54 protein-coding genes and 1 pseudogene (2 of these 55 only partly in view) are annotated in these 57,142 nt (G+C 63.0%); 14 read left to right on the plus strand and 41 right to left on the minus strand.

The window, feature by feature from the left end; translation table 11 throughout:
- The 13 genes from era to AB1555_05675 all read right to left on the minus strand — a co-directional run.
- Positions 1–717, minus strand: partial view of a GTPase Era gene (gene era, locus AB1555_05615; protein MEW6246174.1) — the 5' portion only. It extends 168 nt beyond the left edge of the window; only the first 717 of its 885 coding nucleotides appear in the window; it begins with the start codon at positions 715–717; its stop codon lies beyond the left edge, outside the window.
- A gap of 65 nt (positions 718–782) precedes the next feature.
- On the minus strand, positions 783–1,127 hold the full coding sequence (locus AB1555_05620; GenBank protein MEW6246175.1) for a septum formation initiator family protein: 345 nt from the start codon (positions 1,125–1,127) through the stop codon (positions 783–785).
- A 16-nt stretch (positions 1,128–1,143) separates the two neighbouring features.
- Positions 1,144–2,430: a phosphopyruvate hydratase gene (gene eno / locus AB1555_05625; protein MEW6246176.1), complete on the minus strand. Its 1,287-nt coding sequence runs from the start codon at positions 2,428–2,430 to the stop codon at positions 1,144–1,146.
- Between the two features lie 123 nt (positions 2,431–2,553).
- On the minus strand, positions 2,554–2,802 hold the full coding sequence (locus AB1555_05630; protein ID MEW6246177.1) for a hypothetical protein: 249 nt from the start codon (positions 2,800–2,802) through the stop codon (positions 2,554–2,556).
- Positions 2,803–3,057: 255 nt separating this feature from the next.
- Positions 3,058–4,488 carry an Asp-tRNA(Asn)/Glu-tRNA(Gln) amidotransferase subunit GatB gene (gatB, locus tag AB1555_05635; protein ID MEW6246178.1) on the minus strand — a complete coding sequence of 477 codons (1,431 nt, stop codon included), beginning with the start codon at positions 4,486–4,488 and terminating at the stop codon, positions 3,058–3,060.
- 2 nt (positions 4,489–4,490) lie between these two features.
- Positions 4,491–4,811 carry a YtxH domain-containing protein gene (locus AB1555_05640; GenBank protein MEW6246179.1) on the minus strand — a complete coding sequence of 107 codons (321 nt, stop codon included), beginning with the start codon at positions 4,809–4,811 and terminating at the stop codon, positions 4,491–4,493.
- The gene (locus AB1555_05645) at positions 4,801–5,214 is read right to left on the minus strand and encodes a DUF948 domain-containing protein (protein MEW6246180.1); all 414 of its coding nucleotides are present in this window, start codon (positions 5,212–5,214) and stop codon (positions 4,801–4,803) included. Before AB1555_05645 ends, AB1555_05640 begins: the two co-directional genes overlap by 11 nt.
- Before the next feature lie 126 nt (positions 5,215–5,340).
- Positions 5,341–6,807, minus strand: a complete 1,467-nt coding sequence (gene gatA / locus AB1555_05650; GenBank protein MEW6246181.1) for an Asp-tRNA(Asn)/Glu-tRNA(Gln) amidotransferase subunit GatA — start codon at positions 6,805–6,807, stop codon at positions 5,341–5,343.
- Between the two features lie 38 nt (positions 6,808–6,845).
- The gene (gene panD / locus AB1555_05655) at positions 6,846–7,199 is read right to left on the minus strand and encodes an aspartate 1-decarboxylase (protein MEW6246182.1); all 354 of its coding nucleotides are present in this window, start codon (positions 7,197–7,199) and stop codon (positions 6,846–6,848) included.
- A gap of 79 nt (positions 7,200–7,278) precedes the next feature.
- Positions 7,279–7,572, minus strand: a complete 294-nt coding sequence (gatC, locus tag AB1555_05660) for an Asp-tRNA(Asn)/Glu-tRNA(Gln) amidotransferase subunit GatC (protein MEW6246183.1) — start codon at positions 7,570–7,572, stop codon at positions 7,279–7,281.
- A 95-nt stretch (positions 7,573–7,667) separates the two neighbouring features.
- Positions 7,668–9,497, minus strand: a complete 1,830-nt coding sequence (gene glmS / locus AB1555_05665) for a glutamine--fructose-6-phosphate transaminase (isomerizing) (protein MEW6246184.1) — start codon at positions 9,495–9,497, stop codon at positions 7,668–7,670.
- Between the two features lie 3 nt (positions 9,498–9,500).
- The gene (glmU, locus tag AB1555_05670; GenBank protein ID MEW6246185.1) at positions 9,501–11,054 is read right to left on the minus strand and encodes a bifunctional UDP-N-acetylglucosamine diphosphorylase/glucosamine-1-phosphate N-acetyltransferase GlmU; all 1,554 of its coding nucleotides are present in this window, start codon (positions 11,052–11,054) and stop codon (positions 9,501–9,503) included.
- An 89-nt stretch (positions 11,055–11,143) separates the two neighbouring features.
- Complete coding sequence (locus AB1555_05675) at positions 11,144–11,821, minus strand: DUF502 domain-containing protein (protein ID MEW6246186.1); 678 nt, start codon at positions 11,819–11,821, stop codon at positions 11,144–11,146.
- An 86-nt stretch (positions 11,822–11,907) separates the two neighbouring features.
- On the opposite strand from AB1555_05675, the gene tmk reads away from it, so the two are divergent.
- From tmk to AB1555_05705, 6 genes are all read left to right on the plus strand, one after another.
- On the plus strand, positions 11,908–12,627 hold the full coding sequence (gene tmk, locus AB1555_05680) for a dTMP kinase (protein MEW6246187.1): 720 nt from the start codon (positions 11,908–11,910) through the stop codon (positions 12,625–12,627).
- A gap of 3 nt (positions 12,628–12,630) precedes the next feature.
- The gene (gene holB, locus AB1555_05685; protein MEW6246188.1) at positions 12,631–13,692 is read left to right on the plus strand and encodes a DNA polymerase III subunit delta'; all 1,062 of its coding nucleotides are present in this window, start codon (positions 12,631–12,633) and stop codon (positions 13,690–13,692) included.
- 87 nt (positions 13,693–13,779) lie between these two features.
- Positions 13,780–15,780, plus strand: coding sequence for a methionine--tRNA ligase (gene metG, locus AB1555_05690; protein MEW6246189.1), 2,001 nt, complete (start codon positions 13,780–13,782; stop codon positions 15,778–15,780).
- 10 nt (positions 15,781–15,790) lie between these two features.
- Entirely contained in the window at positions 15,791–16,636 is an 846-nt protein-coding gene (locus AB1555_05695; GenBank protein MEW6246190.1) for a hypothetical protein, read from the plus strand.
- Between the two features lie 95 nt (positions 16,637–16,731).
- Positions 16,732–18,540: an ATP-dependent zinc metalloprotease FtsH gene (ftsH, locus tag AB1555_05700; protein MEW6246191.1), complete on the plus strand. Its 1,809-nt coding sequence runs from the start codon at positions 16,732–16,734 to the stop codon at positions 18,538–18,540.
- 483 nt (positions 18,541–19,023) lie between these two features.
- Positions 19,024–19,791, plus strand: coding sequence for a methyltransferase domain-containing protein (locus tag AB1555_05705; protein MEW6246192.1), 768 nt, complete (start codon positions 19,024–19,026; stop codon positions 19,789–19,791).
- Positions 19,792–19,798: 7 nt separating this feature from the next.
- Here the strand turns inward: AB1555_05705 and AB1555_05710 are convergent, their stop codons facing one another.
- From AB1555_05710 to AB1555_05730, 5 genes are all read right to left on the minus strand, one after another.
- On the minus strand, positions 19,799–22,918 hold the full coding sequence (locus tag AB1555_05710) for an efflux RND transporter permease subunit (protein ID MEW6246193.1): 3,120 nt from the start codon (positions 22,916–22,918) through the stop codon (positions 19,799–19,801).
- Positions 22,919–23,000: 82 nt separating this feature from the next.
- Complete coding sequence (locus AB1555_05715; GenBank protein ID MEW6246194.1) at positions 23,001–24,095, minus strand: efflux RND transporter periplasmic adaptor subunit; 1,095 nt, start codon at positions 24,093–24,095, stop codon at positions 23,001–23,003.
- Positions 24,096–24,262: 167 nt separating this feature from the next.
- A complete protein-coding gene (locus tag AB1555_05720; GenBank protein MEW6246195.1) occupies positions 24,263–25,522 on the minus strand; it encodes a PepSY-associated TM helix domain-containing protein in 1,260 nt (419 codons plus the stop codon).
- Between the two features lie 85 nt (positions 25,523–25,607).
- Positions 25,608–25,796, minus strand: coding sequence for a hypothetical protein (locus AB1555_05725; protein ID MEW6246196.1), 189 nt, complete (start codon positions 25,794–25,796; stop codon positions 25,608–25,610).
- 32 nt (positions 25,797–25,828) lie between these two features.
- Positions 25,829–25,963 carry a hypothetical protein gene (locus tag AB1555_05730; protein MEW6246197.1) on the minus strand — a complete coding sequence of 45 codons (135 nt, stop codon included), beginning with the start codon at positions 25,961–25,963 and terminating at the stop codon, positions 25,829–25,831.
- A 469-nt stretch (positions 25,964–26,432) separates the two neighbouring features.
- On the opposite strand from AB1555_05730, the gene AB1555_05735 reads away from it, so the two are divergent.
- The 3 genes and pseudogenes from AB1555_05735 to AB1555_05745 all read left to right on the plus strand — a co-directional run bounded on the left by AB1555_05735 (position 26,433) and on the right by AB1555_05745 (position 27,768).
- The gene (locus tag AB1555_05735) at positions 26,433–27,065 is read left to right on the plus strand and encodes a DUF4136 domain-containing protein (GenBank protein MEW6246198.1); all 633 of its coding nucleotides are present in this window, start codon (positions 26,433–26,435) and stop codon (positions 27,063–27,065) included.
- Between the two features lie 260 nt (positions 27,066–27,325).
- Positions 27,326–27,583, plus strand: coding sequence for a ribbon-helix-helix protein, CopG family (locus tag AB1555_05740; GenBank protein ID MEW6246199.1), 258 nt, complete (start codon positions 27,326–27,328; stop codon positions 27,581–27,583).
- Positions 27,481–27,768, plus strand: a pseudogene (locus AB1555_05745) (PIN domain-containing protein). The gene AB1555_05740 and the pseudogene AB1555_05745 overlap by 103 nt, the downstream one beginning before the upstream one ends.
- A gap of 10 nt (positions 27,769–27,778) precedes the next feature.
- On the opposite strand, the gene AB1555_05750 reads toward AB1555_05745, so the two are convergent.
- Positions 27,779–28,177, minus strand: a complete 399-nt coding sequence (locus AB1555_05750) for an RNA polymerase sigma factor (GenBank protein MEW6246200.1) — start codon at positions 28,175–28,177, stop codon at positions 27,779–27,781.
- 3 nt (positions 28,178–28,180) lie between these two features.
- Between AB1555_05750 and AB1555_05755 the strand changes: the two genes are divergently transcribed.
- Positions 28,181–28,312: a hypothetical protein gene (locus AB1555_05755; GenBank protein MEW6246201.1), complete on the plus strand. Its 132-nt coding sequence runs from the start codon at positions 28,181–28,183 to the stop codon at positions 28,310–28,312.
- 26 nt (positions 28,313–28,338) lie between these two features.
- Here AB1555_05755 and AB1555_05760 read toward each other — a convergent pair whose 3' ends face one another.
- From AB1555_05760 to proC, 10 genes are all read right to left on the minus strand, one after another.
- On the minus strand, positions 28,339–30,840 hold the full coding sequence (locus AB1555_05760) for a TonB-dependent siderophore receptor (protein ID MEW6246202.1): 2,502 nt from the start codon (positions 30,838–30,840) through the stop codon (positions 28,339–28,341).
- A gap of 64 nt (positions 30,841–30,904) precedes the next feature.
- Complete coding sequence (locus AB1555_05765) at positions 30,905–31,948, minus strand: FecR family protein (protein MEW6246203.1); 1,044 nt, start codon at positions 31,946–31,948, stop codon at positions 30,905–30,907.
- Positions 31,949–32,009: 61 nt separating this feature from the next.
- Complete coding sequence (locus AB1555_05770; protein ID MEW6246204.1) at positions 32,010–32,552, minus strand: RNA polymerase sigma factor; 543 nt, start codon at positions 32,550–32,552, stop codon at positions 32,010–32,012.
- Positions 32,553–32,675: 123 nt separating this feature from the next.
- Positions 32,676–33,428, minus strand: a complete 753-nt coding sequence (locus AB1555_05775) for a zinc transporter ZupT (GenBank protein ID MEW6246205.1) — start codon at positions 33,426–33,428, stop codon at positions 32,676–32,678.
- Between the two features lie 198 nt (positions 33,429–33,626).
- The gene (locus AB1555_05780; GenBank protein MEW6246206.1) at positions 33,627–36,191 is read right to left on the minus strand and encodes a TonB-dependent receptor; all 2,565 of its coding nucleotides are present in this window, start codon (positions 36,189–36,191) and stop codon (positions 33,627–33,629) included.
- Positions 36,192–36,313: 122 nt separating this feature from the next.
- Positions 36,314–37,318 (minus strand): FecR family protein, encoded by a 1,005-nt coding sequence (locus AB1555_05785; GenBank protein ID MEW6246207.1) that lies wholly within the window; start codon positions 37,316–37,318, stop codon positions 36,314–36,316.
- Positions 37,319–37,448: 130 nt separating this feature from the next.
- Positions 37,449–37,964 (minus strand): sigma-70 family RNA polymerase sigma factor, encoded by a 516-nt coding sequence (locus AB1555_05790; protein ID MEW6246208.1) that lies wholly within the window; start codon positions 37,962–37,964, stop codon positions 37,449–37,451.
- Positions 37,965–37,974: 10 nt separating this feature from the next.
- Entirely contained in the window at positions 37,975–38,955 is a 981-nt protein-coding gene (locus AB1555_05795) for a TonB family protein (protein MEW6246209.1), read from the minus strand.
- Between the two features lie 281 nt (positions 38,956–39,236).
- Complete coding sequence (locus AB1555_05800) at positions 39,237–39,428, minus strand: hypothetical protein (protein ID MEW6246210.1); 192 nt, start codon at positions 39,426–39,428, stop codon at positions 39,237–39,239.
- A gap of 86 nt (positions 39,429–39,514) precedes the next feature.
- Positions 39,515–40,342 carry a pyrroline-5-carboxylate reductase gene (gene proC / locus AB1555_05805; GenBank protein MEW6246211.1) on the minus strand — a complete coding sequence of 276 codons (828 nt, stop codon included), beginning with the start codon at positions 40,340–40,342 and terminating at the stop codon, positions 39,515–39,517.
- A gap of 136 nt (positions 40,343–40,478) precedes the next feature.
- On the opposite strand from proC, the gene AB1555_05810 reads away from it, so the two are divergent.
- The gene (locus AB1555_05810) at positions 40,479–41,558 is read left to right on the plus strand and encodes a HEAT repeat domain-containing protein (protein ID MEW6246212.1); all 1,080 of its coding nucleotides are present in this window, start codon (positions 40,479–40,481) and stop codon (positions 41,556–41,558) included.
- A 71-nt stretch (positions 41,559–41,629) separates the two neighbouring features.
- Positions 41,630–42,115 (plus strand): hypothetical protein, encoded by a 486-nt coding sequence (locus tag AB1555_05815; GenBank protein ID MEW6246213.1) that lies wholly within the window; start codon positions 41,630–41,632, stop codon positions 42,113–42,115.
- Between the two features lie 331 nt (positions 42,116–42,446).
- Here the strand turns inward: AB1555_05815 and AB1555_05820 are convergent, their stop codons facing one another.
- The 6 genes from AB1555_05820 to AB1555_05845 are packed head-to-tail and all read right to left on the minus strand — an operon-like array spanning position 42,447 to position 47,138.
- Positions 42,447–42,890 carry a type II toxin-antitoxin system VapC family toxin gene (locus AB1555_05820; GenBank protein ID MEW6246214.1) on the minus strand — a complete coding sequence of 148 codons (444 nt, stop codon included), beginning with the start codon at positions 42,888–42,890 and terminating at the stop codon, positions 42,447–42,449.
- Positions 42,891–42,893: 3 nt separating this feature from the next.
- Complete coding sequence (locus tag AB1555_05825; GenBank protein ID MEW6246215.1) at positions 42,894–43,175, minus strand: hypothetical protein; 282 nt, start codon at positions 43,173–43,175, stop codon at positions 42,894–42,896.
- A gap of 17 nt (positions 43,176–43,192) precedes the next feature.
- Positions 43,193–44,332, minus strand: a complete 1,140-nt coding sequence (locus AB1555_05830; GenBank protein ID MEW6246216.1) for an LPP20 family lipoprotein — start codon at positions 44,330–44,332, stop codon at positions 43,193–43,195.
- A 44-nt stretch (positions 44,333–44,376) separates the two neighbouring features.
- Positions 44,377–45,867, minus strand: coding sequence for a hypothetical protein (locus AB1555_05835; protein ID MEW6246217.1), 1,491 nt, complete (start codon positions 45,865–45,867; stop codon positions 44,377–44,379).
- Positions 45,868–45,882: 15 nt separating this feature from the next.
- Positions 45,883–46,512 carry a penicillin-binding protein activator LpoB gene (locus AB1555_05840; GenBank protein MEW6246218.1) on the minus strand — a complete coding sequence of 210 codons (630 nt, stop codon included), beginning with the start codon at positions 46,510–46,512 and terminating at the stop codon, positions 45,883–45,885.
- Between the two features lie 59 nt (positions 46,513–46,571).
- Entirely contained in the window at positions 46,572–47,138 is a 567-nt protein-coding gene (locus AB1555_05845; GenBank protein ID MEW6246219.1) for an LPP20 family lipoprotein, read from the minus strand.
- A gap of 296 nt (positions 47,139–47,434) precedes the next feature.
- On the opposite strand from AB1555_05845, the gene AB1555_05850 reads away from it, so the two are divergent.
- Positions 47,435–47,605 (plus strand): hypothetical protein, encoded by a 171-nt coding sequence (locus AB1555_05850; protein MEW6246220.1) that lies wholly within the window; start codon positions 47,435–47,437, stop codon positions 47,603–47,605.
- Between the two features lie 50 nt (positions 47,606–47,655).
- Here AB1555_05850 and AB1555_05855 read toward each other — a convergent pair whose 3' ends face one another.
- Positions 47,656–49,044 (minus strand): caspase family protein, encoded by a 1,389-nt coding sequence (locus tag AB1555_05855; protein MEW6246221.1) that lies wholly within the window; start codon positions 49,042–49,044, stop codon positions 47,656–47,658.
- Between the two features lie 225 nt (positions 49,045–49,269).
- On the opposite strand from AB1555_05855, the gene acs reads away from it, so the two are divergent.
- Positions 49,270–51,159: an acetate--CoA ligase gene (gene acs / locus AB1555_05860; protein MEW6246222.1), complete on the plus strand. Its 1,890-nt coding sequence runs from the start codon at positions 49,270–49,272 to the stop codon at positions 51,157–51,159.
- Positions 51,160–51,240: 81 nt separating this feature from the next.
- Here the strand turns inward: acs and AB1555_05865 are convergent, their stop codons facing one another.
- From AB1555_05865 to ppdK, 5 genes are all read right to left on the minus strand, one after another.
- The gene (locus AB1555_05865) at positions 51,241–51,897 is read right to left on the minus strand and encodes a riboflavin synthase (GenBank protein ID MEW6246223.1); all 657 of its coding nucleotides are present in this window, start codon (positions 51,895–51,897) and stop codon (positions 51,241–51,243) included.
- A 537-nt stretch (positions 51,898–52,434) separates the two neighbouring features.
- A complete protein-coding gene (locus AB1555_05870; GenBank protein MEW6246224.1) occupies positions 52,435–53,601 on the minus strand; it encodes an MFS transporter in 1,167 nt (388 codons plus the stop codon).
- Positions 53,602–53,758: 157 nt separating this feature from the next.
- On the minus strand, positions 53,759–55,018 hold the full coding sequence (locus AB1555_05875) for a prolyl oligopeptidase family serine peptidase (protein MEW6246225.1): 1,260 nt from the start codon (positions 55,016–55,018) through the stop codon (positions 53,759–53,761).
- 54 nt (positions 55,019–55,072) lie between these two features.
- A complete protein-coding gene (gene ribD / locus AB1555_05880; GenBank protein ID MEW6246226.1) occupies positions 55,073–56,197 on the minus strand; it encodes a bifunctional diaminohydroxyphosphoribosylaminopyrimidine deaminase/5-amino-6-(5-phosphoribosylamino)uracil reductase RibD in 1,125 nt (374 codons plus the stop codon).
- On the minus strand, positions 56,194–57,142 hold the end of the coding sequence (gene ppdK / locus AB1555_05885; protein ID MEW6246227.1) for a pyruvate, phosphate dikinase. It continues 1,847 nt past the right edge of the window; only the last 949 of its 2,796 coding nucleotides appear in the window; its start codon lies off the right edge, out of view; it ends in the stop codon at positions 56,194–56,196. The genes ribD and ppdK overlap by 4 nt, the downstream gene beginning before the upstream one ends.

Raw genomic sequence — 57,142 nt, forward strand, 5'->3', positions numbered from 1 at the left:
CTGCGATTCTTTCTCGACCAGGATCGACGCCGCGATGCGGGCCAGTTTGCCTTCCTCCGTGAAGCGGTCGATCTCGACGGCGACGGCATGCGGAACTTCCTGATATGTCTCTTGGAGAATCTTCTCGCGGATGAGTTCGGCCGCCAGCGTCCGCATCGGCTGATCCGTGAGCATGTCCGCTCCGTACGCAGGTTCGCCCTCCGGAAGCAGCTTCACGGTCAAGTCGAGCAAGCGGTCGATGTTGTCGCCGGTCACGGCCGACACCGGCACCACTTCGGTCCACTCCAGCAGCGGGCTATAGGTCTCGATCAAGGGCAGCAGCCGGGTTTTGTTCACCAAGTCGATTTTGTTGATCACCAGAAAGACCGGCCGCGCCTGTTTGCCGAGCGCTTCCCGCACCCGGTCGATGGCGAAACGGTCGCCCGGGCCGGGCGGCGACGTCGCTTCGACCATGACATACAGCAGATCGCCCTCCTCCAGAGTCTCCAGGGCCGTCCGTACCATCCGCCGGTTGAGCACATGTTGGGGCTTGTGCAGGCCCGGTGTGTCCCAAAAGGCGATCTCCGCGCCGGGCACGTGCGCGACGCCCAAGATCCGCGTTCTGGTGGTCTGCGGCTTGTCCGACACGATCGCGATCTTCTCGTTGAGCAGTCGGTTGAGCAGCGTCGATTTTCCGACGTTCGACCGCCCGATGATGGAGACTGTTCCGGATTTCATAAGTGTCAGCGAATAACCGGCAGCGAGGGGCGATAAGCCGAAGAGTCCGAGCTATGCGCTATTCGCTATTTACTACCAACCTGAGGCTCGTCAGCCAGTTGATAGACCGTCTCGCCCTTCCGCACGAATCCCAGTTGCTCTCTCGCCAATTCTTCGATCCTGGCCGGATCGTGCTGCGCGCGCTCGATCTCCAGTCGCAGTACGGCATTGCCCTGCTGCAGAGCCTGGATGTCCCGCTCCAATTGCCGGGCGTGCTGCCACATCGTCCAGTATTGGGTCAGCCCCATGTCGCCGAACAGGAGCGAACCGGTCAGCCCGAGCCCGAACATCAAACCCAGGAATTTCATGATCCCGGCCACGCGCCGCTGACGGGTCAACGCATTCGGCCCTCGGTTCGGCTTGATCAACATGGGTTCCCGCGAACGCTCACGGGTGCACCGCGACCGCCGCCCGGCCGCGATACGCCGCCGTCGTTCCCAGCTCCTCTTCGATGCGCAGCAGTTGGTTGTACTTGGCCACCCGGTCGGTCCTGGACAGGGAGCCGGTCTTGATCAAGCCGGTGTTCATGGCGACGGCCACATCGGCGATTGTCGTGTCTTCGGTCTCCCCGGACCGGTGGGATACGACCGCCGTATAGCCGGACCGCTTCGCCAGTTCGATCGCCTCCAGGGTCTCCGTCAAGGTGCCGATTTGATTCAGCTTGATCAGAATCGAATTGCCGATCCCTTCCCGGATGCCCTTGGAAAAGATGTCCACGTTGGTGACAAAGATGTCGTCGCCGACCAACTGGACCCGTCTGCCCAATTGCTCGGTCAACATCCGCCATCCTTTCCAATCCAGTTCGCTCAGGCCATCCTCTATGGACAGGATGGGGTAGTTGTCCACCAGCCGGGCGTAATAGCGGATCATGTCCTCGGCTGAGCGGTCCGGGTGCTTTTCCGCTTCCAGCCGATAGCGGCCTTTCTCATAAAACTCGCTGGCGGCGGCGTCAAGGGCCAACGCGATGTCCCGTCCCGGCCGGTAGCCGGCTTCTTCGATGGCCTGGACGATCAGGCTCAGCGCCTCCTCGTTGGATTCCAGGTCTGGCGCGAACCCCCCTTCGTCCCCGACCGCGGTGTTGAGGCCGCGCTTCTTCAGGAGTGCTTTCAGCGTGTGGAAGACCTCGGTCGCCATGCGGAGCGCCTCGCTGAACCGCGCCGCGCCGACCGGCATGATCATGAATTCCTGGAGATCGAGGCGGTTGTCCGCGTGGGCCCCGCCGTTGATGATGTTCATCATCGGGACCGGCAGCACCCGCGCGTTGGCTCCGCCGAGATACCGATAAAGAGGCTGCCCGGTTTCGTTGGCGGCCGCCTTGGCGACGGCTAACGAGACGCCGAGAATCGCATTGGCCCCCAGGCGCGCTTTGTTCTTGGTCCCGTCCAGCGCCGCCAGCGCGCGATCGATGGCGGCCTGGTCGAAGGCGTCCCGGCCCAGAAGTTCCGGCGCGATGGCCTTGTGGATATTCGCCACGGCCTTGGAGACGCCCTTGCCCATCCAGCGCTTCTTGTCGCCGTCCCGCAGCTCGATCGCTTCCTTTTCCCCGGTCGACGCTCCGGACGGCACCGCCGCCCGCCCCTGCGCGCCGCTCTCCAGGGTCACATCGACTTCAACGGTGGGATTGCCCCGAGAATCCAAAATCTGCCGCGCCCTAATCTCTCGAATCGCGCTCATGCTCGACTCCGATATCAAAAAGCTCTCAGGGATCAGCTTTCAGCTACGAGATAAGCCAGCGATCGATAGGGACTCGATCCGTCTCAACGACTGCATAGGCTAAGGAAGACTCTGCTCCCCCCTTCAGTCATCTTCCTTCAGGTCGAACTCCGCATCGATTAGCTTGTTCAGTTCTTTTGTATGGACGTGCAAATGCAAGATGGCGGCGCTCAACTCAGCGAGAATGTCGCCGCGCCCGATCTTTCCGTTCCGCATTCCACGGAGTCTTTGGAGAAGAGCGAGGGTGCGTTGGCACTCTTCTCCAAGCTCATCCAAGAGCGTGTCCAACAATTCTCTTTTTTTCTTTGCTTTCACCGGGACCAGGATCTTCAACGTTTGGCCCTCCCCAACCGCTTCTCCGCCCTTTTGATCCCTATGCGGAAAGCTTCAATCTCTACCTCCCAGTGCCTGATACGCTCTTCGTTGGATTCGGACTTGCGAGTTCTTTCCGAATTTTCTGTTCATGTTCGCGAATACCCTTCATGTAACTTGAAATCTTCTTTCGATACTCTCCTTTACCCAACAGGACGATCCCTTTCCCTATCTCCTCTACAAATGAGCGCGGCTGTTCGTCGACAGGACCCGCCCTCATCCCGCCAGCTTCTTCTTCAGCAACTCGTTCACTTTGCCCGGATTCGCCTTCCCTCCCGACGCCTTCATGACCTGGCCGACGAAGAAGCCCAGGATCTGTTCCTTTCCGCTCCGATATTGGGCCACCTGCGCCGGATTCTTCTCGATGATCTCGTCGATCATCGCACGCAGCGATCCTTCGTCGGAGACCTGGGTCAGGCCTTTCTCCTTGACGATCTGCTCGGGCTCTTTCCCGCTCGCATAGAGTTCCGGGAAAATGTCCCGCGCGACTTTCAGGCTGATGGTGCCGTCGTCCACCAGTTTCAAAAGGCTCACCAGGCGCTCCGGGCCGACCGGCGACGCGGTCACGTCGGTCCCGGCGTTATTCAGCTCCCGCAGCAGTTCGCCCATCACCCAGTTGCTGACGGTTTTCGGCCGGTCATAGAGTCTGACGCAGGCTTCAAAATAATCGGCCAAGGCTTTGGATGCCGTCAGCACCCCGGCGTCGTATTCCGGCAATCCGTAGTCGGTGACGAAACGTTTCATCCTGGCGGCCGGCAACTCCGGGATCGTCTTGCGCAGGTCTTCGATCCACTCCGGCTCGATCTTCAACGGCACCAGGTCGGGATCCGGGAAATAGCGGTAGTCGTGCGCCTCTTCTTTGCTGCGCATGATCGCCGTCTCGCCCCGCTCGATGTCCCAGAGCCGCGTCTCCTGCCGAACCGTTCCTCCTTCGCTCAAGACCTTGGTCTGGCGCCTGATCTCGTAGTCGATGGCATCTTTGACGAACTTAAAGGAATTGATGTTCTTCAGTTCGACTTTGGTCCCGAGCGCCTTCTGGCCGAGCGGCCGGAGCGAGAGGTTCGGTTCGCACCGCAGACTCCCCTCCTCCATGTTGCCGTCACAGACCTCCAGATACATCAGGATGTCGCGGAGCGTCTTGAGATAGGCCACCACCTCGTCGGCCGAGCGCATGTCCGGTTCGCTCACGATTTCCAGAAGCGGCGTGCCGGCGCGATTGAAATCCACCCGGCTCCCGTTTGTTCCGGCGTCGTGGAGGCTCTTGCCGGCGTCTTCTTCCAAATGGGCGCGACGGAGGCGAATGCGTTTCTTGGCGCCGTCGACCGTGATCTCAACCCAGCCGTTCTCGCAGATGGGCGCTTCGTACTGTGAAATCTGATAGCCCTTGGGCAGATCGGGATAAAAGTAGTTCTTCCGCGCAAAGCGGTTGTCGGACCGGATCGTGCAATTCAGCGCCAACCCCGTGCGGATCGCCATCTCGACTGCGTTCCGGTTGATGACCGGCAGGGTCCCGGGCATGCCGAGACACACCGGACAGGTTTGCGTGTTTGCGGCGAGTCCGAACGCGGTCCCGCAGGCGCAGAACATCTTCGACCGAGTCCGCAGTTGGGCGTGGACTTCCACGCCGATGACCACTTCGTAGACCACGCTCAACTCTGCCTCTCGCCGGAGAGGCGGTTGCGCTCGCGTTTCATCGCTTCCCGTCCGGCTTCGAACGCTTCCTTGAGAACCGATTTCTTGGTCTCGACGAAGTCGCGCCCTTTCTCCACCGCTTCCTCGAACGTCTCACCGGCTTTCTCGGCCAGCTCACGCAGGGTTTCCTCCGTCCGCTTCGCATAGCCCCGCAGTTGCTCGCGCGATTCACGACCGGAGTGCGGCGCCAAGAGCAACGCCGCCACCGCGCCCAACGCTGCGCCGCTGAGAAAGGCCAATAACACAGCCGCCGGTGACACACCCCGATCATCCGCCATTGGTCGTCCCTCCTTCTCCGTGGTTCCCGTGAAGCCGCTGCTTCACGACAGTCGTCGCCGCCTTCAATCCCGCCACCATGCTGGCAAGGTTGACGAGCAACGACCCGCTCGATCCCTTGACGATATGATGCACCTGCTGCACCGATTCGCCGATGTCCCCGACCGCGTGCAACAGCACGGCGGCGCGCTCGACACCGCCGCGCGTCTGCTCAGCCAGCTCGTTGAGATTCTGGCTCATGGCGCGGAGCTCGGCGATCAGCGAGGGCAACTCGCTGTTCATGCGGGCCAACAATTGCTGCGATTCGGCGACCGTTTTGCGGAGCTCGATGAGCATCGGCACCAGATAGCCCACCAGCACCGCAAACGCGATCGCCACCACGACAGCCGCGATCTCGACGATCATCTTATCCCCCTTGGAATGGACGCGACTACGTGATCGAGTGATTGGTGATTGGTAGAAGCCTCAGTTCGGATGAGACCGCGACTTCTTCGGGCAATCACCAATTACCAGTTACTCAATCACTCGGCTTCATCGAATACTTGGCCGCTTCGCCCGCCAATTCGTGACCTGTTCATAGGCATGGGCCGCCCGGATGACCATTTCTTCCTCGAACGGCCGCCCGATGATCTGCAAGCCGATCGGCAGCCCGGCCTTGCTGAATCCGCACGGCAGCGCAATGGCCGGTACGCCGGCCAAATTGACGGAAATCGTGTAGATGTCCGAGAGATACATCTGCAGCGGATCGTCGATTTTTTCGCCGAGCTTGAACGCCGGCGTCGGCGTGACCGGCGTGACGATGAGGTCCGCTTCTTTGAACGCCGCGTCGAAATCCCGGCGGATGAGCGTCCGCACGGCCTGCGCTTTGCCGTAATAGGCGTCATAGTACCCCGCGCTCAGGGCATAGGTGCCGAGCATGATCCGCCGCTTCACCTCCGGTCCGAAGCCTTCCTGCCTCGTCTTCATGTACAGTTCGAGCAGGTCCTTTGTCTGTTTGGACCGCAGGCCGTATTTCACGCCGTCGTAACGCGCGAGGTTGGAGCCGGCCTCCGCCGTCGCGATCACGTAGTAGGTCGCAATCGCGGCGTCCGTCGTCGGCAGCTGGATCTCCTTAATCTCGCCGCCCAGCGTCTTCAATTCGCCGATCGCGTCCTTCACCGCCCGGTCCACTTCCGGATCGAGTCCCTCCGCAAAATATTCGACCGGCACGCCGATGCGGACCTTCCGCAGATCCCTCCGTTTTAGGACTTTGAGATAATCCGGCACCGGCACGGCGGCGGACGTCGAGTCGCGCGGATCATGGCCGGCGATGATCCCGAGGAGCATCGCGGCGTCGGCGACACATTTGGTGATCGGGCCGATCTGGTCGAGCGACGAGGCGAACGCCACCAGTCCGTATCGGGACACCCGGCCGTAGGTCGGCTTCAACCCGACGACGCCGCAAAAGGCGGCGGGTTGTCGAATCGATCCCCCGGTGTCGGACCCCAAGGCGGCCGCGCATTCGTCCGCCGCCACCGCGGCCGCCGAGCCGCCGCTGGACCCGCCGGGGACATATTGAAGGTTCCAGGGATTGCGGCTCGGCCCGAACGCCGAGTTCTCGGTCGAGGAGCCCATCGCGAACTCATCGAGGTTGGTCTTTCCGAGCAGGAGATACCCCTGTTCCCGAAGCTTGGCGATTACGGTCGCGTCGTACGGCGGCACGAAGTTGCCCAGGATGCGGGACGCGCAGGTGGTCAACACGCCTTCCGTGCAGATGTTGTCCTTGATCGCCAGCGGCATGCCCATGAGCGGCAGCGTGCGCCTCCACCCTTTGAGTTTCTCGTCCAAGGCTTCGGCCTGGGCCATGGCCGCGTCCTTGGTCTGCGTGATGTAGGCCTTGACCTTCGGTTCGACCTGATTGATGCGCAGGGAATAAGCGCGCGCGATCTCGCGCGCGGTCACTTCTCCGGCGGTAAACTTCCGCTGCAGGTCCTGGAGCGTCAGCTTATGAAGGGACATGCTCGATCCGTGATGCGTAATCCGTGAGCCGTGATGCGTCACTTGCTGACGATGCGATTCTTCTCGTCCACCTTAATGATCTTCGGGGCGTGGCGTTTGATTTCCTCCTCGGCATAGTACTCGTAACAAAAAATGATGATCTGGTCGCCGACGGCCCCTTTGCGGGCCGTCGGGCCGTTCAGCACGATCTCGCCGCTGCCGCGCCTGCCGGCCATGGCGTAGGTCATGAACCGTTCGCCGTTGTTCAAGTTGGAGATCACGACCGCTTCGTAAGGCAGGATGCCGGCGGCATCCAGGAGATCTTCGTCCACCGTCAGGCTGCCTTCGTACTCGAGACAGGCGTCGGTGACGGTCGCGCGATGAATTTTGGCCCGCAACATTTGCCTGAACATGGTGACACCCTCGTTAATCGTTATACGTTAAACGGTATTGTGGCGGAAACCGCTTCTTCTCACGTTTAACGATGAACGTTTAACGATCCTCCAGTATTTTCGGGACTCGAAAGTAGCCTTCCTCGCGATCCGGCGCGTTGGCGAGCGCCCGGTCCACAGGAAGCGAAGGCCGAACCACGTCTTCGCGGAAGACATTGACCTCCCCCAAGACCGTCGCGGTCGGCTCGACTCCTTCCGTGTCGTAGGTGTTGAGCTTCTCCATGTACGTGAGAATAGTGCTGAGTTGCCGGCCGAAGGCGTCCTTCTCCGCCTCCGTCAGTTCCAACCGCGCGAGCTTCGCGACTTTTTCCACTTCGGCTTTTGAGATCTGCATCAGAAATCCAGCAGTGATTGAGTGATTGATGATCAAGTGGTGAGAGGCGAACTTGTGAAATCACCAGGGACGAAATTGCCCAATCACTCTATCCTTTATTCCACCGTCACGCTCTTCGCCAGATTCCTCGGCTGATCCACGTCGGTTCCCCTCAGCACGGCGATGTGGTACGCCAGTAACTGAAGCGGGACCGTGAACAGAATCGGCGACAGCAGCGGATGCACGTCCGGGATGGTGAACACCGCGTCGGCGGTCTTGCCGAGCTCCCGCTCCCCCTCCGCCACGAACGCGATCACCGGGGCGTGGCGCGCCTTGACTTCCATCAGATTGCTCACGGTCTTTTCATACAGTCGATCGCGCGGCGCCAGCACCACCACCGGCATGTCCTTGTCGATCAACGCGATGGGCCCGTGTTTCATCTCGCCGGCCGCGTATCCCTCCGCATGAATGTACGAGATTTCTTTCAACTTCAGGGCGCCCTCGAGGGCGATCGGATAGTTGATGCCGCGTCCGAGGTACAAAAAGTTCCGCTTCGTGTGGTAGCGCTTGGCGATCGCCACGAGTTCGGCTTCGCGGCCGAGCAGCTGTTTGACCAGCGCAGGCAGGGTCACCAAGCGGTCGAGCCACGCCTTGCCGTCGGCGGCCGAGAGCGCTCCCCGGACGCGTCCCAGGTGCAGCGCGAGCAGATACAGCGCCGTCAGTTGCGCCGTGAAGGCCTTGGTCGAGGCCACGCCGATCTCCGGGCCGCAGTGCGTATAGAGCACGCCGTCCGATTCCCGAGCCAGCGTGCTGCCGACCACGTTGACGATCGACACCACCCGCGCGCCTTTTCCCTTCGCCTCGCGCGCGGCGGCTAGCGTGTCGGCCGTCTCGCCAGATTGCGAAATCGTGATGAATAAATCGTCCTTGTGAACCAGGGGATCGCGATAGCGGAACTCCGAGCCGATGTCCACCTGAACCGGTGTTCGGACCATTTCCTCAAACAGATACTTGCCGACCAGGCCGGCGTGCCAGGACGTGCCGCAGGCGACGATCCAGATTTGTCCCACCGCGGCGAACTGTTCCGGCGTGAGCCCGATGTCCGGCAGGTCCGCCTCGCCGGTTTCACGGGAATAGCGGCCGCGCATGGTGTCCAGAATCGTCTGCGGCTGCTCGTGTATTTCTTTGAGCATGAAGTGCGGATAGCCGCTCTTCTCAGCGGCCGAGGCGTCCCAGGTGACGCGCGTGGTCGCCCGAGCGACCGGGCTGCCTTCGATGTCCGTGATCCGGACGTCTTTCGCGGTCACCACCGCCACATCGCCTTCCTCCAAATAGGTCACGTCGCGGGTGTGCGAGAGCATAGCCATCACGTCGGATGCGACGAACGTCGCCTCGGCGGTCCGGCCGACGACCAAGGGGCACCCGGAGCGGGCCGCCACGAGCGTGTCCGGTTCGCGCTCGGAAATGACCGCGAGGGCATAGCTCCCGCGGATCTGCTTGGTCGCGGTCCGCACGGCGTCCGCCAGGCTTTTGCCCTGCTTGATCTCCTTGCCGATGAGATGCGCCACGACTTCCGTATCCGTCTCCGACTCGAATCTGTAGCCGTCCTTCAGCAGTTGTTGTTTCAGCGGGAGGTAGTTCTCGATGATGCCGTTGTGCACCAACACGCAACCGTCGGACCGGTGCGGGTGCGCGTTCTGCTCGGACGGCTTGCCGTGCGTCGCCCATCGCGTGTGGCCGATGCCGACGGTCCCGCTCACGCTCCGCTCCTGAAGCGACTTCTGCAAATTGGCCAGTTTGCCCACGCTGCGCCGGACTTCGATCTTCCCGTTCCGCAGGACCGCGATGCCGGCCGAGTCATACCCGCGATACTCCAGCCGTTGCAATCCGCTCAGGAGAACGGGCACGGCGTCCTGATTCCCGACGTAGCCCACGATGCCGCACATCGTTTACCGACTCCCCCGTTTCTTTTTGGCAGCTTTCCTGGTTCGAGGTTCGAGGTTCGAGGTTCGAGGTTTCTTCGTTGCGTTTCCTGCTCCAACGTCGAACGTCGAACGTCGAACGTCCTGACCTCCGCCGCCTGCGAGCAGCGCCCGGCGGCGGGCGGCCCAGCCCTCCCGGTTGACCTGCGGCACCCGCGCGATGGCCAGCGCATCGGCCGGCACGTCCTGCGTGACGGTCGTGCCGGCCGCGACGACCGCCCCGCGGCCGACCGTCACCGGCGCGATCAGTTGGGTGTCGCTGCCCACGAACACGTCGTCTTCGATCACCGTCCGGTATTTGCGGACGCCGTCGTAGTTGCAGGTGATCGTGCCGGCGCCGATGTTCACGCCTTTGCCGACGAACGTGTCACCGAGATAGCTGAGGTGATTGGCTTTGGAGCCCTCGCCGAGGTCGGTGTTCTTCATCTCGACGAAGTTGCCGACTTTGGCCTTCCGGCGAACCACCGTGCCGGGCCGCAGGTGTACGAAGGGCCCCAGCGTCGTGTCGTCCTCCAACCGGGCCTCGCGGAAGACGCAGTGCTCCAGGATTTCGACGCGATTGCCGAGCACGCAGTCCGTCAGGCGGACGTTCGAGCGAATCACGCAGCCTTCGCCGATCACCGTCGAGCCTTCGAGCGCGACGTTGGGATAGAGCACCGTGTCGGGCCCGATGACGGCGCCGGCATCGATCCACGCCGTCGCCGGATCGCGCATCGTCACGCCCGCGTCCAGCCATCGCTCGCGGATCCGCTCGCGCATCGCCCGTTCCGCCCGCGCCAGTTGCCCGCGCGTGTTGACGCCGAGGCCCTCGTCCGGGTCGGACAGCGTGACGGTCGACACGCGCAGTCCCCTCTCCACCGCGAGGGGCACGATGTCGGTCAGATAATATTCCCGCTGCGCGTTGTGCGGCTGCAACTTGTCCAGCGCCTCGAACAAAAAGCCGCCGTCCACCACATAGGTCCCAACGTTGACTTCGCGTAATCGCTTCTCCTCCGGGGAAGCGTCGCGGTCCTCGACGATTTTCAGCACGCGGCAATCCAACAGGCCCGGACGGTTGTCTCCGACCGGATTGCTGCGCGCGATCCGCCCGTAGCCGGTCGCGTCGTCGAGCACGGCGGTCAGGATCGTCACCGTCGCTGTGTCGGTTTCGTGCACGCGCAACAGTTCGCGGACCGTCGCTTCCGTCAGCAGCGGCGTGTCGCCGTTCAAAATCAGGAACGTGGACGGGCGTTCGCGTTGGGAAGCCGGGAAGACCGGCTTGGCCTGCAACACGGCGTGGCCGGTCCCCAATTGATCCGGCTGTTCGACAATTGCGGTCCGGGACGCGCGCCGATCGCCAGTCGGGCGGCTCTCGATCAGTGCGCGGACCTGTCCGGCCTGATGGCCGACGACGACGGCGACCCCGGCGCCGGCCAGCCGTTCGGCCAGTTCCACGACGTAGAGAATCATCGGCCGGCCGGCCACGGGGTGGAGCACCTTGGCCAGCTTGGATCTCATCCGCTTCCCGACCCCGGCCGCCATGACGATGGCGCCGAGACCGGAGACCGGCGCCCCCGCCGCCGGGCCTGCGGCGCCCGGAAACGAGAAAGCCCGATGGACAGGCCGTTCGATCATGCGATGGGCACCCCCGCTTCCGGCTGTTTGACCTTGGACCACTTGGAATCGGCGCCGAGCGTGGCGCTCATGGAAGGAGTGGGAGAGTAGAGTCCGCCGGAGACGATCAGTTTCATCGCCTCTTCCACGCTGATCTCGACCGGGATCACTTCCCGCTCCGGCACGAGCAAAAAATATCCGGATGTCGGATTAGGCGAGGTCGGCACATACACGTGCACCAGCGGATCGGAGGAAATGTCCTGCACTTCGCCCTTGGTGACGCCCGTGACGAAGGCGAAGCAGTAGTGTCCGTTTTTCGGAAATTGGATCAGCACGACGCGGTTGTATTCGCCCCGCTCCGTAAACGACAGAATGTCCATCATGGACTTCAACGTCGAGTAGATGCCCCGGACGACCGGGACGCGGTTCAGCAAGTCCTCCCAGAGCGCGACGATCTGGCGTCCGATGAAGTTGGCGGCGAAGAGTCCGGTGGCGAAGATGAGCAGGACGAGGGTGGCGATGCCGAGTCCCGGCACATAGTACCCGGGGGTGACGATCCGGGCGAGCATGTCGCCCAGGATCCCGTCCACGGTCACGAACAACGTTTTCAGAATGAGGATCGTGCCCCAGATCGGAGTGATGACCAACAGGCCAGTGAGAAAGTAGCGTTTCAGGGCGGCTCTGACCGTGATCACCGGGGCTCCTCGTGGTCGTTCATCATACAAACTTTGGAGAGGCCGTCGCAAGCCTTTTATTGCTATTTTCAAGCACTTGGAATAGGATGCCGACCTATTTCCGGATGCGCCGAGACGGGGAGCAGGTGAGCCTGACACGGAAGGGGCCGCGAGGAGTTCTGATCACGGTGGAAGGGGTCGAGGGCAGTGGGAAGACGACCCAGGTTCAGCGGCTGGCGCGGCTGCTCCGCGCAGAAGGCTATCGCGTGCTGGAGACCCGGGAGCCCGGTGGGACTCCCCTCGCCGAATCCATTCGGCGGACGCTCTTGCAGTCGACCGACGAACGAATGGATCCCCGCTGCGAAGCGTTGCTGATTCTGGCCGCTCGCAGCCAACATGTCGCCCGGGTGATCAAACCCGCGTTGGATGAGGGGGCCATTGTCCTGTGCGATCGGTTCGTCGATTCCACGCTGGCGTATCAGGGATACGGCCGGGGGCTCGATGTCGGATTGTTGCGCCGATTGAACCGGTTCGCCACCGGCGGGCTGGAACCGGATCTGAGCCTGCTCTTCGATCTGCCCATCACGACGGGATTGGCCAGACGCCGACACAACAACCTGGAGCAGAACCGGCTGGACCGCGAATCCCGACGATTCCACACCGCCGTGCGGCGAGGATTTCTCGAACTGGCGGCCCGCGAGCCGCGCCGGATCGCCGTGTTCGACGGAACGAAGTCGGCCGAGACTCTTGCGGATGAAGTTGCGTCGATCGTGCGGCGGTTCCTGCGTAGAGGCGGTCGCGCAATCGGAAAGCCGGCCGATTCCTGAGCCATGCCCTTCCACGACATCATCGGCCACGAGCAACCCAAGGCGCTCCTGAAGGCCGCCGTTCGGCACGACCGAATCGCCCATGCCTATCTGTTCTATGGCGAACGCGGAATCGGCAAGCGTTTGACGGCCCTGCGGTTTGCGCAGGCGCTCAACTGCGACACGGCCGCGGGACCGGACGACCCGGACGCCTGCGGACACTGCCGTTCCTGCCGACAGATCGAAGCCGGCACCCATCCGGACTTCACCCTGATCGAACCGGATCCGGAACCGGCGACGCCGCAGATCAAAATCGAACAGATTCGCGAGATCGAATCGCAGATTGTGTACCGGCCGTTGATCGGCCGGTGGAAGGTGTGCCTGATCGATCAAGCGGACCGTCTCACCATCGGCGCGGCCAACGCGCTGCTGAAGACGTTGGAAGAGCCGCCTCCTCACTGCCTCTTTCTGCTGGTCACGAGCCGGCCCTCGGCGTTGCCGGCCACGATCCGTTCCCGCTGCCAGGCGCTGCGGTTTGCGACCCCGGTCCGCGCCCAGGTGGAAACGGCATTGATCGAGAAGCACGGCCTGTCTCAGGAGGAGGCGCGCTTCCTGGCGGTCTTGAGCGAAGGACGCCTCGGCGAGGCGCTGAAGATGGATCCCAACGACATCAAGACCGCGCGGCGGGAGTTGCTGCCTCTGACGGATCCGGCATCGCTGCAATCCGTCACCGCCCTGTTGACGGCGGCTGAAGCGCTGGCCAAAACCGATCGGGCGCAGGAGGCGCTCGCTTGGCTGACGCGATGGTTCAGGGACCTGTTGCTGGTGCGGGTCGGCGCGGATCCGGACGCGCTGCTCAATCTGGACTGTCTGCCGGCTCTGCAGTCGACGGCCGGCAAGGTGGATGCGGCTGTGCTGCTCGATCTGCTCGGCGACCTCGAAACCCTGGAGCAGCAGGCGACGCGGAATTTGAATGTGCAACTGGCGTTGGAGTGCATCCTCCTCCGCCTGCGGGACGCGATGGGAACCGGAGTGGGCTCGGGGCGTGAGGCGCGAGGCTGGAGTGAAGGCAATTATGAATTCTGAATTATGAATTCTGAAATTACATTCTGAAGGTTGGTCGAATCCGCCGTCGCTGGAATTCCAGGACCCGGCCCTGTTATCTTTGACCGAATGGCCAAGTCGTTTTACATCACCACTCCGATCTATTACGTCAACGACGTCCCGCACATTGGGCATGCCTACACGACCATTGCGGCCGACGTGCTGGCGCGCCATTACAGCCAGCAGGATGCCGACGTGTTCTTTCTGACCGGCGTCGACGAGCACGGACAGAAGGTCCAGCAGGCGGCGGCCAAGGCCGGTATCGACCCGCAACAGTATTGCGACGGCATGGCGCCGCGGTTCCGCGAACTTTGGAAGCGGCTCAATATTTCGAACGACGCCTTCATCCGAACCACAGACTTAAAGCATAAAGAAATCGTTCAACGCTATCTTCAGGTCCTTTTCGACAAGGGGTTGATTTACAAATCGGACTACACGGGCTGGTACTGTACGTTCGACGAACGGTTCTGGACCGAGAAAGACGTCGTGGACGGGCTTTGTCCGGACTGCAAACGCCCGGTCGAACGGCTGAGCGAGAGCAATTATTTCTTTCGGATGAGCCGGTATCAGCAGCCGCTCATCGAGTACTTGAAGGCTCACCCGAGCCTATCCCAAGCCCACGCCACGTTCATCCGCCCTCCGGCGCGGTTCAACGAAGTGCTCGGATTTCTGGAATCGCAGCCCCTGGCAGACCTGTCGATCTCCCGCCCCAAATCTCGTCTGTCCTGGGGAATCGAGCTGCCGTTCGACCGGAACTATGTGACCTATGTTTGGTTCGACGCGCTGGTGAATTATCTGTCGGCGCTCGAATACTTGGCTCCGTCCGGATCTTTTGAGAGGTTCTGGCCCGCCTCGATCCATCTCGTCGGCAAAGACATCCTCACGACGCATGCCGTGTATTGGTCCACCATATTGATGGCGTTGGAGTTGCCGTTGCCGCAGACGATCTTCGCCCACGGCTGGTGGACGGTGAACGGTGAAAAAATGTCCAAGAGCCGCGGGAACGTGGTGGACCCCAACGCCGTGGTGGATGAATTCGGCGTCGATGCGTTCCGCTACTTTTTAATGCGCGAGGTGCCGTTCGGTCAGGACGGGGACTTCTCCCGCGAGGCGTTGATCGGCCGGATCAACAGCGAGCTGGCCGACGGCCTCGGCAATCTGATGAGCCGCACGCTCACGATGATCGACCGGTTTGCTCAAGGCAAGATTCCACCGAGCCACCCGCCTCACGATGAACTGGATGGTCGGTTGGAACGGGCCATCGGTGAACTGACCGGGTCGGCGATGGTCTCCATCAAGGACCTGCGGTTCAACCGCGCGCTCGAATCCATGTGGGAGCTGATCCAGCGGTGCGACCAGTACATCGACAAGACCGCGCCCTGGACGTTGGCCAAGCGTCCGGAAGACCGGGATCGGCTCCATGGAGTCTTGTACCGAGTGGTGAAGGCATTGGAGCGGCTCATCCCCTTGCTCTACCCGTTCATGCCGCAGACTGCCGAGAACATGGCCGCTCAGCTCGGCCTGCATCCGCAGATGCGGGGACGGAAGCTGATGGTGCGAGAACTGGTTCCGGGGGTTGAAATCGCCAAGGGTAAGCCGTTATTTCCCAAGATCGACCTCGCCCGCATGCAAGGAGCATCGACGGTGACACACCGGCAGCCGTCCACCGCCGAATCGGCCGCCCGATCGATACAATCCGCGTCGCCGACGCCATCCGCTTCCGGCCCGCCGTCCGGCTCGACCCCGGCCCAGATTACGATCGAGGAGTTTCAGCGCATCCAGCTCAAGACGGCCAAGGTGCTGAGCGCGGAGCGCGTGCCACGCTCGGAGAAACTGATCAAGCTCCAAGTCGATCTCGGCGGCGAGCGGCGTCAAATCGTCGCCGGGATCGGGAAGAAATACGAGCCGGAGGCGCTGGTGGGCCGCTGCATCGTGATCGTCGCCAACCTTAAACCGGCCAAGCTCATGGGCGTCGAATCCCAGGGCATGGTGCTGGCGGCGGGAGATACGGAGGTCTGCGGGTTGGTGACCGTGCTCGAAGAGGTGGACCCGGGGACGAAAGTGAAGTGAGGCCACGGACATGGTTCGCGCGGTCGGCCGATCGTTCATTGTCGGAATGCTGACGATCGCGACCCTCGCGGCGGCGGAAGAGCAACCGCCGGTCGAGGAAGTGCTGAACGGTCCCGTTCCGACCACGGTGCTGGTGCGGGTCGTCGCGCACGGCTCCCTCGTCTTGGGGCGCGAGGTGGGCGGCGCGCGCGTCACCATCACGGACGTCGCGACGGGCCGGATTCTCGTGACCGGCGTGCAACAGGGCGAAGCCGGCGATCAGAATCAGATCATGCGGACGCCGCGCCTCATGGAAGAGCCTCGGTACAGTTCCCGGCCGTCGGCCTCCTTCAGCGCGACCCTCGACCTGGACCGGCCGACCCTGGTGGAAATTTCGGCGGAGGGGCCGCTCGCCTACCCGGCCGCCGCCCAGCGCGCCAGCAAGACCGTCCTCCTGATTCCCGGGCACGATCTCACCAACGACGGGATCGTGCTGCATCTCTACGGGTACATCGTGCAGATCGAATCGCCGACTCCCGGCGAGCCGCTGATCGCCAAGGAAGACGTGACGTTGCGGGCGTCGATCCGCACCCTGTCGGGAGCGCCGGTGCGCCCGCACGGCGACTGGGATTCGCGCAAGATGCATATTTACGGCGAGGTCTTGATCGGCGACCGGGTCGTCGAACGGCTCCAACTGTTCCACGTCGGCCTCAAGAGCAGTTTCGAGGCGCCGTTTTTCGTGCCACTTCCGACAGACGCGCCGGACGGCATCACGCTCCGCGTCATCGCGGCCGACCCTTCGTCCGGCAACTTCGGCATGGGGCAGGCCAAGTACCCGGTGCTGTCGGAACGGCTCAGACCGAACGTCAAGAAGTGATTGAGTGACTGGTGATTGAGTGATTGGGGACCGAGAACCCTGATGAACAATCACTCAATTACCGAATCACTGAATCACTCGGCCGCGAGGCTACGATGGATCCCAAACAAAAACAATTCTCTATCTGGTATCTCATTATCGCGCTCTGGGCGTTGATGTTGTTCCAATTTTTCGTCACGCCCTTCTTCAATCCCGCCGAAATCCCCTATAGCGAGTTCAAAGCCGCGGTCGCCGACGGGAAGGTCGCCGAAGTCGCCGTGTCGTCGAGCATGATCCACGGCCGGATGAAGGACGGCAAGCTCTTCGACACGGTGCGGGTCGAGGATCCCGATCTCATCAGGGATCTGCAGCAGCACGGAGTCAAGTTCACCGGCGTCATCGAAAGCACCTTCTGGCGGGATCTGCTGTCCTGGGTCGTGCCGATCGCGCTGTTTTTCGGGGTGTGGTGGTTCATTTTCCGCCGCATGAGCCAGAGCCAGGGGTTCATGACGGTCGGCCGCAGCAAGGCCAAGATCTATATGGAGAAGGACGTCAAGGTGTCCTTCTCCGATGTGGCCGGGGTGGACGAAGCCAAGCAGGAACTGCAGGAGGTCATCGAGTTCCTCAAGACGCCGGAGAAATTCCGCCGGCTGGGCGGCAAGATTCCGAAGGGTATTCTGCTCGTCGGCCCGCCCGGGACCGGCAAAACGCTGTTGGCCAAAGCCGTCGCGGGCGAAGCGGGCGTGCCGTTCTTCTCCATCAGCGGTTCGGAATTCGTCGAGATGTTCGTCGGCGTGGGCGCCGCGCGCGTCCGCGATCTGTTCGAGCAGGCCAAGCAGAAAGCGCCCTGCATCATCTTCATCGACGAGCTGGATGCGCTGGGCAAGGCCCGCGGCATCGGGCCGATGGCGCACGAGGAGCGGGAACAGACGCTCAACCAGCTTCTGGTCGAGATGGACGGATTCGATCCGCGGGTGGGCGTGATTCTCATGGCGGCGACCAACCGGCCGGAAATCCTCGATCCCGCCCTGCTGCGCGCCGGCCGGTTCGATCGGCAGGTCTTGGTCGACCGTCCGGACAAAGCCGGGCGGCTGGCCATTCTGAAGGTGCATGCGCGGAACATTCCCCTGGCGAACGAGGCCGATCTGGAGGTGATCGCGGCCATGACGGCCGGCTTTGTGGGAGCCGACCTGGCGAACATCCTCAATGAAGCGGCCTTGCTCGCCGTCCGGCGCGGGAAGGACACGGTCAGTCTTTCGGAACTCCAGGAGGCGGTGGAGCGCGTGATCGCCGGGTTGGAGAAGAAGAACCGCGTCCTGAACCGCATGGAGAAAGAGCGCGTTGCGCACCACGAGGTCGGCCATGCGCTCGTCGCCCTGTCCATCCCCGGCGCCGACGCCGTGCAGAAGATTTCGATCATTCCGCGCGGCATCGCCGCACTGGGGTATACCCTGCAACTGCCGACCGAGGACCGCTTCCTGATGACCAAGACCGAACTCAAGAACAAGATCGCGGTGTTGTTGGGCGGCCGCGCCGCCGAGGAACTCGTCTATCACGAGGTTTCGACCGGCGCGCAGGACGACCTGCTCAAAGCGACCGACATCGCCAAAAGCATGGTCAAGGCCTACGGCATGAGCGAGAAGCTGGGGCAGGTGAGCTTCGAGCGGGATCGGCAGCCTCTGTTCCTTCAGACGGGGCAGGCCTCCGCGCCCGGCGATTACAGCGAGGAAACGGCCCGCGAAATCGACTGCGAGATCCGCCAGATCATCGACGAACAGTATGAACGAGCCCGCGCGATTCTGAAAAGCAAGGAAGACGTGCTGCGCGAAGCCGCGGAGGTGCTGCTCGGCAAGGAAACGATCACGGGCGAGGAGCTGCAAGCGATCATCGCCAAGCGGGAGGCGGCGACGAGAACCCGTTCGTGATCCGATGCGTTGGCTGTGCGGAACGCCGGAAAGATGAAGGGCGATGGTTTACCGCGTTGATTATCACATCGTGAGGAGCAGGGTGGTCCTGGCGGCTCAGCGCTCCGGCTCGGGACCCGAGGCCAACCGGGCGGCTCGGCTGCGGAACTTGCTGGACTCCGCGCTGGCGCACAAGTCCAGCTTCGGACGACCCCGGCCGCCTCACCGACTCGGCGGCGCGCACAAGCGTGATGCTCCTTATTCGTCGCATCGTGCGCCCTCGCCGTCCGCCTGCGGCGGACCGCCGCCCGGTCGCCCTCGGGAAACCTTCCGAGCCTCCGCGCGATTCGCGACCCAGGCCCACGCTGCTGCTCGCCGCCGTCTTAGGCGTGCGCATTTCCGGCATCTCCGCTGGTGGCAACGAACGTTCACGCGTTTCTGGGTAGTCAACACGGTAAACAAAGGCCATGAAGGCTCGGATAACGGTTAGAAGAGGTTGTGGCGATGCGGCTGAAAATCGGGTTTGCGCGAACAATACCGGCGATCGGCAAAATGGCCGAAATTGGTCTCACAGGCCCGGCGGCTGTCGGACTCGGATTCAGCCGATGGTTTACACGCGTCTTGGCCGGCGTGGTCTTCGTGACGGTCGCCGTGGTTCTTCAGGGACAGGCCCCGGCGCAGCACGGGCGGCTGCCGAACGTCACGGAATATCTGGACCAGCTCGAGCGTCCGGAGCGCGACCAGTACCAGAAACCGGCCGAGGTCATCCTGGCACTGGGGCTCAAACCGGGCATGATCGTCGCCGATTTAGGGTCAGGCTCGGGCTACTTTACCCGGCGATTCGTCGAAGCTGTGACGGAGACCGGGAAGGTGTACGCAATCGATGTGGAACCGGAAGCCTTGAAGCACGTCAAAGACAGCGTCGAGCACATGCACATCCCTTACACGGCCGAGTTTGTCCAGGCGCAGCCGGATAATCCCAAGCTGCCGTTCGAGTCGGTCGACCTGATCTTCCTGTGCAACGTCTACCACCACCTGGAAAACCGGACGACCTACTTTACCAACGTGAAATCCGCGCTGAAACCCGGCGGGCGGATCGCAATCATCGACTTCTATCACGACGAACGGTCCGGCGATCTGGGGTTCTCCAAAACGCATTTGGTCCCTCGCGAGACCGTGTTGGACGAGATGACCAAAGCCGGCTATCGCCTCCTGCGCGAGCACAGCTTCCTGCCGAAGCAGTATTTCTTGGAGTTCGCGCCCGTCTCTTAGTCCGCAGTCAGCGAGTCAGGTCCGGCACGGGAACGGAAACCCGGGGTTCGCGTCGGTGAAGATCCGGCGTGTCGGGCGACGGCATTCGATCTTCCTCCGACCTTCCGGCCAACAGCATGTAGACGGCGGGGACGACGAAGAGGGTCAGCAGCGTCGAGACGGCCAGTCCGCCGATGACGACGATCCCGATCTGGCGGCGGCCTTCGGCGCCGGCGCCGAACGCCAGGGCCAACGGAACGGCGCCGAGAATCGTCGCGACGGTGGTCATCAGAATCGGCCGCAGGCGCAACGCCGCGGCTTCGATGACGGCCGCAACGACGTCGCGGCCGCGCGTCCGCAACTGATTGGCGAATTCCACGATCAGGATCGAGTTCTTGCTCACGAGCCCGATCAGCATCACCAGGCCGATCTGGCTGTAGATATTCAGTGTGCCGCCGGTCAGCTTCAGCGCCAGGAGCGCGCCCATCACGGCGGGCGGAACGGCCAGCAAAATCGTGAAGGGATGCACGTAACTGTCGAATTGCGCCGCGAGCACGAGATAGATCACGAGCAGGGCGAGCGCGAAGGTCGCGGCCAGCCCGCTCCCCGCCTCCTTCAGTTCCTTCGACTCGCCGGCGTAGCTGATCCGCATGCCGGGCGGCAGCACCTCTTTCGCCAGACGATCCAGATAATCGAGCGCCTCCCCGAGGGTGAACCCGTCCGCCAACCCGGCGCTGAGCGTGACCGCGCGCATCTTGTCGTAATGGCGCAAGGCCTGGGGAGCGGTGTGCTCCCGGACGTCCACCAGATTGTCGAGCGGAATCAGCGCCTGGTCGTTGCCGCGCACGTGAAGCGCGCCGATGTCGGACGGCTTGCCGCGTCGCCGATCGTCGACCTTCACGATGACGTTGTAGGCCCGACCGTCGCGGACGAAGGTGGTCACCGGCCGGCCGCCCAGCAACGACTCCAGCGTACGGCCGATGGCGGACACGGACACCCCGAGATCGGCGGCCTTCGCCCGGCGCACCTCCACCGCGACGTGGGGCTTGTCGAGAACGAGGTCCGTGTCCAGGTCGATGAGACCGGGATGGGCGGCGGCTCTTTGCACGAGGAGGCCGGCTGTTCGCTTCAGGTCCTCGTAGGAGGTCCCGCCGATGACGAACTGCACCGGCGTCCGGTTGGCCGATTGGTTCATCGGCGGGGGATCGATGAGATACGCCTTGACCCCGCCCAGTTCCGCCAGCCGCGGAGTCAGCGCGGCCGTGATCTCGCGCTGCGCGCGGCTGCGCTCGTCCCAGTCGATAAGCGACGCCCAACTCGCCGCGCGATTGACGACCGTCGGCCGGCCGCCCCGTCCGACCACGGTGTAGGTGGTCGCGATCTCCGGCACGGTCGCGTACAAGTCCTCGAGCCGGCGGGCATACGTGTCGGTCTGGCGGATCGTCGCTCCTTCGGATGCGAGCAGGTGGACGACGAACCAGCCGGTGTCTTCCAGCGGGGCCAGCTCGGAGGGCAACCTCATGAACAGCAGGAGTCCGGCGACCGCCGAGCCCAGCGCCGCCGCCAGCACGACCGACTTGGTCCGGAGCGCCGCCGCCAGCGCACGCCGATAGCCGGCGCTCACCGCCGCGAGGGCGGTCTCGGCCGCCCGATGCAGCCAGCCCCGGCGGGAGGCGGGCGTCAGCATCGTGGCGCACAGCATCGGGGTCAGCGTCAGCGCGATGAAGCCGGACAACAACACGGAGCCGGCGACGGCGATCGCCAGTTCGGCGAACAGGCGGCCGACCATGCCGGTCAAAAACGCCACCGGCACGAACACCGCCACCAATGACAGCGTGGTGGCCACGACGGCGAAGCCGATTTCCCGGCTGCCGTCGATCGCCGCGCGCACGGACGGGACGCCGCGCACCAGGCGACGATGAATGTTTTCCAGCATGATGATGGCGTCATCCACGACCAGCCCGACCGCGAGGACCAGGCCCAACAAGGTGAGCACGTTCAACGAACTTCCAGCCGCGTAGAGCACCGTGAGCCCGCCCACGAGCGAGGCGGGAATCGCCACGGCCGGAATCAGGGTCGCGCGGGCGCTGCCGAGAAACAGAAAGATCACCAGGATGACCAGCCCCAAGGCCCAGCCCAGCGCGTGATGGACTTCGCGAATGGATCGTTCGATGGCGACGGAGCTGTCGAAGGCGACCCGCAACGCCATGCCTTCCGGCAGCGTCTCGATCACACGGAGCAGCTCGCGCTTCACCGCCCGGGCGACCTCGAGGGTGTTGGCCTTCGACTGTTTGACCACCCCCAAGCCCACCGCCGGCTTGCCGTTGACCCGGACCAGTTTCCGATCGTCTTCGGCGCCGAGCTCGACGCGACCGACGTCCCGGAGCCGCACGGGGTAGCCGTCCCGGTAGGCCATGATCAGATCGTTGAACTGCTCCGGGGTGTGCAGCATGCCGCGGGTGGACACCCCGTATTCGAGCCGATCGCTCTCGATCCGGCCGGACGGAAGGGTGACGTTCTGGTTCCGCAGACCTTCCTCCACGTCCTCCACGGTGAGTTGACGCGCGGCCAGACGGTCGGGGTCCAGCCAGACGCGCATGGCATAGCGCCGTTCCCCGTCGAGATACACGGTTGACACGCCCGGCAGGACGGCCAGGCGACTCTTGATCGCTCGCTCCGCGGTCTCGGTGATGTCCAGTTCGGAATGCCGGTCGCTCGACAAGGCCAGCCACAGAATTTCGTCCGCGTCGGCGTCTTCCTTGACGACGATCGGTTCCTCGATGTCCCGGGGGAGCTGGCGCCGCGCGCGGGAGACACGATCCCGCACGTCGTTGGCGGCGGCGTCGAGGTCCCGGCCCAAGTCGAATTCCAAAGTGACGCTCGACATCTCTTCACGGCTGTTGGACGTCAGGGTCTTGAGCCCCTCGATGCCGCTCAGGGCGTCTTCCAGCACGGTGGTGACGTTGGTTTCCACCAACTCGGCGTCGGCGCCGGAATAGATCGTCCGTACCGACACGATCGGCGGCTCGATCGCCGGATATTCCCGCAGCGAGAGCCGGTGAAAGGAGAGGATCCCGAAGACGACCAGCAGGAGGGTCATCACCGTCGCGAAAACAGGCCGGCGGATGCAGAGTTCGGACAGTCTCATGGAAGAGCGTGAAACGTGATCCGTTCAGCGTTCACGGCGAAGCTCTCGGTCGGAAGATGACGTGGTGTCTCCGGTTCACGAGTCACGGTGAACGGTGAACGACCTCGCCGGCGATTCGCAGGCCGTCCTTGAGCTTGTGATGCCCGGCCCGCACGACCACGTCGCCGCGATCGAGGCCGCTCCGGACGTGCACCAGCGTGCCTGCTCGGGCGCCCAACGTCACCTCGGTCCGCCGCGCGACGCGGTCGATGACGCGGTACACGAAGGATTTGTCCCCCTGGAACACGACCGCTTCCTCGGGGATCAGCAGCGCGTCGTCCCGCCGGGTGAGGATCACCGTGACCCTGGCGAACAGGCCGGGGCGTAATTTGCCGTCCGGATTGGGCACGCGCGCGCGGACGTGGAGAGCCCGATTCACGGCTTCCACGCGCGGATCGACCGCGTAGATCTCGCCGGAAAACGTTTCTCCCGGATAGGCGTCGGTCTCGACGGTCACCGGTTGGCCGACGAAGAGCGCGCGGAGAAAGGTCTCCGGCACCTTGAAGTCGATTTTCAGCGTGCGGAGATCCTCCAGGTTGACCAGATCCTGCCCCGGCCGGACATAATCCCCGGGCGAGACGCGACGGAGCCCGAGGGTGCCGGCGAACGGCGCGCGCAGCTTGGTTTTCTTCAGCCGTTCGGCGAAGGCGACGGTGTTGGCCTCCGCTGCCTGGAGGGCGCTGCGGGCCTCGTCGAGTTGTTGCGGCGGGACGATGGTGCTCGGGTTGCGGTTCAGGCGCTGCAATCGTTCGTAGGTCGATCGCGCGATCCGTTCCTGCGCGGCGGCCTGAGCCGTCTGCGCCCGGAGCTCCGCGTCGTCCAATTCGATCAGCACGGCGCCTTGGTCCACGGCCTGGCCCTCCTGAAAGGAGATCTGCGTCACCAGACCGGGCAGCTCCGGGCGGATCAGCACCGATTCGTTGGCTTCCAGCGTGCCCACGGCGGTCGCCGTCTCAGTCACCGGCCCCACCGCGACGGGGACGAGTTCCACCGGCACGGCCGGCTCCGGAGATACCGTCGCATCGGTCGGCTGGCTGGTGACGCGTTCTCCCAGTCGCGTGATGAACAATCCGGTCGCGACGAGGAGGATGACGAGGGCCGTTATCCCGACACGGCGTTGCGCAGGCAGTCGCATCATGGATGAAGAAGCTCCTCGAAGAATCCGAAGACCCGTACCCGGACCGGCCGGCGGTCCGCACACGTCCCCCACCTTACCGAAAATCCGTGCCGAAATCACCCGGCGGGAATCGTGACCGGCTCGCGCGGGTCCGCCCCCCTCACCCTCCCACTCCAAGGGGGAGAAGGTCAAGATGAGTGGATGAGCGCGCTAGTCTGGCTCGGCCGATGAGCGGGCCGCATCTTCTGCCGCAAACGGGCCCGTCGTTTCAGCCACCACATGCGGAGGGCGGTGACGTACAGCAGGAGCGGCGCGAATCCGGCGACGCACACGATCCAGCGCCCGATCAAGCCGAGAGCCTCGCCGTTGTGCAGTGGGAAGAGCCAGGCGATGAAGGTCTCTCCAGCCGTGAAACGACGCCAATCGCGGACCCGCACGACGTCGCCGGTCCACGCATTGATCCATACGTGGCTCTGTCCGCCGGTTATTCGCACCTCGCCCGGCTGCCGCAACCCCACCTGATACAAACCTGTATGCCGGTCTCGATCCGGGAAGCCGATCCACTTCAGTTCGGCGTCCGGGAAAACTTCGCGGGCGACGGCGACGGCCCGTTCGACCGAAATCGGGTCGGCCGCCGCGATCGGCTCGACCCGAAGGTCTTTCGACGCGTCCTGAACGGGAGAGAACAACCTGACGAGCGCGATCACGTAGTCGGGAAAGGCAAGGTAGACGCCCGTGAAGGCCAGGATGAACAGCACGACCGCGCTGGACAATCCGCCGAGCTTGTGCAGGTCGTAGTGCCGCCGGATGGCGCTTCCGCCCGGCGTCATCTTGAACGCCTCCCGTACCCGACCCCGCCTCGGCCACCACAGGTACAGGCCGGTGCCGACCGACAGGAGGAGGAACACGGCGCCGAACCCGACGATCGTTTCGCCGAGTTCGTCCAAGAGCAAGGATTCGTGCAGCTCATAGATGAATGACACGAACGTTCCGCCCCATTCGCGCCCGGAACTGCGCACCTCCGCGGTGTAGGGATCGACCCGCACCTCGATCCAGCGGAACTTATCAGGTGCGCCGGTCGGGAGTTTGTACCAGGCGAGAAAGGTGTCCCGCTCGTGCTCGGGCAGGCGCAGGCTGTCGGGGCCCGTCCACTCGGGATGGGCCGCCCGCACGGCGGCGAGGATCTCCCCAAGGGGGCGGTACGGCCCTCGGCCCGTTGCGGTCACTTGCCCGGGATTGAGCCACTCGTCGATCGCTTTATAGAAGACCAGGATACTGCCGGTGAGACTCAGGAGGACGAAGAGGCCGCCCAGGATGAGCCCGACATAGAGATGCGCGTTGAGCCACAGCTTCCGCAGCGCATGGGAATGGACCGTCCGCCGGGATGAGGCCGCGTCCGCGAGGACGGCGGCGGAGTCTTGTTCGAGGGGAGAAGAAGATTCGGCCATGGCTCGACCTCGACGACCGGCTCTGGGGTCGAGCCCTCTGGCCTTTGGAGTTGGTCACGATCCTAGCGCAAGCGGAATGCGGTTTTCAATCCAGATCGAGCCGAGGAGGCTTCCCGCGGATGCTCGTCAAGGGAATCGTGCGGACGCGACGGCAGCGCTTGCATTTGATCTCGATGCCGGTCGCACACCAGCGCGCGAGGAGTCGCCCGCATTCGCAGCGGATGTCGTCGCTTGAACGCTCCTCGGCTTCCTCGGATTCGCTCGATGCGCTCATGGTGCCGTCCAATCCCGCTCACGACATCGCGGTCATTTGAATGCGATGCGCGTGATCCCGTTTGCCGGCACCTCGACCTCGCCGAACTCGGACCGGCCTCTGAAGCTGCCGGCGATCGCGAGCGGGAACTCGCCGCGTTTCCCGTCGATGAGGGTGATCGTGAGCACCGGCAACGCGCCGTTTCCCGACGGGGCGACCGATACAGAGAAGGAGGGCAGCCGACCTCCGGACAGACCACTCTATCAATAGAGGACGAATGAGCACGCCGAAACCTCACCTCCCCTCCGCTTTTTACTTTTGAAGACGAAACGCGCAGGCCTGCGGCGACCTACGTCGTCCGGATGGAAATACCGGAGGCCTTTAACGCCCCGCTACCGGTATTTTCATGCTGGAGGATGTATCGAGGGCTCATAGGGTCTGTTGAGGAATCGGGACGGGACAGCCTAGATACTCGGCATGGAGAAGGGAACGTTCAAATTCCAGATGACGGCGGGGCGTGGGTTTGAGTATGGTGAGGGCCGTTCTTCCTCCTGAGCGGGTGTGGGTCCTGTCCGAAGACCGAACATGGCCTTTTCCTGCAGGGGGCTGTAGAGTTGGTTGGATTCGATGTCTTTCGACTTCTTGTGAGGTGACACGATGACGACGCATTGGGTTCGGGCGTTCGCAGTTGGGCTGATGCTGTGTGGGCTGGGATGCGCCCGGACCGTCACCGTGGAGGTCCATGGGAAAGGCGAGACGCCGATTCCCCCGCACGTCACCTATGCGGTGTTTCCCGCCGTGGAAGTGGAGAAAGATCCGGCGTTTGCCGCCTATGCTCGGCTCGTCGCCAAGAAAATGAACGAACAGGGATATAAAGAAACGGAGTCCCGAACGGCGAAGCTGGCGGTGTATCTCGCCTACGGTATGAGCGAATCCTCGCCCGGGACCATGTCCCGAGGATCGTCGTCCACGATGGGAACCCCGGGCGGAATAGGCACCGGCGGCGGAACCTACGGCACGAGCGTCGCTTCATCCGACCCGAGCACGGTCAGACAGTACACCGGTCAGGTGGTGGTCGTGATCGGCGATTTGCCGAAGTCCCGCGAGGCCGGGTCGCTGGTGGAACTCTGGAGAGGGAACGCGACGGCCACCGGTCTCACCAAGGATCTGCCGGGGCTGATGCCGCTGCTGGTCGAGGCGGCCTTTCGGCATTTCGGCCAAACGACCGCCGGCACGGTGCAGCACACCTTCGGCGAGGAGGAGATCAAGAAGCTGCGGGGGACTCCCTAGCCCGCCTCCCCTCCTCATCGCAGCGCTGACCGCTGATCGCCGCTCCGCATCGCATCCGTCCCACGTTTCCCGCGAGTCGCGCTTGTCCCGCCCGTCTCGCTTCTTCAAGAAAACTCCGGCTCGATCGAGCCGAAGACGGTCAGGGCTCGCCGTGGTTTCTTTTTTGGGGAGTCCATGCGCGCAGGGCGTTTGTCTTGACGCCCGCGCGTGCGTGCTCTAGAGTATTACCGCGTCATATCGCGAGACGAGGCAAGAGCACGATGCGGAAGACCAAGCCCATCACAATTTCGTTGCCGGCCGACATCCTCCGCGAGACGGAACGGATTGCGCGGGAAGAAGTACGCACGAGAACCGACGTGATTCGCGACGCGTTGAATCAGTATGTGGCCTCTCGCCGGTGGCGGCGTCTTCGTCAATGGGGCGCACAAACCGCCGAACGATTGGGGCTGAACACGGAAGAAGACCTCCAGCGCCTGCTCGAGCGCGTTCAACCCAAAAGAGGAAAAGCGCGGGCGTGATTCGCATCGTGGCCGACACGAACGTCTATGCGTCGGCGATCGTGTTTGGCGGAACCTGCGAAGAAATCCTCGCGCTCGCCCGCTCCGGCCTTGTAGAAATCTTTATCTCGCCGGCCATCATACGTGAATTGCGCCGCGTCCTGTTTATGGGCTTTCACTGGACCGACCATCAAGTGCGGGAAGCCGTGGCAGAGGTCACCGCGTTGACCTCGCTCGTTCGCCCCAAAAGGCCGTCCGGCATTTCGGCGGCAATTCGGCAATGGCGTCTTGCAGGATTCTCCATTCCTGCTTCGCCGCCAGTTCGCGGTCCGGAGGCGGGGTCGCGGCGACCAAGTCAGCCGACGGCGCTCCGGCATACCGTCGCCGAAATCGGGTTCGGGAACGCAGATGATCGATCGCCAAGTTGTCGGCGATCTGAAACAGAAAGGCCCGCACATTCCGGACGGACTCCAGCCGCCCGAGCCCGGTCAGGCGCAGGTAGGTTTCCTGTGTCAGATCGGCCGCGGTGTGCTCGCACCGCACGCGTTTGGCAAAAAACCGGTGCAGGTCCGGCGCGCAGGCTTGAAAGAGTTGAAGCAGGTCGCCGTGGATCAAGGCATGCTCCGACAAATCCGAACGCCGGATGGATTCGACGCCGAAGAACAAGCCTACACGACCTGCGGCGGATGGAGAATGTTCAATCGCCGGGTCAGTCGCCGGCGGATGATTCACTTCACGCTTCGGGAATAACAGGGCGAGTTTCACTCCGTGCGCCGTCACCACCGGTATGCGACGGTGCCCACGACGGTGCGGCGCTCGCCGAAGACGCAGAAGTTGGTGCCGCCGCGATCGAAGCAGGAGAAGGCGTCATGATTGAAGATATTGGTGATGTTCAGCGCGATGCGGTAGTTGCGCCAGACGTAGTCGACCACTGCGTCGCCGACCACGAAACTCGGCACCCTGAACGTGTTGGCGACATCGGAATAGGTGTGCCCCGTGTACCTCGCGCCGCCGCCGATGCCCAACCCTTTCCAGGTTCCGTCCGGCACCGTATATTTCGCCCACACTGAACCGAATTGCGCCGGCGTCTGGGTCAGCCGCTTGCCGATTTCCCTCGGATCGGCGCTCTTCAGCACTTCGTTGTCGAGCAGCGTATAGGTCGCGATCAGGTCCAGCCCGTTGTCGAAGCTGGCGAGGCCTTCCAATTCCAGACCGCGTGACCGCGCCTTGCCCCGCTGCACCTGGAAGAACGTCCCCGGATCGACCTGCACGTAGTTCTCCCTCGTGAGATCGAACAGGGCGGCGGTCAGAAAGCTCCGTGAGCCTTTGGGCTGATACTTGAGTCCGGCTTCATATTGCCGGCCGGTTTCCGGCGTAAACGGCTGTCCCGTGGGACTCAATCCGATCGACGGCAGAAAGAACGTCGAATAGCTGATGTACGGCGCCAGGCCGATGTCGAACAGATAGGTCAAGGCGGCGCGACCGGTGGCCTTGCGGTCGTGCTGGCGCAGGCTCGCCGAGGGTGTCATGTTGTCCCGCGTGTCGTTGGTCGCCCAATCGTGGCGGCCGCCGACCGTCAACAGCAGACGGTCGTAGAGCTTGACTTGGTCCTGGAGGTAGATGCCCGTCTGCAGTTGGGTGACGTGTTGATCCAAGAACACGGACGGGAGCGTGAACGGAGCCCCATAATCGAAGCGGTTGAAAATGTCGATGCTGGAGGCGGCGGCGAAGGTCTGCCGCAACTTCACCGTGATCCGCCAGAAGTCCACGCCTCCCAAGACCGCGTGCTGGAGCGGACCCGTTGAGAACCTCCCGTGCACCTGGTTGTCCACGGTCAAGGCATTGAGCTTGCCCAGCGATCCGAAGGCTCCTCTCCCGATCGTCCGCTTGTCCGCGGCGAACGTGTTGCTGAAGACGTTCATGAGGTCCAACTCGGTCATGGTGTAGCGGAGCTTTTGGACGAAATCCCAATCGGGCGCCAGGCGGTGTTCCAAGATGTAGCCGACCGCGGACTCCGTTCGGTTCTCCTTGTCAATGTCGGGAAAGCCGGTGAACCGGGCCGGTGAGACCCTCCCGTGGGGATTCGTGCGGAGCGTACCCTCGGCCGGCAAGGCCTGAGAGGACCGGAGCTGATCTTTCTGGAAATGCGCCAGCAAGGTGATCTGGGTGCTCGCCGCCGCCCGCCACGTGACCGCCGGCGCGATGTACACCCGATCGAACGGGACCTGGTCGATCTGCGTGCCGCTTTCCCGGAACAAGCCGGTGAGGCGGTATGAAAATGCGTCGCTGTCCGTGAGCCGGCCGCCGAAATCCAGACGCCCTTCGTTTCGTCCGAAGCTGCCGGACAGAAATTGCAGCTCGTGGAACGATTCCCGGGTTGGGCGCTTGGTGATGTAGTTGAGCAATCCACCGGGGCTCCCCTGCCCATAGAGAAACGACGCCGGCCCGCGCAGCACTTCGATCCGTTCGGCGCCGTAGGGCTCGAGGTTGTAACTGACGGCAAAGCCCGGGTTGCGAAGTTGCAATCCATCCCGGAACAGCCCGTTGGTGGTGGCATCGAACCCGCGGAATCGCAGAAAGGTGAAGCGAGGCTCGAAGCCGAAGGGCTCCGCCTGCACGCCGGCGGTGTACCGCAGCGCTTCGGCGATGGTATTGACCTCCTGGGCGGTCATCCGATCGCGCGTAATCACCGTGATCGACTGCGGTGTCTCGACCAGGGGCGTCGCGCTTTTTGTGGCCGAGGTCGCGTCCTCGGTCACATAGCCTTTGTCTTGAACCTCCTTGACGACGATCTCCGGAACCTTCACCGGCTTTTGGCCGTCCTGTGCGTTGGGCGGCGTGCCCTCGGGCGTCGCCGGCGGTTTTGGGATCTGCGCGGCCGGCGCCGGCGGTGTCGGCGGTGCGGCGCGCTCCAGCGTGACGGTTCCTTCGCTGGTGACGCGATAGGTCAAGCCGGTGCCGGCCAGCAGCAGGCGCAACGCCTCCTCGCGCGTGTGGACCCCCGACACGCCGTGAGTCTGCACCCCGCGCGTCATGTCCGCGTCGTAGAACAACTCCAGTCCGGCGACGTCGGAGAATTGAAGCAGCGCGGAGGACAAGGGCTGCGCCGGAATGTCGAATACCCTCTCCCCTCTTGCAGATGATTCCTGAGCGAGCAGCATCTCGCTCGACAGTCCGAACCAGCCGATCAACGCGACGAGCATCGCTGCGACGAGGCCGCCGCGTCCTTGTCTAGACCGTGGCTCGGAAGCGTCTCCCCTCCCTGATTCGCTCGACATACGTGTGACCTCCCTTCCGGTGAAGAGCCGAAACCGGTCGCCTCGGGAACGCGCCGCTTCGGTCTCAGTGGGGAAGACGACTGTCGAGGGCGGGAGGTCTAGTGGAAAGGCGCTGCTGGTACAAAAGAACCAGTCGATCGGTCAGCCGGACCGCGCGGATCGGCAAGGTCTCTTCAATCGTGCGTAACGCCCTGTCGGGGTGTGTCGTGTCGAAAACGCCGGTGACGGAAACCGACTGCAACGCCGGATCGGGAAGGAGAATATATCCCCTACTGTAGCGGCTCAACTCATGCAGGACTTCCGCGAGCGGTTGATTGTCGAAGACGAGCCGGCCTCGGCGCCAGGCGACGACACGATCGGCGTCTACCTCGCGAACCGGGCCGATGGCGCCGTCAGGGCCGTAGGTCGTCTGCTGCCCGCTGGAGAGACGGGTCGGCGGGCTCTGCCCGGCGGAGATCAGCACCTGATGCTGAAGGACGGTCACGGTGACACGGTCGTCCTCGGCTCGCACATTGAAAGCCGTGCCCAGCGCCCGCGTGACGCCGGCCGCCGCCGCCACCTCGAACGGGCGGGACGAATCGGGAGCAACCGTAAACATCGCCTCGCCTTCGTGCAGCGTAATGCGGCGAGCCTCATCGGAGAACATCACGGAGACGGCGGTGCCGGTGTTCATCTCCATGACGGACCCGTCGGCCAGCGGCACCGTCCGATGCTCGCCGACGGCGGTGCGATAATCCGCGGACCAATGCAGCGTCTCCGCCAGCCACCCTGCGCCGACCGTAGCCGCCGCCAGACTGGCGGCGAGCGCGGCGACACGGAGCTGACGACGGCGCCGTCGCGAGGAATGTCGGGCGTCTCCCGACGCGCCCGCTCGTTTCTCGATCGCCTGCTCGATCTCGCACACATCTTCGGGTGCGAGCGCGTCCAATCCGTTCCAGAATGCCGCCAGATTCGCATAGGCGGCGGCATGCGTCGGCGCGGCGGCCAGCCACGCTTCAAATCGCTCGCGGTCCGAAACAGGTGTCTCGTGGTCCTGCAGACGAACCACCCACTCGATGGCTTCAGTGGTCGCGTCACCGCGGCGATCATGTTGCGCTCGTGCGTTCATCAGGTCCCTGATCGTGTACGACGTTTCAACGTCGGTTCGCCTCCAGTCACACCCGCACGCCTCAGGTCGACGCCTCGTCGATCCGGCGCTTACAGTGTGCCAGGGCCTTGATCATGTGCTTGACCACCGTGCTTCGCGCGATGCCCAACCGCACCGAGACTTCGGCATAGCTCAGGTGCTTGAACTTGTGCAGGATGAAGACCTCGCGGCATTTGGGCGGCAGCTCGGCGATGGCCTGCTTCAAAATTTCCACTTGTTGCTTGGTGAAGATTTGCGTCTCAGCAGAGGGACGGGCGTCCGGGATGTCGTCCCGGATCTCCTCGTCGGAGAGATGGTCGCCACGGTGCTGCCGGCGGCGGAGATGATCGGTGGCCAGGTTCGCGGCGATTCGGAAGAGCCAGGCGCGAGGATTCTCAATGGCCACGGCCGGCGCGCTTTGCATCAGGCGCAGGAAGGTATCCTGCAGCACATCCGACGCCGTCTCGGGACATTTCAGCCGGCGGAGGAGGAACTGCCGAATGTCGTGCGCATGGGGTTGAAAACGCTCCGCCCACTCGCGTTGGGTCACGGCTAGCCCCGTCTTCTGGATTGAACTCGATCCCATCGGTCGCGCCGCCTATGCGCGTTCCGTAACCGCCACGGTACGCGCGCCGGCGCACGGAAGGGAATGTTCAAATTCCAGAGGGAGAAGAAGACCGAGTCGTCGAGGGATGAGCGGGCGGCGGGCTTATGTGCGAAGGCCTCCCGCCAGAGTCAGGAGCATCGCGGTGACATACATGAGGGCGATGCCCGCGAAGACGCCGAGGGCCATCTGCACCCGGCGCGTGACGGTATAGGTGAGAGCGATGAGGGCCAGAATGACGTACAACAAGGAACCGGCGGCCAGCGTGTACCAGGCCACCGATAAATACGGGGAAGGATCGAGCCCACTGAGCACGGCGCCCACGCAGGTCGGCGCGCCGGCGAGCAGGCCCAGCAGCAGCACATCCTTCGCCGGGATCGAGTTCCGGCCGGCCGCGCCGACGATCCCGAACCCCTCGGTGCCGTTATGGAGCGCAAAGCCGGCGACCAACAGCGCGCTCAACGCCCACTCTCCGTTGGTGTAACTGGTTCCGATGGCCAGGCCTTCCCCGAGGTTGTGCAGACCCATGCCCAGCGCGATGAGGTACGGCAACGAGAGGACGCGCGTCAGGCGGCGGTGCTTGCCCAGTTGACTCTCTTCCAACACGACCAGGCCGACGAAGCTCACCAGCAAACAGCCGAGCAACACGATCCACGACACGACGTCCCGGGCGCCGGTCAGCTCCACCGCTTCATGCATGAGATCGAAAAAGAGATAGACCAGCACGCCGGTCGCCAGACCGATCAGTCCGGCTTCCCACGCGCGGGACAGCATGCGGCTGGCGAGGAGCGCGAAACCGATGCCCAGATAGACGGGAAAGACGCCGGCTACGGCGCCCATGCCGATGAGTTCAATCATCCTGCAACAGCGGTGATCCGATCAGGCCGTTGCGGCCGCGCGCGATCGTCCCGATCGGTCCCTCTACTGTAGACGTTTCTGCGGCGCAGTACCACACCTGATTTTGAGCCGGTGCGCGGCCGGGGCCGTGCGCCCTCTGCGCCCGCCTCGTTAGTCTCGCCGTTTCCGCATGCCTCGCTTGTCTTGCCCGTCTCGCTTCTAATTGAACTCCAGCTTGATCGAGGCGATGACGGTGAGCGGCGCACCGGGAATGATGGAGGTCCGGCTTTCCTGCGTGCCTTCGAAAAAGCGCTGGTCCAGCAGGTTCCGGAAATTGATCGAGGCAATCAGATTGGTCCGCCGCATCACCTCCGGTTTGCGGTAATACAGCGCCGCATCCAGGCGCACGAAGCCGGGGATCTGGAACGTATTGTCGATATCCCCCTGGCGTTTGCCGGCCGCATAGATGCCACCGCCGATTCCAAACCCTTCGAGCAGGCCTGACTGGACGGTGTACACGGTCCAGACGCTGCCGCTGTGAAGAGGCGCGTTGGGAAGCGTATGGCCTTCACGGACGACGGCATCACCTCTGGTGATCTCGGCATCAATGTAGGCGTAGGCGGCGATCACATCCCACCCGGGGAGAATTCGGCCGGTGACATCCAGCTCCACGCCCTGACTCCGCTCCTCCCCCGTCTGCACGATATCGCCAAAGGCGGGAGGCACACCGGTAAAGAGAAATCGCTGGACGTTCTTTTTCTCGATGCGGAAGACAGCCGTGTTCGCAAAGAGTCTCCCTTCGATCAGCTCCGTCTTGATCCCGGCTTCATATTGCCGTGCCGTCTCGGGCTCCGGAAGCGTGCCTGCCGGGGTCATGGCCCTGAAGACGCTGAAATTGTCCAACTGCCTCGCCGATTTGCTGAAGTTCGCGTAGAGCGAGACCGGCTTGACCGGCTGGTACACCAATCCGACCATCGGGTTAAAGAAGGTATCCGTCTGCTTCGTCTCCGTGCCGGCCAGTCGGTCATCAAAGTGCTGGTCGAAGATATCGAAACGGCCGCCGAAGGTGAGCTTCAGGTTCTCCCTCAGCTCGATCAGGTCCGAGACGTAGGCGCCCAGGATATTGTTCGTCAACGTCCCGTCAAAGGTCGTGCTGAACGCGCCCACGTTGAAGGAGTAAACAGGATTGAAGATGTTCATCGTATTGGATACGCCGGCGAAGTCCACGCGGGTCCTGTGCGTTTCCCGTCCGAGTTCTACGCCGGCGAGCATGCGATGTCCGATCGGCCCGGTGTGGAATCGGCCCACCAGCTCATTCTGCAGATAATGGCTCTGGACTAGCTGAGGGATCTTGAATCCTGCCAGAAACAGCGTCTCATTGTCGGTGGCGAGGAAGCTCGGCTCGACGCTGTTGTAGTCCTCGCTGGCCACCGCCGCGCGGAAGGCGGAGCGCCAGGCCCATGCATCCGAGAACTCATGGAGGAGGATCAGGGTGGCTTTGCCTTGGTTGTAAGTATTCCGGCGAAAGGGATCTCCAAGGAAGCGACTGACCGGAATATTCGCGACGCCGGTCCCGACCGCGACCAAGCCTCGGTCGATGGGTCTCGTGTCATAGAGGAACTCCCCTTCGAAGCGGAAGTTTGTCCGTGAGCCGAGCTGCCAGCCGATCGTCGGCGCGGCAAAGAATCGCTCACTGACCACGAGATCTCTGAAGCTATGGGCATGTTCGTAGACGCCGTTGAAGCGATGCAGCAGGGACTTGCCGGACATCAGAGGTCCGGAAACATCGATCGTCGGCCGATAGAGGTTATAGCTGCCGACGATCATGTCCGCCGCATAGTAAGGACTCGACAACGGCTTCTTCGTGATCAGGTTGACGATTCCGCCCGGATCGGTTCGGCCGTAGAGAAACGAGCCGGGACCCTTCAGCACCTCGATCCGTTCGAGATTGGCGACTTCCCGCTGGGTCCGAGAGGAAAACGTGCTGTCGTCGCGGAAGCCGTTCTTGAAGATGTTCACGTCCGTGGTGAACCCTCGGATGTTGAAACGCTCGGCCCGGCCGCCGGCGCCGTGCGGGATCGAAGTGCCGCTGATGTTCCGTATCACGTCTTCGATCCGTACGGCCTTCCGGTCGTCCATCACTTGCCGGGTGATGACATCGACCGACAGCGGGAGGTCGCGCTGGGGTGCCGGCAACCGCGTGGCCGAGGACACCTCCTCGACCGCATAGTCCCCCTCCCGCACCTCCTTGACCACGACCTCCGGCACCTTGACCGGTTTCTGGCCGTCGCGCTCCGCCCTGTCCTCCGGCGTTTCGTGCTCGCCGGATTGGGAGTCCGAGGAAGCGGCGCTGCGGTCATCGGACCGACGATGGAACTCTTTGACGAGCGTGATGGTGTTGGGAGCGGTAATCCGATAGTCCAAGCCGGTGTCTTTGAGTACAATCCGCAACGCGTCGCCGGGACGATGGAATCCGATCACTCCATCGGTCGTGAGCCCCTCCGTCATCTCCGACGTAAACAGCAGTCGCAGGTTCGCTTGATCGGCGAATTGTGTCAGGGCCGGTCCGAGTGGTTGAGGCTCGATATGGAATTCGACCGTTCGCACTTGCGGCGACTCCGGCGTGGCTTGCGCGACTCGCGCGTGAACCGGCCCATGTCGGCCAATGGGGTGCGGCTGGTCGTGTCGCAGGTCCGGCTGGGCTTGAGCATGGATCGGTTGCATCGCCAGCGCGGCAATGATGAATGCGCGGCACGTTGCGGTCGCTCTCGGAGCTGACGCCATGGATCCCCTCCTGGTTACGCGGTTCGAGGCTTTCGCGCAAAAGCGGCTCGGTGTCAGCTACTAAGACGAACGAGGCGGGGAAACTTGCAATGGGGTTTTTGCGGTTGATTCGGGAGGGAGGACTATTGGCGGAGCAGAACCAGATAAGGCGTCAGGCTGATTGTGCGAACGCGGAGCACACGCTTGACGGCTTCCAGGGCGCCGTCCGGATCGGCGGTCTCGAACACCCCCGTCACCCGAAGGTCGCGCAGACGGGAATCGGCGACGACGATGCGGCCTCGACGGTAGCGATTCAGTTCCTCGACCACGGCGGCCAGGGGCTGCGAGGCGAAGATCAGCTTACCTCGCCGCCACGCGGCGGCCGACCGCAGATCGGCAAGTTCGATCCGACCGAGTCCCGTGTCGGGCGAATAGCCGACGCGTTCCCCTTCCAGGAGTGTGACGGCGTCCATGCCGTCGCCGGCCGGGCCGGACACGCGAACCGCGTGTTCGAGAACGGTCACCGTAACCGCGCCATCTTGTAGGCGGACTGCGAACTCGGTCCCGAGAGCGCGGGTCGCCACCCCGGCGCTCGTTACGGTGAACGGCCGGGTCGGATCCGGCGCCACGACGAAGTCGGCTTCCCCGCGGAGCAGGCGCACCGAGCGGGCCTTGCCGGTGATGGTCACGTCGAGGGCGGTATCGGTATTGAGGAACAGGGTGCTGCCGTCGGCCAGCGTGACACGCCGTTGCTCGCCGGTCGCGGTCCGATAATCCGCCAAATCGGCCCGCATGATGTCGAGCATGCCGGCAGACCAGAGACCGCCGGCCACCAGGAGCACCGTCGCCGCGACGGCCCAGGTGCGCGCCGGTATCCTCGCCGTTCTCACCTCCGGGCGAAGCGATGCGGGTTGCGCAGGCGGCTCTGGGTTGATATGGAGGGGCGGATTGAGGGGAAGCCGTCCCAGACCTTTCCACAAGGCCTCGGCCTCCTGAAATGCCGCTTCATGCGCCGGGCTGTGAGCCCGCCAGTTCGCGCATCGGCGTTGCAGATCGTCCGTGGCCTGACCCGACTGCAACTGCACCAGCCAGTCGATGGCCTCGTCCACCAGCCGTTCGCTTGGATCTTGCGGATCGGAGAGGTTCATGGAGCGCTGTTCCCTCGGCGGCTTCCGAGCTCCTGCGCCGATCCGGATGTGCGCGGGAAACATGCCGAGAGGTCGTACTCTATAAGACGATCGGCCGGACAAGATCAATACCATCTTCGTGCGCCGTGGCTCACGGCCAATTCGAGCGAAGGCGGCGGCGGCAATGTTTGAGGGCTTGCGCGATATACTTGGCCACCATGCTTTCTGAGACGCCGAGGTGTGCGGCGATCTCAGCATGGCTTTTCCCCTCCAGCCGGTTCAGGATGAGCGCCTGCCGGCATTTAGGAGAGAGTTCCGCCACGGCCGCCGAGAGGATCGCCACCGTCTGCTTGGCATGGAGGGCATCCTCGGCGGACGGCTCCCGGCTGGGCACCTCGACGGGAAGCGGGTCAGGGGAAAGGATCTCAATCTGCCGTTGAGAACGCCGCAGGTGATCGATCGCCAGATTCGAGGCGATCCGAAACAGAAAGGCGCGGGGATGCTCGATGGTGAGCCTCGGTCCCAGACTCACCAGTCGAAGATACGTTTCCTGAACACAATCGGCGGCCAGATCGTGACAACCCAGCTTGCGTGTCAAAAAGGCCAGCAGGTCCCGGCGATACTGTTGGAACGAAGTCAGCCAATCGACTCTCTGAGTACCCGCCATTTGCAACTCTTCACTCCAGCCGGTAGCCGATCGGAATCTGAACGACGACCTGCGGTCGTCCCAGCGGATGGGCCAGCGACACGGGAGAGGCCCGGTGCAACAGTGCGACGGCATCCTGATCGAGCATGGTGTATCCGGAACTTTGAACGACCGTAATGTCGGAAATGGACCCGTCAGCCTGAATGACGGCTTCCAGGACGACGTTGCCTTGCCAACGATTGCTCTTGGCCAGATAGGGATATCGCTTGAGGCGCTCCACCTGGACATGCAGAGCGTCGGCGAGCCAGCCATAGTCCGCCCGCAGCGGCCTGGACACCGCCCCTGCCCGCTCCTGCGCGGGAGGGCGCGTCACCAGTTTGGCGACGTCTTGGATCGCCGGCTCCTGCACGAGAGGCGAGTCTTGTTCAGGATCGACCTCCGGCGGAGGGAGGTCCGCCTGTCCTGCCGTTGAGAGCGGGACCGGATCGTCGACGGAGGTCTGCGGCTGGACGTTCGTGGGGTCGCGCGGAATCGGTGTGTGCCGGCGAGGCGCCGGAGATGACGCGGCCGGCTTCGGGACGGCGTCGCGCACTGTTTGCCGCGCCCGGTCTACCACGATCTCGGCCGTGTCGTGGTCGAGCGGGACGGAAGGATGGGAAACCTCCGAGATCGTCGCGGGATCGGCTGCTGTGTTGTCCGCGCTCGGAGAAGATTCAAGGGGCGGAGCGACGGGCCGAGTGGGTTCGCTTTCCGATGTGGCCGGCGGCGATTCCGGCGCCATGTCGAACGAGGACGGCACCTCGGCGGCGAACGGCGACGGATGGGTCTGGATGATTGTCACGTCCCACTGGAAGACCTTGCGACGGGGCAATGGATTCCAATCGGCGGCCACTACGAGGGCGGTTCCGACCAGCAGGCTGTGAAGTGTCAGCGATATCAGCCACCCACGGAGAATGCCGCCGGTGGTTGAAACCGGCAATCGACGGGCGCGCGAGACATTGCGATGCATCATGAAGTCCGTGTTCGGTGCGAAAATCGGTGAAAATGAGAACTGTTATCATGTTAATATTACAACGATGACGGGGGCGACGGACATGTTCATTTTCCAGATCGTGAAAAGCGGCCCAGGCCGGTCCTTGGACTGTGCCGGAGCATGCCTGTCCCGTCTGCCGAACTGCTCTTGTCGTGCGTCGCGCCGAAGGAGGAATGGCGGAACGGCGGGAATGTTGCGAGGAACCGAGGCGGGTGAGTCGGCCGGGTCGCGCGGTATCTATGATAGGGTCCGCCGGTGTCTCATGGTTTCTTGGCCGCGAACACCGTCGCGTCGCAACTGATGTATTTGATCTGCTTCATGGGGATGATGATGACTTCTTTCGGAGAATCGACCTCCAGCACCTCCATGTCGTCGCTGATGGTGTGACGGATCGCGTCTTTGACGAGCAGCTCTTGATTGTCGGTGAAGATGACTTTGACCCAATATTGCACGGGATGACTCCTGGATAGAGATTGCGTCACTGAATGGCCGGCGCCGGATTCGCGTATCCGCCTGGCCGCGCATCGCTTCCCCTCCCCTACACGGTGCCGTGCTCCTTGCCCAACTCGGTTGAACGTTTTGCCGCCGCCTCGACGGCCGATATCAGCGCCGCCCGCAGTCTCCCCTTTTCCAATTGATACAGACCGGCGATGGTCGTCCCGCCCGGCGAGGCAACGCGGTCTTTCAAGCGCCCGGGAGGTTCGCCGCTCTCGATCATCATGCGGGCCGCTCCCAGGACGGTCTGCGCCGCCAGCAGTTCCGCCACGTGCCGCGGAAGCCCCATCTTCACGCCTCCGTCGGCCAACGCCTCGATCATGACGTACACGTAAGCCGGTCCGCTGCCGCTCAGGCCGGTGACGGCGTCCATCAGCCGTTCCTCGACGACCACCACCTTACCGACCGATTCGAACACGGTCCGCGCGGTGTTCTGATCGTCCTCCGAAAGTCCGTGGTTGAACGCCAATGCGGTGACGGCTTCCCGCACCGTGGAGGGTGTATTGGGCATGGCGCGGACGATCCGCGTGACGGCTTTGAGGTGCGAGGCCACTCGGGCGATCGGATAGCCGGCTGCGACCGAGAGGACGAGACTGTCCGCCGGTACGACCGGCTGAATGTCCTTCAGCACCTCGTCGAGCATTTGAGGTTCAACCGACAAAATCATGATGTTCGCAAGTCCGGCTGCCTCTCTATTGTCGCCCGTCGTCTTGATGCGATATCGGTTTTTGAGGTGGTCGCGCCTGTCCGGAAGGATATCGGTGGCGATGATCTGCTCCGGCCGGGCGGTGCCGGCCTGCAACAGTCCGGCGATCAATGCGTCCGACATGTTGCCGCCGCCCAGGAAGGCGAGCGTCTTTACCTTCAGCATGGGCGCGATTATACTGGCGGCTTGCCGAAGCTTCAACTTGCGGCTTGCCGACGGGGCCGGCTCTTCGGTACAGTGTCGGTATCATTCTCGAATCAAATTCCACGGGAGAACCCCGCCGTCGTTGGGAGGGATACCAATGAGAACGTGGGTGTGTTCCCTTTCTCTTCTTTTATTGTTCGGCATTTTCAGTGCCGACACGTGGGCGCGACGGGAGGCGTTGACGCCTGAACAAAAGGCCAAACTTGAAAAAGCCGAGCGCGTGTTGATCGAGGTGCTGTCTATCACCGATAAGGGGGAAATTCCGCCGGGACATCTCGCGGACATCGTGGCCCAGCGCATGAAGGAGTTCGGCTATACGGTCGTCACCGATCCTGCCCAGTCCCATGACGTGGTGTTCCGGGTGAAGTGCGAGCAGCGGAAGGTCTGGGAAGGGACGACGAGCATGGGAAGCGATGCCGACCTGCCCGATTCCCCGTCGCGGGTTTGGAAAGGACCTGCGTGCCAGTTGTTGTACCTGTTAGACGGGAAGAAGATGGGGTGGCGGAAAGAAGTCAGGACGGATTTTCCGGATGCGCAAAAAGCGGCCGCGGAGGCCAAGGTCGAGGACCCGGGCGCCCATGCGATGGCCAAACTCGGGGAACGCCTCCAGGCGTATGATTTTCCGGCGTTGATCGCCGCCGAATGGGGCCAGGAGGATCGGCTGCTGAAATTCCTCGACGATCCGACGACGACGCAGGAACGGAAAGTGAAAATCATCGGCTTGCTCGGGTACCTGTTTTCGACCAAGTCGGTGCCGCGTTTGCTCGAAGCACTGAAGGGGCCGGACGTAGAAATTGCCAAGGCAGCCGCCATCGCCCTGGGAAACATCGGCCGGAAGGAAACCATCCCGGTCCTGATCGAAGTCTTGAAAACGGGGAAGCCTGAGCTGCGGGCCGCCGCGGCCAAGGGTCTGGGCATCGTGGGCGCGCTTCACGGCGACTTCGCGATCATCGATCCGTTGCTGGAGGCGCTGAAAACCGACGATCTGACGGTCAAAACCGAGGTCGCCTGGGCGCTGGGCAAACTGCCGGATCGCCGAGCCTACGACCCGCTGTTCGCCATTCAAAAATCGCTCTTCAAGATCAACGATACCACTGCGGATCCCAAGGTCATCAAACTCAAAGAAGCGGTCAATTGGAGTTTGAAGCAAATCGATACCTGGGAGTATCTGCAATAACCGCTCATCGCGACAACCCATCTCAGAGGCGGACCTTGCGCAGGGCGCTGATCGGCGTTGCAGTTCTTTTCATGATCACATGGGGTATTCCCGGCTGGACGTGCGCTCAAACCGTCGGGGAAGAGGCCGAGATGGAGCGGCTCCGCGTGAAAGCGGAGGAGGCCATCGCCAATGATGATCCCGACGGCGCGGCGATGAGCATCGGCAAAGCCGCACTGATGGCCTCGGAGTTGGCCAAGCGGGAGATCAGCGCCGTCAAGGGGCGGTTGTACCGCAGCGCCGAGGCGCTCTTCCGAGCACAAGAAGACGCCTACCGGGCGCTGGCGCTGTTCCGTCGGGCCGGCGGCCAGGCGCCGGCTTCGTCGGGCGTCTGTAGCACGTTGCGATTGGCGCAGAGCCATCTGCAACACGCGCTGAAACTGTTGGATGAAGACCGGTCTTCCGGCGAGACGGCGTCCGATGCCGCAACGGGTGGACGGCTGAAGCAGCTTCGCGAGATGGCCGAAGATTGGAACACCGTGATCGCTTCCATGCACACGGACTTTCAATGCGCGTAAGCCGGGCGAGGGGCGCGGGGCTAGCCTCCGGCCGCTGGCCCCTCGCCTAAATCTCAGGTTGTTGAACAACTATGTCGGCGCCATCGAACCGCAAGACGTCGGCAGATGACAAACAGGATCAGAATAGCCGGCAGGATGTTCAAAAAGGCCGTCGCACCCGCCAGGCGGGTACCCGGGCCGCAGCGAGCGAAGAGGCGAGGCGTACTCGGGGCACCCGTTGCTCTTCTTGGTGCAACGGGTCCAAGACGTTGAGCCTCTGAGCGTCAGACCCATTGCGCTACAAGAGCAATGGGTACCCCAACAAAGCTGGCGGACTTTTTCAACAATCCTGCTAATCTTCCTCCGGATTGATCACGTGAAGCCCCAAGGGCCGGCAAGCTCCCAACAGGTGCTGGTCCGAGCTGACCACCGTCAATCGAAGCGGTTTCAATTCCAAGGCCAGGGCCAAATGGAGCGCTTGCGACGAGCGCAGGTGTGGAAAGTCGAGGATCAGTTCTTTCGTGGACAGAAACGTCTCCATGGTGGGCGCGATAAAATGAAACAGGCCCTGCGAGGATTCGACCTCGAACCGGTAGATGACCGAATAGCAATCGTCCCGGGTCAACTCGCCCTGCTTGGCGCGGATCGAGAGCGTCGAATAGAGATCGGTGATAGCCCAGGTCGGCAGGATCGCCACCTTCCCGCGCTTGACCAGGAGCTTGTTGACGATGCGGCTTCCCCGCTCCGAGCTGTACCGCTTCACCAGCCCGGTCGAGTCGAAATAATAGTACGGCATGGATCACCCCCTCCCCTTCAGGATGAAGTCCGCCAGCGACGTCGGAAGCTTGGACAGACGATCCTGTAACTCGTCCAGCGGCACTTGGTCGTAGCCCTGCTTGCGCAGCAAGTCGACGAGGCTTCCGCTTCTGACCGCTTCGGTATCCTTGAGAATCCGTCTGACGAGTCGTCGCTTGACGAGGCGGCTGGGTATCCGCCGGCTGGTCCGGCCTGACTCCTTGTTCCGGGATGAATTGGAGGTAGAAGACGTGCGCGCGGCGGAGGACTTTGACTTTGGGGCCATTCAGCCTCCTTTCTTCTTCACATGGATAGAGGGTTCGTTGCAGGGGGCGCCGACGTTTCATCGCCCCGCGGGCATCCGGCCGGAGGACCGGCGGCAGCCGGCAGTTCCGCGTCGCCGTAGATGTAGCCGGCGATGGCCTTCGCCAGGTCAGACGCAAATTCCTGCTGCATGACACGCAACGCCTTGGCCGTCGCTTCCCTGGTCGTCAGGTGCCCTTCTTTTCCGCCTTTCGAGACGGCGCCGACGATCCGCTGCGTGGCCAGCTCCTGTATCACGAAGTCGCTGCACCAGCGGACGAATTGAAACTGCGGATCGCGCACGTCGATCGGCCACAACCGGACGGTACCCTTGACGATCAGTTCGGGTGTTGGACCCCCCTCGCCTCCGAGAGACGAACTTTCTCCGGCCGGCGGACGTCCCGTCACCGAGAGCCCTTCCCGGATCAGTCCCTCCATCACCGCGCGTTGGATCGGTTCCGCCTGATCGCCGGTGACTTCCACCGCGACCGCCAGGTTGGCCGCCAGAAACTGTTCCAGTTCCGCCGTCAGTTCGGCGACCCGATAGGCGGGCGGATGGCCTTGGCCGCTGGCGCGAATCACCCGCAGGTCGGCGTTGTAGGCTTCCCGCACCACCAGGTTCCTGGCGGCCCGTTTCAGATTCCTGACACGCGCGAGCTTATCTTGGGTGCGGCGGGCCTCCGTCACTTCCGTGTCGATCGTCCGATCCAATTCGGCGATCCGTTCCAACAACGCCGACTCAGCCTGCGCACGGTTCATGCCTGCCAGCGCATAATGCTGGCCGCTTCGCCGGTCGAACCAGGTATCCAAAATCCGCACATTCTCGAGCACCTTGTCCGTCGAGACGCGGGTGACATTGTCGAGGGTCAGGCGACGCTCCGTCGTCGCCTTGCCTCGGTTTTCGATCAGGAGATACGATTCCCAGTCCTTCGCCTGCGCGTTGATTTCGGCTTTGAAAATCCTGGCCACCGCCGCATAGGCTTGTTCCGCGGCGATCGTCCGGGTTTCGGCTTGACCGATTCCAAGCAGGTATTGGCTTGGAGGAAACTCCGGGCTGGATCCATCGAGCCATCCCGGCTTGTTTTTGGACCAGGACCATGTGCAGGCTGGCAGCGCCGACGATGAAAGGATGAGCGCCATCGTGAGGACCGCAAGGCCCCGGTTTCTCCCCGGCGTGAGAGGCGTCACTGGATCACCCGTCGGATCAGGAACTTCGTTTCACCCGCCCGAAGCGTCATCGAGTGCGAAGCGTTCGGGTTCACCCCATCTCCTCGCCGGCCTCCGGGATCGATCCGGACTTCGTATTCGCCCGGGGGCACCCACAGGCGTGATAGATGGATTTCATCCGGCAGGGTTCGCCAACTGCGTTTGTCCGCTTCTTCGGAGTACACGGCCAGCCCCTTGGTCAAGAGCCCGACCAAGAGGCCGATCCACGGCCCCGCGTCTTTCCCGGCCGCCTGCTGGGCACCGCGAGTCGCGCCTTCGGCCATGGTGAACTTCGTAGCCGCCCGCGCGACCGCTTTCACGGCGATGGCGGGGAGCCGCTCCGACAACGCCTTTTCCGCCAGGGCCGTCAGATTGTGGGCCAGTTCCGTCCGCGCGGTGAACGAGCCGCCGGTTCCGCTGAGGGTGATCTGCTCGTAGCTCACCTGTGTCTTTTGCGGCACCAGCCTCGGCAAGGCCACACGGACGACGCGGCCGCTCAGACCATAAAGAACGCTTTCCGCGGCGCGGTTTTCGTAGCGGTTTCCGGCGCCCAGGCCCTTCGTCAGCAACACCAGTTGAAGCGCGTCCAGGCTGACGGGAAGATCGACGAACAGATCTTCCTTGCGCGGAGCGCGGCCATTATAGCTGATCACGACGACTTGAGCGAGATGCTCTTGCTCGTGTTTGGACTGCCACACGGCATCGGGAAAAAGCCGGCGGTACTCCTCGAATTCTGCGGTCAAGTGCAAGGCGTCCGTCACCCGTAGAAGATCCGCGCGGAGGGTCGGCGGCACGGGTGTGTGGGACCAGGTCCGCATCCTCTCATAGGCCTCATAGGCTTTGCGGTAGGCGATGAACGCGTTGTTGAGGTCACCGGCGGCCTCATAGAGGATGCCGGTGAGATAGCGGGCGAATGCATCGTCCCGGTAGCCGTCCCTTTCCTTCGTCTTGTCGGCCAACACGTTTAGCCGGTTGTCGATCCGCCTCGCCTCCACCAATGCGTCGTCGAGTCGGCCCATGACCGCATAGTTCAAGGCTTTGACGACGTTGATCATCACCTGTTCGTAGGGATCGCCTTCATACGGCAATTCGGTGTCATTGATGAGGAAGGCTTTGGCTTCGGTGCGTATCCTGCGGGTGTAGAGACGGTCGATCTCTTCCTCCGCCTGTTCGAGGACCGCGTTGCTTCGGTCGTACTGACCCGACAGGTGCAGCGTCATCCCGCGGTCCATGCCGTAGAGGACTCGGCTTTTGGACCCGTACTCCTTTTCCGCTTGTTCGACGATCTGGTCGGCTCGGTGCGGGTCGTGTGCTCGGAGGCTGTCTTCGATGAGGATGTATCGGTTGACCTTGGGACCGCAACCGGCGAGGAGCGTGAGGGCGACACCCGCGACCGCCAGGCATGCCCGCGGGGAGAAAGCGCGCGCCTTTGCACCCGAGGTTGAAGGGAGTAAGAAAGAAGGGCTCAACGGGGCACGTGGAGCCTAAAAAATCGTCCGTTTGCGTTCGATGACTTTCTTGATCTTTTTCTGCCCGAACCAGGACTTCACATTGCTTTCGAGGTCGATCATCTCGAGATCGACCTGATAGAACACGGCCTTGACGCCGTCCGTCTCGTCGAGGATGGTCGAGATGCTCCCTTTCATCATGTAGTCGGCGCCGAGTTCTTTTCCCGGAGCCTTCTGCGTATCCTCGCGGGCATGGACGGCCTGCTCGCGCCGCTCCTCGCGGATCTCCTCCCGTTCGCCCTTGCCGGCGACAAACGTGACCTTCTGCGAATTTGTCAATTCTCGGGCCAGATCCTGCACGAAAGTCTGTACATTGATATGCTCGTGGCTGCGGTTCAGAATCGTCCCGACGATGACGACCGGTTGGCGGTTCTTCGATTTGACGAAATTGTCCAGCCACGGATAGCTGAGCGCCTGCTTGACCAACTCTTCGGCGACTTGGCGGGAATCGGTGTCGTTCCAGCGGCCGCTGAGATCCGTCACGACGCCGGGGTCCACGCGGGTCACCTTGGCTTCGGCGCCGCAGCCCGCCAGCCATAGTGACAGCGCGAGCAATGCCGGGGCCGTCGCGATCCTCCATCCTGGCGCCATCCACGTCTCCTGCATGCACACCTCCCTGCTACAGTCAGAGTCCGGAACAGTGGAACAAACGGGAGAGATGGAAACTACCGGTTGGCCCGTTTCTCTTCTTCCTTTTCCAATCGCTCGAAGAGTCGGTCGGCGTTTTTTCGGACGAAGTCGCGCACCTGGGCGTTCAGCTCCTTCGCCTGCTCCAGGTTGCTTTTCATATCCTCCAAGCTGAGCTTCGCCAGTACGTAGTAGGTGCCGGTCTTTTCGTCCTTGTAACGGTCGACGGGACGGACGCCGCTGAGCGTGACGGTCGTGATGGTCTTAATAGCCCGCTCCACGTTCTGCTCTTCCGTGTTTCTGGTGAAATCGCCGGCTGTGGTGGATGCGGCGTAGTCCCGCATGAGGTAGCCGGTATAGGTCTCGAAGTTTTTCGCGATCTCGGCCCGCGCGCGATTCTCGGCCGTGTCCCACGCGAGCGGCTCATTCTTCACGCCGACCACCGATCCGACCCCGTAGAAGGCCTTCGAATCCTTGTCGTTATAGGCGCCCGATCCCTTCTTGACCCAGGTCGGAGCGCCGCCGCAGGCGGTCAGTCCGATCAGAAGCGCAAGGGCGAGTCCGCTTCCTGTGAGTTTCGCAAGAAGCCCATTGGGTGTGCGCATGGGAATTCCTCCTTCGTGCATGCTGCTGCCGTGGTCGGTGGACCGCAAGGCGCGGTTTATGTCTTATTGGTCATCAAACGGCACGGTCTGATGCGGGATAACCATTCACGTACGATTCACGTACGATCAAAAACACTCGAAAAGATGCTAACATGCACCCCTCATGCTGTCAACGCAACTGAACGGGAAACGTTGACAGCAAGGTCGCCTGTTTCGGAACTCGCGAGCAGCAAATAGCATGCACCTCTCAGCTATTCGATGCTCGATGTCGGCTATTTTTTTCAAGGAGGAATGCCGTGGCCGAAGTACAGATTCAAGACGGTGTGATCAAGATCGTCGAGCTTGATGTGCAAGATCCGAAGGCGGCGGCCGTGCTGGCCGAATATCCTCAGGCTCGATGGACCGAAATCACCAGGCGAGCGATCAAGATCGGATTGGGGTATTTGAAGGGCGGCGCCAGAGACTGACTCCGGTTGATGATGCGCGGGGATGCGTCGCCTTTCGCTCGTCGCGGTTCCTACTTTTCGGGCGGCTGCGTCTCGCTCTGCTCGACGATGAATTTGGCTCGTGAATCGGTCCCCCCGAGTTCGAGATAGCGGCGAAAGGCTTCTCTGGCTTTCTTCCGATCTTTCAAATCGTCCGCGTAGAGGGTGCCGAGAGAATAGTAGACGTCGACGTAATCCGGATTGACGGCCAAGGCTTGCCGCATGGCCTCCTCGGCTTCCGCGTACTGGCCGCGCTTCTGGAAGATCAATCCGAGCGTATAGTAGGAATCCGGATTCTTCGGCGCGTACTGAACCGCCAGACGAGCGGTCGAAAGCGCTTCGTCCAGATTGGGCAGGATTTCCAAGCGAACGTAACTCTTCAGCACATAGGCATCCCCGAAGGACGGATTGTATTCGATCGCCTTGTTCAACCGATCCAACGCTTCCTCGGCGGATTTCTGCTGTTGGAGCAACAGAAAAGCCTGTTCGTACTGCGTCTTCGCCGCCGCCGCCCGTTCGGCTTCCGTCTTCGGCTCCGGCCCCAGCACGAAGGCCGCTTTTTTCCCCTCGATCAGGATCACGTCCCCGTCGCCGTCCAGTTGCGCGAATTGCGGGTGCTGAGCGCCGTTGGTCATTTGCTCGATCTGTTGTTTGACGTACGCGCCCAGTTCGCTCGCCATGAGCCAGCCGTTCTTGTTTTGGTCGGCGGCGCCCTTCAGCCCGGCCAGCAACGCCGTCATGAACGCGCCTTGGCCGTCTTTTCGGATCGGCACTTCGCCTTTGTCGCCGGCGGTCAAGACCTGCACGGCGCGCTTTTCGGTGTCTTCTTCCGGCGCCAGACGGCCTTCGAGCGACAGTTGCTGCGGCGCGGTGATTTCCCAGCCACGCACGCCCGTATCGAGCAGGAACAACGTATGCTTGGACATGACCCGCCGGCTGAAATCCTTCAGCAGATCGAAGGTGATGGCTTTTGCGGCGTTGTTCGGCTGCGCGTCCCAGGGAACGAGATAGCCGAGATCCTTGCCGGTGTGGTCCTGGGTGACCCCCGCGTGTCCGGCGAAAAAAATGACGACACGGTCCATCCGACCGACTTTTCTGGGCAGATAGTCCGTCAGAATGTGGCGAAGGCCGCGCGACGTCGCGTCCTTCTCGTAAATCTCCAGAATTTCTTCGAACCCGAGCTCGCGCAGCGCTGCGGCCGCGGCCTTCGCATCTTCAACGGCTCCGGGATATTTCGGAGCCACAAGATAGTTCTCGATGCCGATGACGACCGCCCACGATTTATAGTACAGACCTTCCGGCTTGCCCTTCTGCGCCAGGGCCGGCGCGACCAGGCAGACCACACAGACCGAGAGGGCGATGACACGCGAGCCGAGTTGCCGGGAGGCGCAGCGGGGCTGTCGAGATGAAGACCGGGTCATCCTTAGGAGCAGTCTTGTGGATAGCAATTTGCCGATATACCAGCCTACTCTGGCCGTCTGCGCAGTGTCAAGAAACGCGATGGCGCAGGGGCGGAGGCCGACACGGTGGGTTTGTGCCCGGTCGTTCGAACCCTTGAAGAATACGCGGGGGCTTGCTCATAATGACGGCGCATTCCGGCGGCGTCCTGTCCGCCTTGCCACCCCTTCTGAGAAGGAGAGCGGACGATGGAAGAAAAAATCGATACCTTGCTGAAAGTAGGGCGCGTCTTTCATCCGACGGCGCAGACCAAAGCCCGCGCGTACATTCAAGATTACGAGGCGGAGTATAGAAAGTCCGTCGCCGATCCCGAGGGGTTCTGGGATCGGGCGGCGAAGGAACTGGAATGGTTCACCCCCTGGAGTCGGGTGTTGGAGTGGAACTATCCCTGGGCCAAATGGTTCGTCGGCGCGACCTGCAACATCTCCTACAACTGCCTGGACCGGCACGTGAAAACCTGGCGCAAGAACAAGGTGGCCGTCATCTGGGTGGGAGAAGACGGCCGGGAGCGGGTCTTCACCTACGGCGAACTGTCTCGCCAGGTGAACCGCTGCGCCAACGCTCTCAAGGCGCTGGGGCTCCGCAGGGGTGATCGGGTCACGATCTACCTCCCGAAGATTCCCGAACAGATCATGGCGATGCTGGCTTGTGCGCGCATCGGCGTCGTGCACAGCGTCGTGTACTCGGGATTCAGCGCGCCGGCGCTGGCCAGCCGGATTCAGGATGCGGAGGCCCGCGTCGTGATCACGGCGGACGTCGGGTACGATCGCGGGAAGAGCGTCAACCTCAAGGGCGTCGTGGATCAGGCCCTCGCGACCTGTCCCACGGTCGAAACGGTCGTCGTGGTCCGGCGCGAAACACCGGGCATCGCCCTGTCGGCGCCGAAGGAAATCGATTGGGCGGACTGGATGCAAGGCGAGAAGGCCGTGTGCGAGGCGGAGCGACTGGACGCCGAGGCGCCCCTCTACATTCTGTACACGTCCGGCACGACCGGGAAGCCGAAGGGGGTCGTCCATGTGCACGGCGGCTACATGGTCGGGACGTATCTGACCGCCAAATACGTGTTCGATCTCAAGGAGGAAGATGTGTATTTCTGCGTGGCCGATCCCGGATGGGTCACGGGCCACAGTTACATCGTCTACGGGCCCCTGCTGAACGGGGCGACCATCCTGACCGCCGAGGGCAAGCCCGACTATCCCAATCCCGGCCGTTGGTGGGAGTTGATTGAACGGTACGGCGTCTCGATCTTCTACACGACGCCGACGGCGATTCGCCTGCTGATGAAATACGGCGAGGAATGGCCGAAGAAATACGACCTCTCCTCCCTGCGCATCCTCGGCAGCGTCGGCGAGCCGATCAATCCGGAGGCGTGGGAATGGTTCCATCGGGTGACGGGCGGCGATAAACCGATCATGGACACCTGGTGGCAGACGGAAACCGGCATGATCCTCGTCACACCCCTCCCCTGCGTGCCGCTCAAGCCCGGATCTGCGACGCGGCCGTTCCTGGGCGTCGAGGCCGATGTGGTCGATCGCGAAGGCAGGAGCCTGCCGGCCAATGCGGGCGGCTTCGCGGTGATCAAGAAGCCCTGGCCGGCCATGATGCGCACCATTTATAAGGATCCGGACCGCTACAAGGTCTATTGGAACACGATTCCCAACTGCTACACGGCGGGCGATGTGTGTCGCAAAGACGAAGACGGTTACTTCTGGTTCATGGGCCGCGCCGATGACGTGATCAAGGTGGCGGGCAATCGGATCGGGACCGCGGAAGTCGAAAGCGCGCTCGTCAGCCATCCTGCCGTGGCCGAAGCGGCGGTGATCGGCAAACCGCACAAAACGGCGGGGGAGTCGATCAAAGCATTCGTGATCCTCAAGCAGGGCCGGCAGGAGAGCCGCGACTTGATCCAGTCGCTGAAGGATCACGTGCTGAAAGAATTGGGCAAGATCGCCGTCCCGCAGGAAGTCGAGATCGTCGCGTCGCTGCCGAAGACCAGGTCCGGCAAGATCATGCGGCGAGTCCTCAAAGCCAAGGAACTCGGACAGGACCCGGGCGATATTTCGACGATCGAGGAGTGAAAGCGGCTATCAGCTATCAGTCTTCAGCTATCAGCTATTTGGCCTGCCTCTTTGCGCTGAAAGCCGACGGCCGACAGCTTTTCAGATCAGTCCACGCTTCTGCAGGTAGTCCTTGTCGATCACCGGGGCGGGCTTGGCAGGAAGATGGCCTCGCTCTTGAAGCAGCCGCTCGACGTACTTCCCGATCAGGTCTGATTCCAGATTCACGTGTTCTCCTTCCTGTTTGATGCCGAGCGTGGTGACCTTGGCCGTGTGCGGGATGACGGACACGGTCAACGACCGGTCGGTGACGTCGTTGATCGTCAGGCTGATGCCGTCCACCGTGATCGAGCCCTTCGGCACGCAATACCGCAGCACCTCTTTCGGCGCCTCGATGACCAAGACGACGGCATTCCCGTCCTGGCGCCTGGTCCTGATCAGGCCGATCCCGTCCACGTGTCCCGAGACGAGGTGGCCGCCGATCCGTTCGTTCAGCTTCATCGCCCGTTCGAGGTTCACCGGCGAGCCGGCCGCCAGGCTGCCCAGCGTGGTGACCGAGAGCGTTTCCGGAGACACGTCCACGGAAAATTCCCGCTCGGCCTTCGACGTCACGGTCAGGCAGGCGCCGTTCACGCTGATGCTTGCGCCGATCGACAGATCGGCCAGGACGGTCGACGCCAAAATGTTCAAACGCGTGCCGGTGATCCCTTTGACCAGGTTGGTCACCACGCCCATTTCCTCGACAATACCGGTGAACATACGGCGGTCCTATTTTTTCAACATGACTTCGCGGAAGACCCAGACGAAGACCACGATCAACACGACCACGCCCAGCGCGGCCAGGACGCCGACGACGATGTCTTCGATGCCGTACTCCGGCCTCACGTCCGATCCTCCTGACTGGCGGCGGTATTATAACAACTCTTGTCCCTGTGTAGAAAATAGACGCGAGGCTAGCGGCCCGCGGCGAGAGGTCGGAGTCGCTTCCCCCTCACCTCTCACCCAGCCAAGATTTTCATCCTGCGGAGTGGCCCGAAGGGCCATGAAGACCACCTTGAAAACAAGTAGGCAACGTATCGCGGACAGCGTCACTCCCCACCCTGCCCTGTCCAATGGCGACGCGAGAAACGCGGGACAAGCGCGACCGGCGCGCAATGGAAGCAGGTAGATTACCCGCCCCGCTTGTCTCGCGTCGCGCATGACCGGGTTGTCTTGTCACGCATCACGTTTCATTGCAACGGGTCCCCCGGCGGCGGGTATCCGGTTGGTCGGCGACAGGTCACGCATGGTCTTCTCTTATTTCCTTATCGTGACCCAGAACACCGCCGCTGCGGCGAGCTGCAGGCCGGCGATGATCGTGAACGCGCCCTGGTAGCTCAGATTGGCGATCAGAAATCCGGCTAGCAATGGGCCGCTGGCGTGACCGACGTCCATGATCGTCCCCTGCATGCCCATGCCTGCGCCCAGGGTTTTCAGTTCGGAGCTGTCCGCCACCAGTGCCGATGAGGATGACGAGACGACGGCTTCGCCGAAGCCGAACCAGGCCGACAACATCAGCAGAATCGGCCAGTTGACGATGTGAGGAATCAGCGCGAACGTCGTCGCGCAGATGAGGAGGCCGAGGAGAATCAGCGGTTGCCGGCCGACCCGGTCCGACACCCGTCCCATGATCGGTTTGGACAAGAACGAGGTGATCCCTTGCACGCCGAACAGCATCCCCACCTCCCCCGGGTTCAATCCGACCGCCACGCCGTAGATCGGGAGAAACGCCATCAAGGCTCCGTTGGCGACCATCTTGGCCGCGTCCGTCAAGCTCGTCACCAGCACCCGCGTATTACGGGCGACGACCGAGAAGCCTGTCCACATCTCGGCCAGCACGGGCCGGCGGCCCTTGTCGCGCGAGCTCGGCGGAGGCGGATTCAGCCTGAGGCTGTAAAAGACGAGCAGGCCGATGCAGCCGAAGACACCGGCGGTCACGAAGGTCGCGGAGAAGCCGGTCGCATAGACCAGCCAACCACCGATCATCGGCCCCAGCAACGCGCCGGCTTGCGTGCAGGCGGTATAGGTACCCAACGCGGCGCCGCGCCGCTCTCGGAACAAATCCGCCACAGTGGCCAGCGCGCTGGGCGCGAAAAGCGCCGTCGCCAGCCCGTGCACGAACCGCAAGCCGGTCAGTGCGTTCAGGTCGGACACAAACGGATAGACGAACGGCGGCAAGCCGAAGGCCAGGACGCCGACCCGCAGCAGCAGCCGCCGGCCATAAATGTCGGAGAGGGCGCCGGACGGCAGCTTGAGGAAAACGCCGGTCAAGGTCGAGACGGAGACGATGAGGCCGATGCGTTCGGGACCGGCTCCGAGCGATTCGGCGAACAGCGCGAGAACCGGCATCCGCACGAGGTTGTAGCTCATGAAGCACAAGAGACCGGTCCCGCAGAGCAGAATGAAGCTGCGCGAACTCGTCATCGAATGCAATCGGCCGGTTGAACGGAGGACGGGGACTTACGCATGGTCTCGGCGGCAATTCTGAAGGACGCTCATTGCCTTCGGCCGACAAGGACGTCGCACACCGTCGCTGTTCCGGCCGACAGGACAGTCGGACCGTTCTGCTGATCGGGAGGTGTCACGGCGCGCGCTCGACGGCGACGGTCACCTGCGTTGAAAACAGTTGCCCGGGATCTTGCCGAAGGCGTGCTTGTCGCAGCAGGGTCTCCACGTTGGGCGAGACCGGGCCCTCGTAAGACGTCCGGCCGTTCGTGACCACCGTGACCGGCCGGGAGAGATCCACCAACCGCTCGTTCAGAAATAAGGTGTATTGCCGCACCCGCTCGCTGCGGACCTCGATGCGGTTGGGTCCGACGATCTCCGCCTCCAGCCTGGCGTAGAGACGCTGTCGGATCGCGTCGTCGCGGTCATCAAGCAGGTTCTCGCTGAACGCCGCGATGCGATCAGTGGCGTCGATCCGCACCCAGCCGAACGGCAGCAAATGCGACGCGTCGCGCACAACGGTCACCCGTGTGGGCAGCGGAATGCGCCGTTGCGTGCCGAACCAGGCCACAAGATCGGGGAGCTCCTCCCGCGGGAAGTAGTGGCCGCCGGCTACGGGATGCGTCCGGTCATGCTCCCGATAGACGAAGGTATAGCCGAGTCTGGCCAGCTCCTTGGTGATCGACCGGCTGAGATCCACGGGCATGACCTGGTCCTTCAATCCGTGAATGACGTATACCGGCGTCCAACGAAGATTGCTCAGGAACGGGAACAGGACGTCGTCCAGACCTCCCGCCATCGGCGCCAGACCCGCGAACCGTGCGGCGTGGTGGGCGCCGATGATCCAGGCGCCGATCCCGCCGTTGGACATGCCGGTGAGAAAGATCCGGTCGGGGTCGATGCGGTAACGGGACTGGACGGCAGCGATGGTCGCCAGGACGAGGTCCTCCGCGGTCCTCGTCCACCAGGCCCCTCGCGGGATGGTCGGACAAGCCAGGATGTAGTCGTCGCCCAGACGGACGCGCCAACGCTCCAGGTATTGATCGCCCGTGAAGCCGGCGCCGTGGAGACATACGACGAGCGCGTAGTCCTTCGTCGGTTCGTACGAGGGAGGAACGTACAAGCCGAATCGATAGGTCTCGCCCCGGACGCCAAGGGGTTCGTTCGGCTGCATCCCGACTGGAGCCCGGGTATACGGACGCCCGGCTTGCAGCACCTGTCGGACGGTCGGCACCGTGGCGCCGGGGTGTCGGAGGATCGAGCCCAGCAACCGGTCGGCCTGGTCGGCATCGCCGACGGTCATGTAGTCCTGAACCAGGGAAGCGAGATCGGGCGGCGGCGTGAAGGAACCGTCGGCGGCGTGGACGAACGATCCGAACGCCGACAGGAGGCTCATGGCGGCAAATCCGGCAAGGTCGACCCATGAACGGCGAAGAAACATCGCAGGTTCTCACATGTTTCGAACGTCGCCCTGAACCAGCATATCATCCCCGATCTTCCGGATGCTAAGTCGTTCCAGGGCCACGGCCTCTCCCAGACGCGCCGGCGAAAGCCCGCCGATCAGGCCGATCGCGTTTCGGCCTCCCAGCAGGCGGGGAGCCACGTACAGCATCACACGATCGACCAGACCAGCCCGCAGCGCCGAGGCGTTCAACTCGCTGCCGCCTTCCAACAACAGGCTCGTGATCTGTCGTTTCGCAAGAGCGGACAGCAGCGCCGGCAAAGGAACTCGTCCGCCGCGGCCGGGGAAGGTCAGGACGTCGATGCCCCGCGCCTCAAGTTGTTTCCGCTTCGCGCGCGACGCCCGCCTCGTCGTCGCGACAAGCGTGGCACCGCCCCGGACCGAGGTCACGCGCGCGTGTAAGGGAAGGCGGAGTCGGCTGTCCACGACGACCCGTAACGGCTGACGAGCGGCCAAGCGATCCGAGCGCCCGTTGATTCGAGCGGTCAACTCCGGATCGTCGCGCAAGATCGTCCCGATTCCGACCATGATCGCATCGACCAGACTTCTCAGCCGGTGCACGTGGCGGCGCGCCGCGTCCCCCGTGATCCATTTCGCCTCGCCGGAGGCGGTGGCGATCTTGCCGTCGAGCGTCATGCCGGCCTTCAGGATGACGAACGGGCGGCCTGTGTCGATCCAATGACGATAGACCTCGTTCAACGTTTCGGCCTGCTCGCGACAGCAGCCGACGTCTACCCGGATCCCGGCTTGTCGGAGCCGGCGGATGCCTCTTCCCTTCACGAGCGGATTGGGATCGGTCATCGCGACCACAACACGCCGGACCTGGGAGGCGATGACCAGCGGAACGCAGGGCGGAGTGCGCTTGTCGGTGTGGCTGCAGGGTTCCAGCGTGACGTAGAGGGTGCCTTCGCGCGCGCGCCGGCCGGCTTGCCGGAGGGCGAGAACTTCGGCGTGCGGGCCGCCGGCTTTCCGGTGATACGCTTGACCGACGATGCGTCCCTTGGAGACCACCACCGCCCCGACCATCGGATTGGGACTGGTCCGTCCCCGCCCTCTCGAAGCCAACCGAAGGGCCAGGGTCATGTAGCGGAGATCGAGCGCCTGCCGTTTCACCGCTTGGCGCGGGCCGTTCCTGAACGGCGGTGCGACCGCGATGCCGTTCGGGCCGCCCGTTTCGCCGGCGTCGTCGCCGTCTTTGGGGCGGTGACTTCGTTGAGGGCGGCGTGCGCGGCGGCCAGGCGCGCGATCGGGACTCGGTAAGGGGAGCAACTCACGTAATCGAGGCCGATCTGATGGCAAAACTCCACCGAGCTGGGATCGCCGCCGTGCTCGCCGCAGATGCCCAGCTTGATGTCGGAGCGGGTTTTCCGCCCGGCGGTGATCGCGAGTTTCATCAGCGCCCCGACGCCCTCCCGGTCCAGCACGGCGAAGGGATCGACGTCGAGGATGTTCGCGGTCTTGTAAAAGTCTACGAACTTGGCGGCGTCGTCGCGGGAAAAACCGAAAGTGGTCTGGGTCAGGTCGTTGGTGCCGAAGGAGAAAAACTCCGCTTCCTCCGCGATCCGGTCGGCGGTCACGGCCGCGCGGGGCAGCTCGATCATCGTGCCGACCAGATAGGAGAGCTTCGTGTTATACCGCTTCATCGTCTCCTGCGCGACCTCGCGGATCAGATCCTTTTGTGCTTTCATTTCGGAGACCATGCCGACCAGCGGGATCATGATTTCGGGGACGATTTTCTTGCCCTCGCGGGCCACTTCGCACGCCGCCTCCATGATCGCCCGGACCTGCATGCGCGTGATCTCCGGCATGGTGATGCCCAGCCGGCACCCGCGCAAGCCCAACATCGGATTGAACTCATGCAGCTCTTCGACGCGGGCGAGCAAGCGCCGCTTCTCGTCGATCACACCGGGATCTCCGCCCGTGAGCTCCAGTCGGGCGATCTCCACCATCAGTTCCTCCCGGTGCGGAAGGAATTCATGCAAGGGAGGATCGAGGAGCCGGATCGTGACCGGATACCCCTTCATCTCCCGATACAGGCCGATGAAGTCCTGCTTCTGC

This window comes from Nitrospirota bacterium (genome assembly GCA_040755395.1).
In the GTDB taxonomy this organism is placed as follows: Bacteria; Nitrospirota; Nitrospiria; order Nitrospirales; family Nitrospiraceae; genus DATLZU01.

What these genes read in the sequence shown, in the direction of transcription:
- eno (MEW6246176.1), bottom strand. Translation starts at nt 2,430, where the DNA reads ATGAGCGCGATTCGAGAGATTAGGGCGCGGCAGATTTTGGATTCTCGG.
- AB1555_05740 (MEW6246199.1), top strand. Translation starts at nt 27,326, where the DNA reads ATGCGGAAGACCAAGCCCATCACAATTTCGTTGCCGGCCGACATCCTC.
- AB1555_05760 (MEW6246202.1), bottom strand. Translation starts at nt 30,840, where the DNA reads ATGTCGAGCGAATCAGGGAGGGGAGACGCTTCCGAGCCACGGTCTAGA.
- AB1555_05865 (MEW6246223.1), bottom strand. Translation starts at nt 51,897, where the DNA reads ATGTTCACCGGTATTGTCGAGGAAATGGGCGTGGTGACCAACCTGGTC.
- AB1555_05840 (MEW6246218.1), bottom strand. Translation starts at nt 46,512, where the DNA reads ATGCAGGAGACGTGGATGGCGCCAGGATGGAGGATCGCGACGGCCCCG.
- gatA (MEW6246181.1), bottom strand. Translation starts at nt 6,807, where the DNA reads ATGTCCCTTCATAAGCTGACGCTCCAGGACCTGCAGCGGAAGTTTACC.
- ftsH (MEW6246191.1), top strand. Translation starts at nt 16,732, where the DNA reads ATGGATCCCAAACAAAAACAATTCTCTATCTGGTATCTCATTATCGCG.
- AB1555_05775 (MEW6246205.1), bottom strand. Translation starts at nt 33,428, where the DNA reads ATGATTGAACTCATCGGCATGGGCGCCGTAGCCGGCGTCTTTCCCGTC.
- AB1555_05830 (MEW6246216.1), bottom strand. Translation starts at nt 44,332, where the DNA reads ATGGCGCTCATCCTTTCATCGTCGGCGCTGCCAGCCTGCACATGGTCC.
- AB1555_05695 (MEW6246190.1), top strand. Translation starts at nt 15,791, where the DNA reads ATGGTTCGCGCGGTCGGCCGATCGTTCATTGTCGGAATGCTGACGATC.
- AB1555_05785 (MEW6246207.1), bottom strand. Translation starts at nt 37,318, where the DNA reads ATGAACCTCTCCGATCCGCAAGATCCAAGCGAACGGCTGGTGGACGAG.
- glmU (MEW6246185.1), bottom strand. Translation starts at nt 11,054, where the DNA reads ATGGCGGCCGGGGTCGGGAAGCGGATGAGATCCAAGCTGGCCAAGGTG.
- proC (MEW6246211.1), bottom strand. Translation starts at nt 40,342, where the DNA reads ATGCTGAAGGTAAAGACGCTCGCCTTCCTGGGCGGCGGCAACATGTCG.
- panD (MEW6246182.1), bottom strand. Translation starts at nt 7,199, where the DNA reads ATGTTCAGGCAAATGTTGCGGGCCAAAATTCATCGCGCGACCGTCACC.
- metG (MEW6246189.1), top strand. Translation starts at nt 13,780, where the DNA reads ATGGCCAAGTCGTTTTACATCACCACTCCGATCTATTACGTCAACGAC.
- AB1555_05770 (MEW6246204.1), bottom strand. Translation starts at nt 32,552, where the DNA reads ATGGGATCGAGTTCAATCCAGAAGACGGGGCTAGCCGTGACCCAACGC.
- AB1555_05810 (MEW6246212.1), top strand. Translation starts at nt 40,479, where the DNA reads ATGAGAACGTGGGTGTGTTCCCTTTCTCTTCTTTTATTGTTCGGCATT.
- AB1555_05640 (MEW6246179.1), bottom strand. Translation starts at nt 4,811, where the DNA reads ATGGCGGATGATCGGGGTGTGTCACCGGCGGCTGTGTTATTGGCCTTT.
- AB1555_05755 (MEW6246201.1), top strand. Translation starts at nt 28,181, where the DNA reads ATGCTCCGACAAATCCGAACGCCGGATGGATTCGACGCCGAAGAACAA.
- AB1555_05780 (MEW6246206.1), bottom strand. Translation starts at nt 36,191, where the DNA reads ATGGCGTCAGCTCCGAGAGCGACCGCAACGTGCCGCGCATTCATCATT.
- acs (MEW6246222.1), top strand. Translation starts at nt 49,270, where the DNA reads ATGGAAGAAAAAATCGATACCTTGCTGAAAGTAGGGCGCGTCTTTCAT.
- AB1555_05815 (MEW6246213.1), top strand. Translation starts at nt 41,630, where the DNA reads ATGATCACATGGGGTATTCCCGGCTGGACGTGCGCTCAAACCGTCGGG.
- AB1555_05795 (MEW6246209.1), bottom strand. Translation starts at nt 38,955, where the DNA reads ATGATGCATCGCAATGTCTCGCGCGCCCGTCGATTGCCGGTTTCAACC.
- AB1555_05715 (MEW6246194.1), bottom strand. Translation starts at nt 24,095, where the DNA reads ATGATGCGACTGCCTGCGCAACGCCGTGTCGGGATAACGGCCCTCGTC.
- AB1555_05705 (MEW6246192.1), top strand. Translation starts at nt 19,024, where the DNA reads ATGCGGCTGAAAATCGGGTTTGCGCGAACAATACCGGCGATCGGCAAA.
- AB1555_05790 (MEW6246208.1), bottom strand. Translation starts at nt 37,964, where the DNA reads ATGGCGGGTACTCAGAGAGTCGATTGGCTGACTTCGTTCCAACAGTAT.
- AB1555_05720 (MEW6246195.1), bottom strand. Translation starts at nt 25,522, where the DNA reads ATGGCCGAATCTTCTTCTCCCCTCGAACAAGACTCCGCCGCCGTCCTC.
- AB1555_05735 (MEW6246198.1), top strand. Translation starts at nt 26,433, where the DNA reads ATGACGACGCATTGGGTTCGGGCGTTCGCAGTTGGGCTGATGCTGTGT.
- AB1555_05875 (MEW6246225.1), bottom strand. Translation starts at nt 55,018, where the DNA reads ATGAGCCTCCTGTCGGCGTTCGGATCGTTCGTCCACGCCGCCGACGGT.
- holB (MEW6246188.1), top strand. Translation starts at nt 12,631, where the DNA reads ATGCCCTTCCACGACATCATCGGCCACGAGCAACCCAAGGCGCTCCTG.
- AB1555_05765 (MEW6246203.1), bottom strand. Translation starts at nt 31,948, where the DNA reads ATGAACGCACGAGCGCAACATGATCGCCGCGGTGACGCGACCACTGAA.
- AB1555_05725 (MEW6246196.1), bottom strand. Translation starts at nt 25,796, where the DNA reads ATGAGCGCATCGAGCGAATCCGAGGAAGCCGAGGAGCGTTCAAGCGAC.
- gatC (MEW6246183.1), bottom strand. Translation starts at nt 7,572, where the DNA reads ATGCAGATCTCAAAAGCCGAAGTGGAAAAAGTCGCGAAGCTCGCGCGG.
- AB1555_05620 (MEW6246175.1), bottom strand. Translation starts at nt 1,127, where the DNA reads ATGTTGATCAAGCCGAACCGAGGGCCGAATGCGTTGACCCGTCAGCGG.
- AB1555_05855 (MEW6246221.1), bottom strand. Translation starts at nt 49,044, where the DNA reads ATGACCCGGTCTTCATCTCGACAGCCCCGCTGCGCCTCCCGGCAACTC.
- AB1555_05845 (MEW6246219.1), bottom strand. Translation starts at nt 47,138, where the DNA reads ATGCGCACACCCAATGGGCTTCTTGCGAAACTCACAGGAAGCGGACTC.
- AB1555_05710 (MEW6246193.1), bottom strand. Translation starts at nt 22,918, where the DNA reads ATGAGACTGTCCGAACTCTGCATCCGCCGGCCTGTTTTCGCGACGGTG.
- tmk (MEW6246187.1), top strand. Translation starts at nt 11,908, where the DNA reads ATGCCGACCTATTTCCGGATGCGCCGAGACGGGGAGCAGGTGAGCCTG.
- AB1555_05645 (MEW6246180.1), bottom strand. Translation starts at nt 5,214, where the DNA reads ATGATCGTCGAGATCGCGGCTGTCGTGGTGGCGATCGCGTTTGCGGTG.
- AB1555_05825 (MEW6246215.1), bottom strand. Translation starts at nt 43,175, where the DNA reads ATGGCCCCAAAGTCAAAGTCCTCCGCCGCGCGCACGTCTTCTACCTCC.
- glmS (MEW6246184.1), bottom strand. Translation starts at nt 9,497, where the DNA reads ATGTGCGGCATCGTGGGCTACGTCGGGAATCAGGACGCCGTGCCCGTT.
- AB1555_05870 (MEW6246224.1), bottom strand. Translation starts at nt 53,601, where the DNA reads ATGACGAGTTCGCGCAGCTTCATTCTGCTCTGCGGGACCGGTCTCTTG.
- AB1555_05820 (MEW6246214.1), bottom strand. Translation starts at nt 42,890, where the DNA reads ATGCCGTACTATTATTTCGACTCGACCGGGCTGGTGAAGCGGTACAGC.